Annotated in this window: 37 protein-coding genes, 3 pseudogenes and 1 riboswitch (1 of these 41 only partly in view); of the genes and pseudogenes, 26 read left to right on the forward strand and 14 right to left on the reverse strand. The window is 59.2% G+C overall.

The genetic code is table 11. From position 1 onward, the window contains the following. The 3 genes from NKJ76_RS27460 to NKJ76_RS27470 all read left to right on the forward strand — a co-directional run. Window positions 1-108, forward strand: partial view of an MFS transporter gene (locus NKJ76_RS27460; protein ID WP_352538822.1) — the 3' end only. The gene continues 1,548 nt to the left of window position 1, outside the view; only the last 108 of its 1,656 coding nucleotides appear in the window; the start codon falls outside the window, past its left edge; its stop codon occupies window positions 106-108. 256 nt (window positions 109-364) lie between these two features. Further along, the gene (locus NKJ76_RS27465) at window positions 365-1,417 is read left to right on the forward strand and encodes an NAD(P)/FAD-dependent oxidoreductase (protein ID WP_352538823.1); all 1,053 of its coding nucleotides are present in this window, start codon (window positions 365-367) and stop codon (window positions 1,415-1,417) included. 228 nt (window positions 1,418-1,645) lie between these two features. Further along, the gene (locus NKJ76_RS27470) at window positions 1,646-1,837 is read left to right on the forward strand and encodes a hypothetical protein (RefSeq protein ID WP_023727257.1); all 192 of its coding nucleotides are present in this window, start codon (window positions 1,646-1,648) and stop codon (window positions 1,835-1,837) included. A gap of 176 nt (window positions 1,838-2,013) precedes the next feature. On the opposite strand, the gene hemN is transcribed toward NKJ76_RS27470, so the two are convergent. Beyond that, window positions 2,014-3,375 (reverse strand): oxygen-independent coproporphyrinogen III oxidase, encoded by a 1,362-nt coding sequence (hemN, locus tag NKJ76_RS27475; protein ID WP_352538824.1) that lies wholly within the window; start codon window positions 3,373-3,375, stop codon window positions 2,014-2,016. Between the two features lie 1,002 nt (window positions 3,376-4,377). On the opposite strand from hemN, the gene NKJ76_RS27480 reads away from it, so the two are divergent. The 4 genes and pseudogenes from NKJ76_RS27480 (at window position 4,378) to NKJ76_RS27495 (ending at window position 6,766) form a co-directional block, all read left to right on the forward strand. Further along, window positions 4,378-5,535 (forward strand): porin, encoded by a 1,158-nt coding sequence (locus tag NKJ76_RS27480; protein ID WP_352538825.1) that lies wholly within the window; start codon window positions 4,378-4,380, stop codon window positions 5,533-5,535. Window positions 5,536-5,553: 18 nt separating this feature from the next. After that, a pseudogene (locus NKJ76_RS27485) lies at window positions 5,554-5,817 on the forward strand (thiazole synthase); the annotation flags it as partial. Between the two features lie 75 nt (window positions 5,818-5,892). Next, entirely contained in the window at window positions 5,893-6,171 is a 279-nt protein-coding gene (locus NKJ76_RS27490; protein ID WP_352538826.1) for a beta/alpha barrel domain-containing protein, read from the forward strand. 337 nt (window positions 6,172-6,508) lie between these two features. Further along, complete coding sequence (locus NKJ76_RS27495) at window positions 6,509-6,766, forward strand: carbohydrate kinase family protein (RefSeq protein WP_352538850.1); 258 nt, start codon at window positions 6,509-6,511, stop codon at window positions 6,764-6,766. A gap of 218 nt (window positions 6,767-6,984) precedes the next feature. Here the strand turns inward: NKJ76_RS27495 and NKJ76_RS27500 are convergent, their stop codons facing one another. Beyond that, complete coding sequence (locus NKJ76_RS27500; protein WP_352538827.1) at window positions 6,985-7,194, reverse strand: hypothetical protein; 210 nt, start codon at window positions 7,192-7,194, stop codon at window positions 6,985-6,987. A gap of 50 nt (window positions 7,195-7,244) precedes the next feature. Here NKJ76_RS27500 and NKJ76_RS27505 point away from each other — a divergent pair, with 50 nt between their 5' ends. Further along, complete coding sequence (locus NKJ76_RS27505) at window positions 7,245-7,739, forward strand: MaoC family dehydratase (protein WP_352538828.1); 495 nt, start codon at window positions 7,245-7,247, stop codon at window positions 7,737-7,739. A gap of 289 nt (window positions 7,740-8,028) precedes the next feature. Here NKJ76_RS27505 and NKJ76_RS27510 read toward each other — a convergent pair whose 3' ends face one another. Genes NKJ76_RS27510 through NKJ76_RS27520 form a run of 3 tightly spaced genes read right to left on the reverse strand, consistent with a single transcriptional unit; the run spans window position 8,029 to window position 9,255 of the window. Further along, window positions 8,029-8,580 carry an N-6 DNA methylase gene (locus NKJ76_RS27510; protein WP_352538829.1) on the reverse strand — a complete coding sequence of 184 codons (552 nt, stop codon included), beginning with the start codon at window positions 8,578-8,580 and terminating at the stop codon, window positions 8,029-8,031. Further along, window positions 8,480-8,956 carry a type II toxin-antitoxin system VapC family toxin gene (locus NKJ76_RS27515; protein ID WP_352538830.1) on the reverse strand — a complete coding sequence of 159 codons (477 nt, stop codon included), beginning with the start codon at window positions 8,954-8,956 and terminating at the stop codon, window positions 8,480-8,482. Before NKJ76_RS27515 ends, NKJ76_RS27510 begins: the two co-directional genes overlap by 101 nt. Beyond that, window positions 8,953-9,255 (reverse strand): hypothetical protein, encoded by a 303-nt coding sequence (locus NKJ76_RS27520; protein WP_352538831.1) that lies wholly within the window; start codon window positions 9,253-9,255, stop codon window positions 8,953-8,955. Before NKJ76_RS27520 ends, NKJ76_RS27515 begins: the two co-directional genes overlap by 4 nt. Window positions 9,256-9,664: 409 nt before the next feature. Between NKJ76_RS27520 and NKJ76_RS27525 the strand changes: the two genes are divergently transcribed. The 8 genes from NKJ76_RS27525 to metE all read left to right on the forward strand — a co-directional run bounded on the left by NKJ76_RS27525 (window position 9,665) and on the right by metE (window position 20,003). Beyond that, complete coding sequence (locus NKJ76_RS27525; RefSeq protein ID WP_352538832.1) at window positions 9,665-9,997, forward strand: recombinase family protein; 333 nt, start codon at window positions 9,665-9,667, stop codon at window positions 9,995-9,997. Between the two features lie 264 nt (window positions 9,998-10,261). Further along, window positions 10,262-10,591: an ArsR/SmtB family transcription factor gene (locus tag NKJ76_RS27530; RefSeq protein WP_245260337.1), complete on the forward strand. Its 330-nt coding sequence runs from the start codon at window positions 10,262-10,264 to the stop codon at window positions 10,589-10,591. A 28-nt stretch (window positions 10,592-10,619) separates the two neighbouring features. Beyond that, window positions 10,620-11,957 carry a serine hydroxymethyltransferase gene (gene glyA, locus NKJ76_RS27535; RefSeq protein WP_352538833.1) on the forward strand — a complete coding sequence of 446 codons (1,338 nt, stop codon included), beginning with the start codon at window positions 10,620-10,622 and terminating at the stop codon, window positions 11,955-11,957. A gap of 53 nt (window positions 11,958-12,010) precedes the next feature. Continuing rightward, entirely contained in the window at window positions 12,011-13,183 is a 1,173-nt protein-coding gene (metK, locus tag NKJ76_RS27540) for a methionine adenosyltransferase (protein WP_023812683.1), read from the forward strand. Window positions 13,184-13,232: 49 nt separating this feature from the next. Further along, the gene (locus NKJ76_RS27545) at window positions 13,233-14,225 is read left to right on the forward strand and encodes an adenosine kinase (protein ID WP_352538834.1); all 993 of its coding nucleotides are present in this window, start codon (window positions 13,233-13,235) and stop codon (window positions 14,223-14,225) included. 321 nt (window positions 14,226-14,546) lie between these two features. Continuing rightward, window positions 14,547-15,104, forward strand: a complete 558-nt coding sequence (locus NKJ76_RS27550; RefSeq protein ID WP_352538835.1) for a hypothetical protein — start codon at window positions 14,547-14,549, stop codon at window positions 15,102-15,104. After that, window positions 15,092-16,786: an alpha,alpha-trehalose-phosphate synthase (UDP-forming) gene (locus tag NKJ76_RS27555; RefSeq protein ID WP_352538836.1), complete on the forward strand. Its 1,695-nt coding sequence runs from the start codon at window positions 15,092-15,094 to the stop codon at window positions 16,784-16,786. The genes NKJ76_RS27550 and NKJ76_RS27555 overlap by 13 nt, the downstream gene beginning before the upstream one ends. 568 nt (window positions 16,787-17,354) lie before the next feature. Beyond that, window positions 17,355-17,556, forward strand: a riboswitch (cobalamin riboswitch). 95 nt (window positions 17,557-17,651) lie between these two features. Further along, on the forward strand, window positions 17,652-20,003 hold the full coding sequence (gene metE / locus NKJ76_RS27560; RefSeq protein WP_352538837.1) for a 5-methyltetrahydropteroyltriglutamate--homocysteine S-methyltransferase: 2,352 nt from the start codon (window positions 17,652-17,654) through the stop codon (window positions 20,001-20,003). 437 nt (window positions 20,004-20,440) lie between these two features. Here the strand turns inward: metE and NKJ76_RS27565 are convergent, their stop codons facing one another. Next, on the reverse strand, window positions 20,441-21,496 hold the full coding sequence (locus tag NKJ76_RS27565; RefSeq protein ID WP_023685632.1) for a cytochrome-c peroxidase: 1,056 nt from the start codon (window positions 21,494-21,496) through the stop codon (window positions 20,441-20,443). Between the two features lie 910 nt (window positions 21,497-22,406). Here NKJ76_RS27565 and NKJ76_RS27570 point away from each other — a divergent pair. Beyond that, window positions 22,407-22,760, forward strand: coding sequence for a hypothetical protein (locus NKJ76_RS27570; RefSeq protein ID WP_023730031.1), 354 nt, complete (start codon window positions 22,407-22,409; stop codon window positions 22,758-22,760). A gap of 137 nt (window positions 22,761-22,897) precedes the next feature. Here the strand turns inward: NKJ76_RS27570 and NKJ76_RS27575 are convergent, their stop codons facing one another. Together NKJ76_RS27575 and NKJ76_RS27580 are read right to left on the reverse strand one after the other, a co-directional pair. Further along, a complete protein-coding gene (locus NKJ76_RS27575; RefSeq protein ID WP_352538838.1) occupies window positions 22,898-23,902 on the reverse strand; it encodes a glycosyltransferase family 10 domain-containing protein in 1,005 nt (334 codons plus the stop codon). Between the two features lie 97 nt (window positions 23,903-23,999). After that, window positions 24,000-24,658, reverse strand: a pseudogene (locus NKJ76_RS27580) (transposase); the annotation flags it as partial. Between the two features lie 369 nt (window positions 24,659-25,027). Between NKJ76_RS27580 and NKJ76_RS27585 the strand changes: the two are divergent. Beyond that, complete coding sequence (locus NKJ76_RS27585) at window positions 25,028-25,498, forward strand: Ros/MucR family transcriptional regulator (protein WP_023685635.1); 471 nt, start codon at window positions 25,028-25,030, stop codon at window positions 25,496-25,498. A 219-nt stretch (window positions 25,499-25,717) separates the two neighbouring features. Here the strand turns inward: NKJ76_RS27585 and NKJ76_RS27590 are convergent, their stop codons facing one another. Then, window positions 25,718-25,930: a cold-shock protein gene (locus tag NKJ76_RS27590; protein ID WP_352538839.1), complete on the reverse strand. Its 213-nt coding sequence runs from the start codon at window positions 25,928-25,930 to the stop codon at window positions 25,718-25,720. 1,410 nt (window positions 25,931-27,340) lie between these two features. Between NKJ76_RS27590 and NKJ76_RS27595 the strand changes: the two genes are divergently transcribed. From NKJ76_RS27595 to NKJ76_RS27620, 6 genes and pseudogenes are all read left to right on the forward strand, one after another. Next, entirely contained in the window at window positions 27,341-27,595 is a 255-nt protein-coding gene (locus NKJ76_RS27595) for a transposase (RefSeq protein WP_352538840.1), read from the forward strand. A 100-nt stretch (window positions 27,596-27,695) separates the two neighbouring features. Then, a pseudogene (locus NKJ76_RS27600) lies at window positions 27,696-27,896 on the forward strand (IS3 family transposase); the annotation flags it as partial. A 100-nt stretch (window positions 27,897-27,996) separates the two neighbouring features. Then, window positions 27,997-28,488, forward strand: a complete 492-nt coding sequence (locus NKJ76_RS27605) for an IS3 family transposase (RefSeq protein ID WP_352538841.1) — start codon at window positions 27,997-27,999, stop codon at window positions 28,486-28,488. A gap of 386 nt (window positions 28,489-28,874) precedes the next feature. Next, window positions 28,875-29,105 (forward strand): hypothetical protein, encoded by a 231-nt coding sequence (locus NKJ76_RS27610; protein ID WP_050587769.1) that lies wholly within the window; start codon window positions 28,875-28,877, stop codon window positions 29,103-29,105. Window positions 29,106-29,297: 192 nt separating this feature from the next. Next, window positions 29,298-29,690: an insulinase family protein gene (locus tag NKJ76_RS27615; RefSeq protein WP_352538842.1), complete on the forward strand. Its 393-nt coding sequence runs from the start codon at window positions 29,298-29,300 to the stop codon at window positions 29,688-29,690. Next, complete coding sequence (locus NKJ76_RS27620; RefSeq protein WP_502902355.1) at window positions 29,665-31,122, forward strand: NAD-dependent succinate-semialdehyde dehydrogenase; 1,458 nt, start codon at window positions 29,665-29,667, stop codon at window positions 31,120-31,122. Before NKJ76_RS27615 ends, NKJ76_RS27620 begins: the two co-directional genes overlap by 26 nt. An 808-nt stretch (window positions 31,123-31,930) precedes the next feature. On the opposite strand, the gene NKJ76_RS27625 is transcribed toward NKJ76_RS27620, so the two are convergent. The 4 genes from NKJ76_RS27625 to NKJ76_RS27640 all read right to left on the reverse strand — a co-directional run bounded on the left by NKJ76_RS27625 (window position 31,931) and on the right by NKJ76_RS27640 (window position 37,224). Then, window positions 31,931-33,934, reverse strand: a complete 2,004-nt coding sequence (locus NKJ76_RS27625; RefSeq protein ID WP_352538844.1) for a class I tRNA ligase family protein — start codon at window positions 33,932-33,934, stop codon at window positions 31,931-31,933. Window positions 33,935-34,258: 324 nt separating this feature from the next. Next, window positions 34,259-35,038, reverse strand: a complete 780-nt coding sequence (locus tag NKJ76_RS27630) for a phytanoyl-CoA dioxygenase family protein (RefSeq protein WP_352538845.1) — start codon at window positions 35,036-35,038, stop codon at window positions 34,259-34,261. 505 nt (window positions 35,039-35,543) lie between these two features. Beyond that, the gene (locus tag NKJ76_RS27635) at window positions 35,544-36,848 is read right to left on the reverse strand and encodes a lysine N(6)-hydroxylase/L-ornithine N(5)-oxygenase family protein (RefSeq protein WP_352538846.1); all 1,305 of its coding nucleotides are present in this window, start codon (window positions 36,846-36,848) and stop codon (window positions 35,544-35,546) included. Window positions 36,849-36,873: 25 nt separating this feature from the next. Further along, window positions 36,874-37,224, reverse strand: coding sequence for a hypothetical protein (locus tag NKJ76_RS27640; RefSeq protein WP_352538847.1), 351 nt, complete (start codon window positions 37,222-37,224; stop codon window positions 36,874-36,876). A 1,666-nt stretch (window positions 37,225-38,890) separates the two neighbouring features. Between NKJ76_RS27640 and NKJ76_RS27645 the strand changes: the two genes are divergently transcribed. Then, entirely contained in the window at window positions 38,891-39,586 is a 696-nt protein-coding gene (locus NKJ76_RS27645; protein ID WP_502902354.1) for an OmpW/AlkL family protein, read from the forward strand. Window positions 39,587-39,895: 309 nt separating this feature from the next. Here NKJ76_RS27645 and NKJ76_RS32480 read toward each other — a convergent pair whose 3' ends face one another. After that, a complete protein-coding gene (locus NKJ76_RS32480; RefSeq protein ID WP_502902356.1) occupies window positions 39,896-40,132 on the reverse strand; it encodes an ArdC-like ssDNA-binding domain-containing protein in 237 nt (78 codons plus the stop codon). A 108-nt stretch (window positions 40,133-40,240) separates the two neighbouring features. On the opposite strand from NKJ76_RS32480, the gene NKJ76_RS27655 reads away from it, so the two are divergent. Then, on the forward strand, window positions 40,241-40,421 hold a 181-nt coding region (locus NKJ76_RS27655), incomplete at its 3' end, for a transposase (RefSeq protein ID WP_352538848.1).

The following is a 40,421-nucleotide window of genomic DNA, read 5'->3' on the forward strand; positions in this document are numbered from 1 at the left end:
CAGCTGCACGCGGCCGAGACCCCACCTCAAATGACCCTTTCCATCGAGCGGCCGACAAGCTCGGCCCGCAAGCCCGAGCACTCAGCTTTTCGCCATCCCCGTCATTGAAGCCCGGCCGGCACAGAAAACGCGATTCTTGTCTATCGCGCTCAAACCGGTGCGGGAGACGGACAATCCACCAAAATTCGATGATGGGTGGCAGAGAAGAACCCCAGGCTGAGAGTGCGACCGATCGGTCCCGACGGTGAAGCGGAGCCTGGGGCTACAGCGGCACGCGACTATTGCCGCGTGTCACCTTTTGAATTTAAAGTCTTCCTCAGTCCGCCTCGCTGATCCGGGCCAACGCTATCTTGAGGTTGGCATTTTGTCCCGCCAGCTCGCTGAGACGATCACGTTCGGCGGCGACCACATCCGGACTGGCGTTGGCAACGATGCACCCGCGCGGAGCGTGCTGTTGCTGGAAGCAGGAAGGCATGATCGGCCAAAGCCGGGAGAGGTGCTGCCGGCAGTAGCGAATGGGCTGCTGCGTCAGCTTGGTGTCTGGACGCCGTTCGCCGAGGCCGGCTTCGTTGAAAATCGTGCGCTTGTTTCGGTGTGGGCCAATGAAGTTCCCAGCGAGCGGCACGGCATGTTTTCCGCTCAAGGTGCCGGCTGGCAGCTCGACCGGACGCGATTCGACCGGCTGATGGTGCAGGCGGCCAAGGCGGCAGGTGTGGACACGCGGTTTGGCTCGGCCGTGGGTTCGGCAGTGCGCGACGATCAAGGCTGGCTGCTCAAGCTGGCCGATGAAGCTATCGTTGCCCGCGCCGTGGTTTGGGCGACCGGTCCAGTTGGAGGCTGGCCCGATGTTTCGGCGCCAAGCTCACCATGCACGGACATCTTGCCGCCTACACACGCTTTTTCGACCGCGCACCGGGCGATTGCAGCATGGTCGTCGAGGCGCGTCCCGAAGGCTGGTGGTACAGCGCCGACTTGCGCGTGCCTCACCGATCCGGATCTGGGCAGCGAACTGCGCAAAGCCGGACATTGGTACCGCGCTTTAGCCGCAACGCAGTCCGTCGCGCCGCTCGTGCCGCCCAACGCAATCGAGACCGCCAGCATGATCAAGGCGGCGGGAACCGCAACGATCGATCCCGCCGCCGGTGACCGCTGGGTCGCGGCGGGCGACTGCCTGTTCTGTGCCGATCCACTGTCATCACGCGGGATCGTGCATGCACTCCGCTCAGGGATCCTGGCGGCCTACGCGGCATCGGACATGCTGGACGGGCGTGGCGATTCGCCTGCGCCCGCTATGCAAAATCGCCACACGCGGCTTTGCCGATTAGCTCCCGGCGCTGGCTGCCCACTATGCAGCCGCCGCGCAACGGGACACGCCTTTCTCGCAGCGGCGGCGCAGCCATGTCTTCCACGCGTCTAGCATCGAAGGAGGGAGGTCAGAGGTGGTCGCGGGACGGGGTGCTCGGCATTTATGAAGCGACCGAGCGCCAGCGAGTGGTCGTCGGCGGGCTCGATGGCGGCATCAGGTCAGGGAACTCGGCCTCCATGATCATCTCCGATTTAATTCAAATTTATCTGTATATATTGACGATTGCACTACCTTCACCTCGTAGACGGCAATGCGGGCGGGTAGAGAGGGTTCTATGATATGACAAGCGATTTTTCCGCCGCCCGAGTGCATTTAGATCGAGCGTATGACTACCTTTGTGGGGATGACCCGATGAGTCAAAGGGGCCGCGAAGCCTTGGACCTGCTAATTGAGGCGGTTGCCGTCGAAGAGTTCAAGCAGCCACGCCAAAGCGCTGAGGTGCTAAGGTTTCCGATCGGGCGCCGCTGCTGAGGTAGTCTCCACGGCCGCCATGTAGCCTCGCGGGTGAGGCGCTCACGGCAGGGACTCGCCGCCCCGTGAGGGCCGGGAACGAACGCATTGGCAAACGGAAAGCCCACTTGCCAGACCAGCGCCCGGCCGGCGTGGCAAGTAGGCCGGCGGTTCCAAGCGGAGACATTGATGCCGGACTATGTTGTGCTTTGCATCGCATTAAGCTGCTGCGGGATATACGTAACGCCATCCCTAAACACATCGAATGCGGCAGCGACAGCGCGAATCCCAAAGCGATGCTCCCGCCGTACGCGGACAAAGCCGTTTTCGAAGTCCACTATCCCGTCCTTGGCCAGCATGGCCAAGCGCTCAGCCGAATCGCGAAGATGGATCGGATCAGATCCGTGGGCGACACAGATTGCCGGCACGTCAGCCTCGAAATCGCACATTAATCGCTCGATAATTGCGGCTCGCACGCGGTCGTCGTCTGTGAGGCGATGGCCCTTCGATGTCGCCAGTCGGCCAGCTGCGATGTGCCGGATGTAGGAATCCCGTGTAACTTCGTTTTGAACGTATCCTTGGCCGATGCGGCCGATAGCCGACGCGCCGAAACCGATCAGGGTTCTGCAGGTATCGGCCGAGTAGCCCAACGAGTTACGTCGCAGGCGACCTGTTTCCTGTGCCAGCGCGAGCTCGTCGTCCGGCAAGGCGAAATGGTCGAGCCCGATCTGTCGGTAGCCGGCGGCAATCAGCGTCACGGTGACAGCCGCATACTGTTCAGCGCGGGCAGCGCTGTCGGGAAGAAATTCCGCCTCGATGAGGCGCTGATTCTTTATTTGGGATGGGATGTGCGAGTAGCCGAACAAGGCAAGCCGGTCGGGGCGCATGGCGACCGCCGCCCTCACTGTTTCGACGCACGACTCCACCGTTTGACGCGGCAGGCCGTAGATGAGGTCGAAGTTGATGCGGCTTACTCCATGCCGGCGCAGCATTTCCACGGCAGCCGACGTCTGGGCCTCGCTCTGGATCCGGTTGATCGCTTTTTGAACAATGGGATCGAAGCTCTGTACGCCCAGGCTCGCGCGGTTCACGCCGGCCGCTCCCAAGCCTTCCGCCATCTCGGGCGTGAGCGTGCGTGGATCGATCTCGATGGCGACCGTAGCTGTTTTCGAGATGGCGAAGCGGCATCGCAGGAACTCCATCAGAGCGAGGAACTCGGCTGGTCCGATGAGAGACGGCGTTCCGCCGCCGAAATGTATGTCGCTCACGGGCAACGTCTTCGGCACTCGCACCGAAACCAGACGGATCTCGTCACGCAGCGCCGCCAGATAGTTGAGGATGGGCGCATCACGGCGGGTGATGGTGGTTGGGAAGCCGCAATACCAGCAGGCTGATCGGCAGAACGGAACGTGCAGATAGAGTGACACCGGATCATCAGCCGGCAGGTTCCTGAGCCATTCCTCATAAGCCTCGGCGCCGACCGCCCCAGAGAACTCCGACACAGCCGGATAGATAGTGTACCAAGGCAGCCGGGCCTCTCGAAATTTCGTGGTCTGCAACGGTCACCGTCCCATGCTGATAACATCCAACCTTACCGCTGCGCTCGCCTGCGTCTTTGCGCTATGTCAGTCCGTTCCGCTTTGGGCTCGAAATTTTTTAGCAATGGGCGCCGTTCAGTCTTGGCTGGACAGCGATGGTCTGAGCGCACTCGGTCAGCGTGGTGTTCCCGCCGCAACCCTCACGCGCACCGTTTTGTTCCACCGTACCTTCCCTTCATCTGCGCGTGGGAGATTCTTCTGAGCGCAGATGCCGCATCCGACGAGACAATACGGTGTTGGGACCAGACTTTGCTCGCCAGCTAGCGCCGCCCCATAGTGATCTCTGCCATCTCGATGAGCTCGTTGTGTGAATTGCTGGCAAGAAGCATTAGCTGTGGCGCGCCGCTTTCAGGACGAGAACCTGCTCGACGCGACCGTCAGGTCCGCCGCACTGCCAAGGCTAGCGCCTACTGATTCAGTGGTGCAAGGCTGCGGCGCGTGGTTATCGACCATCAGCTCGCCAAAGTGACGGCGTCGTACCGGGCGGTGGCCGCCGCATGATGCCTCAACGGCGGGGCTCACAGCAAACAATGCCGTCGCCATTAAGCCAAACTGTCGCGAAGCGAACAGACGAGCCGTAGCCGAAAGATTTGCCGTTCCTGCTTGGGTGGATCCGCAAGGCAAAAAGAACGGAAGCGGGAACCAAGGTCCGCCCGCACATTTGAGCTTCAAGCCGCAGCTGGGTCGTCAGGATGGTACGTTATTTGCAGTAGTACCCTTTGTAAGGCCCACCGCGGAGGTGAAAAGGGGTGATTGTATAAAAATGTTGTATGACCGTCCGGGAGTGATAACTGCTTAATATATGTGACAACAAGTCTCAGTCACATTCTAAATTCTCCTGAGTATTAGCACGACAGGTGCAGCAACACTCCTAGAATTCAGCTTGATGCGCTATCAATCGTTTGCTTAGCAAAAATCATTTATCGGTCTCGATTCCTTTTACTGTTTAGACGGAGATCAACAATGACCATTGGGAGCCTCCTCCTCGGCTCAACTGCGGCACTGATCGCCGCTTCCGACGCTCGCGCCGTGATCATCGTCCCCGAGCCTGATCCCACTGAGTACCTCAAGATCTGCGACGTCTACGGCTCCAGCTACGTCTATATTTCAGGCACCGAGACCTGCCTGCGCATCGGCGGCTATCTTAGCTACTACGTGGGCTTGGGCGATGTCGGATTGTTTTACCACGCAAGAACCTCAGATGTGAGGACTGGTGAGGATCAGGGTACATGGCAAAACAACACGCGCTTCACACTGAAAGCTTGGACCGGCCAGGAGACCGAACTCGGCACGTTGAAGACCTACACCGAAACCCGCGTGAATTTCGGTAACCGCCACACTTCGGTTTCGGACAGTTCTCGGTCCTATGCCTTCAACGGAGACAGCATCTTGACTTTCGCCTGGATTCAGCTTGGTGGCCTCCGAGTTGGTAAGGACTGGTCGGCCTTCGACATGTTTATTGGCGGCGCGGGTGACGTACTCAACCAGACGCCGGTTCCGTACGGCGCTTTGGATACCAATGTGGTCCAGTACTACTTCGACGCCGGGAACGGCTTTTCGGCCGTGGTTTCGCTCGAAGAAGGCTCAGGCGTGGTCGGCACAATCGACAACTACGCTCCGCACATAGTCGGCGGCTTGAAATACACACATGGCTGGGGAGCGATCACCGGCGTTGCTGGTTATGATAGCAACTACGAATCGGTGGCCGCCAAGGTCCGTGTCGACATCAATGTCACCAACGAACTGTTGCTGTTCGGAATGTTCGGCTACGGTTCCAATGGCAAGCTCAACGACGACCCCATGAACGCGATCGACGCTCATGGTCGCGGCTTCTATAAGATTTGGGGCGGGAACTGGGCTTTCTGGGCTGGCGCCGCTTACGAGCTCAACGAGACAACTTCGTTGAACCTTCAGCTCTCGGGTGATCAGCTCAAGAACTATGGTGTCGCTGGGAACGTCGCCTACGCGCTTCTTCCAGATTTCACAGTTACGGCTGAACTCGACTATGACCGCTACGGAGGCTCCGCCGTCGGAAAGGTGAAAGCTTCCGAAGTGAACTGGACCAATGCCAACAAGAAGAGCAGTGTCGGCGGTATCCTGCGTTTCGAACGCTCATTCTAATGCGATGAAGCGTTGAGCTCCGAGGTCCAGTTGATGCGCGGACATTTCCCCTACATTCCGTTGATTGTGGATCCACGGCTCGGACGGCCGTCGTACGCGGCGACCGTCATGGAGCTCAGGTTTGACGCCGTGCTCCTGAACACGGCGGTCCCGAGGGCGGCCGATCCGGTCGGCATGGCGCGTGCGTTCGGCAAAGCGGTCGATGCCGGTCGTGAAGCTTTCAGCTCGGGAATGCTCGAACCGCGCTACCCACCGACGATCGGCAGGGCCGTCTTCTCATGAAGTCGTGGACGTGCCGGCGGGATTGACCGGCTGGTGCCGCTCGGCGTGAGTCTGGTGCAGCTCCGGATAAAGGATATGGACGAGAAAGGACTGACGGAAATCCGCTGCGCGAACGACGCCTGCGCGGTCCATGGTTGCCAAGTGAGCGTCAACGACTATTGGCGCACGGCAATCGAGGAAGGCTGCGACTCGTCCATCTTGGTCAAAAGGATTTGGCTGCCGCCGATGCTGACGATGAAATACGCCGGATTGAAGCTCGGCCTTTCGATCCACGATCACACCGAACTGCGCCAGTGGCCGAGCCGGAGTATGTGGCGCTCGGCCCGGTCTATCCAACTAGCCTCAAGAAGATGAATGGGCGTCGCAAGGGCTCGAGCGGATCAGCGAGTGGAAGCACCAGGTCGCGCCGATCCCATTGGTCTCCATCGGCGGCCTCAACCTGACCGGCTCGAAGGCGTTTTTCGAGGCTGGCGCGGAAAGCGCAGCCGTGGTCACCGACTTTGCGCTGAACGACGCCCCAGAAGCGCGCACGCGAGAATGGATCGAAAGACAGAGCAATGGCGCTGGGGCGAGAACCGCATCTGCTCGTCGTTGCCGGGTCAGATTCCCGCGGTGGGGCTGGAATTGCCCGCGAGATCGAGACGATCGCTGCCTTGGCGTGCGCACCTGCCTTGCTGTCAGCGCGCTGACGGTGCAAACCCATGAAGACGCCTTGGAAATCCAAGTTACGCAACCCGGTCTGGTGGCGGATCAGATGCGCGCTACGCTTCAGCCTAACAGAGTGGCCGCCACCAACATCGGCATGCTCGCAACGGCTGAGATCGATCGTCGCTGCGGTTGCCGCTGTGCTGCGCGAATATCCGCGCATACCGACAATCCAGATCCAGTGCTGCTTCCACGTCAGGCCGAGCGCTTCTTGAAGCAAGCGCTATTCCGCATAATAAATTAGCATCTGATGCCGCTTTGCCGTGTCGACACCCAATGTCATTGAACTGGCGCTTCTTGCCGGCTCAGAGCTAGCGGCCAATGAGGTCGGCGCGCTTCAACAAGGACCACAAGCCACGCCGTCTGCTGGACTCCTCCAAATTCGAGACACGGATGGTTCCTATCCAGACAATTGATTTTATCAATCTGCGACAATACCGCATAGCGGCGCCGGCGGAATGATCACCGGTAGCAAGACGAGCTGTTTTCAGTGGCCTGCAGGACGCGCACCGTGACCGAGGTAGAAGCCAGCCCGTCTGCGGCCATGTTCGGATCGGCCGCATCGGTGCGCCGAATGAGATTGCCGGCGGAACGTTCTATTCGTGCAGCCGTGACGGCAGTCATCTCACCGAAGCCATCCTGCCGATGGATGGCCGGCAGTCGGTGCAGCATGGGGTGACACTGTTCACGGAATGAAGCCGCTCGCGCTTCGGACGGTTGAAATGGAGGACATTAGCGTGGAACCGATCAGTCTCGACGAACTTCTGGCCAGCGTCGGCAAGGAAGTCGGCGTGTCGCCGTGGCGGGTGGTCTCGCAGCGGATGATCGACCAGTTCGCCGAGTCCACCGATGACCACCAGTTCATCCACTGCGATCCGGAGCGCGCCAAGCGCGAGACGCCGTTCGGCGGCACCATCGCACATGGCTTCCTGTCGCTTTCGCTTTTGTCGGCGATGACTTTCGAGACCATGCGGCCGCTCGAAAACTGCAAGATGGGTGTCAACTATGGCTTCGAATCGCTGCGCTTCCTGGCGCCGGCGAAAACCGGATCGCGCATCCGCACCCGTTTCGTACTGGCCGACGTCAAGGTCAGGCCGTCGGGCTGGGTGCAGACGGCGCTGGGCGTGACGATTGAGATCGAGGGCTCGAAAAAGCCGGCGCTGACCGCGCGCTGGTTGACGCTGACGCTGATAAAACCCCAGCCGGAGGCGGCCTGAATTGCTCAACGAGCGTCAGCGGAGACGATCTTCACGTGCCGGGGCGATGTAGGCGACCAGTGCGCACCGATCGGCAACGCGGCCACGGGGGTCGGCTAGATAGAGTGGCAGGAATGCCTAATCGGGGCTCCGTCTCGGAAGGGGCGTCGATGTATCGGAAGCGCTTCGGCTTTCGGCGCTGCATTCCTTCTTCATGAAGGTCCATGGAGAATTCCCGACCACGGCGTCGAAAGATCGGCTTGTGATCGGAGTGGGCAGATCCTCCCCGACTGAATCTGCCAATAGGGTGTTATCGAGTCAACCGGGTCGAACTTGAGGTCGCGGATGTCGCTGATCGGCTGCTCGTCGAGCTCGAGAGCTGCCAGCTAAAGGCAGAACACGGCGATGCCAAGAGCTCCGCAGTTGATGTGGACGCCCAGAGCTGGGAGTACAGACCGACGAGTTCCCGGCGGGCGAACTTGCCATTGGTAACGCGCCAGACCAGTCCCGAGAAAGCCTCGATGAGAAGGCCCCCCGAGCCGCACGCGGGATCGACTACAGTGGCGTTTGGCGAGAGGCGTTCGAAGACGAGAGCGAGTGTAAGATGGACGAGCTCGACGCGCGTATCGCGCAGTCCCTGCGATCGCGCCTTGTCCGCGCCGCTCGTGCGTGCGAGCTGTTGGTAGATCGAGCTGACTAGATGAACCGGGATGGCATTAAAGCGGAACTCGAGACGTTCGGACTTTGTGCCGTTGAAATCCTCAAATTGAATCGGCCGGACTGTTGGAGCTATCATCACCCGCTTGGCTTCCAGAGCTACGGAGCGGGTTGATGATCTGAACGTCCTCGAAGTCCTTTTCATTGTCGGTCACTACGACACACTCGTTGGCTTCGGCTACAGCGGCAATGATTGTGTCTAGGGCGCTCCGCGAACGGCCTCTGGCTTTGCCGTTGGCCATCAGCCGCGCCCACACGAGGCCAGCTTTCTCGTCGAACGATAGCACGCGGCCAGCGAACAGCGCTTGCGGGCCTTCGGAGCCCTCGAACCAAGTTTCGAGGCTGCTGCGCTTTTTCCCCTTCGGCTTCTCTAGGATGCCTCTGCGAATTTCGGCGACAGTAAGCGAAGCAATGAAGAGGTCTTCGTCCTTCTGCGCGCCCATCCAGGCCAGCAACGAGCCCGAAGGCTCCGGCTTTATGACGTTGCTGATGATATTGGTATCAAGAAGGTAGCGCGTCACAGGTCGATCTTGCGCCCCTCTTCGCGCGGCCGGCTGAGGTCGAGATTGGAGCCAACCAGAGGCGAGCGACGCAACGAGGCGAGAATGCTGCCCGCTTTCGGTGGCTCACCCGCCACGGCTTGCTGTATGGTCCGACGAAGCTGTCGGGCATCCGGCCCGCTCTCCGTTAATTTTCGGGCAAGAGTTCGCAGTAGATCGCGGTCTGCGTCGAACGCCTGGATCTCGAACCGCGCGATGCCGCGCTCAGCCAGGCGAGAGCGATAATTCTCGATGGCTCTCTTCTGTGCAGTGTTGCCCATCGCGTGCCTCCGGTTCTCTATCCGGATATATAGCCTTGGCTTCTTCGGAGCACAAGGTGCCCCGTCATCGGCCAGCACTGGCTCCTGCGCGAGGCGCGTTATTGATCAAAAACAATTTCCATCTTGTCGAAGCACTGTGATTGGCATCATTGTCGCGAAACGGAGTATTTCGCGTCAGGACAGGAACGCGATCATAGCGCGACCGAAACGTGCAACAGCCGAATAGCTTCGTGTGGTCGCAGGCGCGGCCGCGAAGGGCTGTGCCTGCGTCGCCGAAGCCCGATCGACGCTTCGTCAATCTGGTCCGGCTGCTGGCGCCACAGGCCGCACGGGATTTCGTTCAAGCCGAAACGGATAGCCAAACGCGAGACCGCGTCCGGAGTAAGGGGCCGCCTCATGAAGGTCGCGCTTGGCGCTCGCTACTCAACTGACAATCACCGAGACGCCTCGATCGAGGATCAGTTGCGGCTCTGCTGCTTGCGTGCTGAAAAAGCAAGGCTGGACAGTCGTCCACAGCAATACCCACCGCGCGATCTGCGGCGCGTCGCTGTTGCGTCCCGGCCTTCAGGAGCTGATCAGCGATGCGATGCAGGGCAAATTCCTGATCGTGCTCGCAGAGGCGATGGATCGCCTGACCATGACCGCTGCAAACCGGGAGCAGGCCCGGCTGGGCAAACGTTGCAACAGATCCTTCAAGGAAATTCATAGACTCTTAGCAACTCCGGCTCGCTGTGAATGGTAGGCTTATTGCAACGTCTGAGGTCAGTGGTTCCAAACCGTGGCCCCGCTTGTCTTCGACTCGCCGACCTGCCTGCAATTTCGGCTAAAGGCAAGAAGAGCGCACATTTGTTTGTTCGACACAGGATATCGACGGTCGTCACGGCCACCGAGATTTGCCCGCTCGTTGGACATCCTTCGAAATCTGCAACTTCTGTGGAGAACGCGAAATGAGAAATTCGGCAGGACTTGGTCCTGAGCCATGATGACACTGGTTAGTCGCCTACGCATGGCAGCGCATCCTGACCGCCTTCGAATCCTGGGCCTTTGTGCGCATGCGGACCTAACTGTCTGCGAGCTAGCGGAGATTCTGGGCGTGTGTCGAGAGCGGGTTGCGCGACACGTCCGGCTGCTCGCCAGAGCCGACTTTCTCTGCTGCAACGAACAGCCTCCGTGGCGCTCGTACCATCTCAACGCAGGATCCAACGACGGCGGGCTGGTTCAATTATTGGTCGATCTCCTGCCCCATCGCGACGGCTATCATAAACAGGACCTGCAACGGCTCGAAGCGGTACGAGACACGCGGCCGAAGGGGACCGCGTGCTTGATCGTGAAATAGGTCAATCCAATTGGAGCGCGAAGCTACCATGGACAACTCCGCAGACGGTGCGATCGCACAGCCCGACACCCACGGGCGGTCTTCCTTGGCCGCGGTTGATTGCCGCGTTCACGAGCTGCTTCTGAGACAGGAGCGGCAGGAGCGGACGACCCTCAAGCTCATCGCCTCAGAGAACTTTGCGTCCTCGGCCGTGCTGGAAGCGAACGGCTCGATTTTCACGAACAAGTACGCCGAGGGGTACCCCGGTGCGCGCTACTACGCTGGAAACGAGATCGTTGATGAGCTTGAGAATCTAGCCATTGAGCGCCTGAAATCACTATTTGGCAGCGAGCATGCCAACGTCCAGCCTTATTCCGGCTCGCCGGCCAACCAGGCTGTCTATCGTGCGCTTTTGAGTCCCGGTGACAAAGTCATGGGCTTGCCCCTTCCGGAAGGGGGCCATCTGACTCATGGTTGGGCCATCAACTTTTCCGGTACTGACTATCAACGCGTGCCCTATGGGTTGGATGAAACGACACAGCAGATTGACTATGACCGCTTGCGCGAGACAGCCAAGCGGGAACGGCCGCGGCTCATTTGGGTCGGCGGAACTGCTTACCCGCGTGTCTTTGACTACGCGGCAATGGCAGAAATTGCCCTGGAAGCGAACTCCTATCTCGTAGCCGACATTGCGCACATCAGCGGCCTGATTGCCGCGGGAGCGCACCCGAATCCCGTGGGCCATTGCGACGTGGTCAGCAGCACGTCCCACAAGTCGATCCGCGGTCCCCGCGGTGGCTTCATTTTGTCAAGGAACGAAGATCGCTATCAGGCCCTGTATCATACAAAGAGCAAATACAATCTCGCCAGACGAATAGACCGGGCGGTCTTCCCTCACCTGCAAGGCGGGCCTCACATGAATGCCATCGCTGCGCTAGCGGTTGCCTTGCACGAAGCCGCGAACCCGTCCTTCCGAAGCTACGGCCAACAGACGGTCAAGAACGCCAAGGCTCTGGCACATGCACTGCTTGAGCGAGGTCATGACCTGGTGACCGGGGGGACGGACAATCACATGCTGATCCTTGATCTTCGCAATCGGCCACTATCGGGCAAGGCCTATGCCGAGCGACTAGCAAAGGCAGGAATCATCACAAACTTTAATATGGTGCCTGGCGACCCGCGGGATCCGGCGGTCACAAGCGGAATTCGCCTGGGGGCACCAGCAGTGACGTCAATGGGCATGCGCGATGTGGAAATGCAGCAAATTGCTGGCTTCATTGACTCCGTCCTCCAGCGGCCAGACGACGAAGATCTCCATGCCTGCGTGCGAAGAGACGTTGCCGACTTGTGCGCTGCGTTCGAGGTCCCGGGCATCTCCGACAAGTAAGGTGGGCCAAGCAAAATGCCCATACCACATCCAACACCCGAAGCGAGGTATTCATGGCTAGGCAGTTCGTGTTCTCTTCCGAATCGGTTGGCGCGGGGCACCCGGATAAGTTGGCCGACAACATCTCGGATGCCATCCTCGACGCCATCCTCCGCACAGATCCCAAGGCGCGCGTCGCCTGTGAAGCGTTGGTAAAATCAGGGATAGTCGTTCTGGCTGGCGAGATTACCAGCGATGCCCAGGTGGATTACAGCCAAGTTGCGCGCGATACGATTCTCGACATTGGGTACGACGACGAGGCCGTCGGCTTCGACGGCCGGCGTTGCTCCGTCGTCCATGCCCTCACCGAGCAGTCGCCCGACATCAGCCAAGGCGTTGACGAGGGAAGAGGGCAAGACCTCCAGCAGGGAGCGGGAGATCAGGGCCTCATGTTCGGCTACGCATGCCGCGAAACCGATACCCTGATGCCTTTGCCGATCCAGCTCGCTCATCGCTTGACGAAACGGCAGGCGTATGTCCGGAAGGCACAGCTTGGCTGGTTGCGTCCTGACATGAAATCCCAAGTCTCAGTGCGCTATGAGGGGTTGCGCCCGGTCGCCCTGGATACCATCGTCGTGTCGACGCAACATGACGAGCAGGTCTCGCAAGAGACTGTCCGCGAGGGCGTCATTGAGGAAATCATAAAGCCTGTCCTGCCGACCCACCTGGAGACGGAAGGCATCAGAATTCTGGTCAACCCGACGGGGCGGTTCGTAGTCGGCGGGCCGCGCGGCGACTGCGGTCTCACGGGACGCAAGATCATCGTCGATTCCTATGGCGGGATGGGTCGTCATGGCGGCGGCGCCTTCTCGGGCAAGGACCCGTCCAAGGTTGACCGCTCAGCTGCCTATGCGGCCCGCTATGTTGCAAAGAACATCGTCGCCAGCGGACTTGCGGACGTGTGCGAGGTGCAGCTTGCTTACGCAATCGGCGTGGCCAGTCCGGTTTCCGTCATGGTCAACACGTTCGGGACAGCCAGGGTTGAGGAAAGCAGGATCGAGCGCCTCATTCTTGAGTTGTTCGATCTCAGACCGAAAGGCATTATCAAGATGCTTGATCTCTTGCGCCCTATATACCGCAATACAGCCACCTATGGCCATTTCGGCCGTGAAGAGCCTGATTTCACCTGGGAGAAGACAGACAGGGCGGACGAATTGCGTCGCGAGGCAGGACTAGCCGCCCCGTGAAGCCGCCGGCGAGCGAATTGGCAAGCGGAAAGCCCAAGCGGAGACATTGATGCCGGATTATGACGTGCTTTGCATCGGCAATGCCATTGTCGACATCATCGCCCAGTGCGACGACGCTTTTCTGGTGACCAACGGCATCATCAAGGGTGCCATGAACCTCATCGATACCAAGCGCGCCGAGCTGCTCTACAGCCACATGGGGCCGGCGATCGAGGCCTCCGGTGGCAGCGCCGGCAACACGGCGGCCGGCGTCGCCAGCTTCGGCGGCCGCGCCGCGTTCTTCGGCAAGGTGTCGAACGATCCGCTCGGCGAAATCTACGCGCACGACATCCATGCGCAGGGCGTTGCCTTCGACACCAGGCCGCTCGAGGGCGAGCCGCCGACGGCGCGCTCGATGATCTTCGTCACCCCGGACGGCGAGCGCTCGATGAACACCTATCTCGGCGCCTGCGTCGAGCTTGGGCCGGAGGATGTCGAGGCCGACAAGGCGTCTGGCGCCAAGGTCACCTATTTCGAGGGCTATCTGTGGGACCCGCCGCGCGCCAAGGAGGCGATCCGGCAGACGGCGAAGCTCGCGCACGAGGCCGGGCGCGAAGTCTCGATGACACTGTCGGATTCGTTTTGCGTTGACCGCTACCGCGACGAGTTCCTCGATCTGATGCGCTCGGGCACGGTCGACATCGTCTTTGCCAACAGCGACGAGATCAAGTCGCTCTACCAGACCTCGTCCTTCGACGAAGCGGTGGCGCAGATCCGCAAGGACTGCAAGATCGCCGCCGTCACACGCTCGGAAAAAGGCTCAGTGATCGTGCGCGGCGACGAGACCGTGGTCATCGAGGCGACCGCCATCAAGGAGCTGGTCGACACGACGGGCGCCGGCGATCTCTACGCCGCCGGTTTCCTGCATGGCTACACGCAGGGCCGCAACCTCAAGACCTGCGGCGACCTTGGCTCGCTGGCGGCCGGCCTGGTGATCCAGCAGATCGGCCCAAGGCCAAGGCAGAATTTGCGCCGCGAGGCGGAACGGGCTGGGTTGCTGTAGATGCGCGGGCAACTAACCAGCTGCCCAACCGACGCGATCATCGCAGTGGCGGAACTGTGTCAAAGCTCGCTGATAACGACAGCCATTCGCTTCGGAGAACTGACCGATGCTGCTGCCGTGAAGCTCGCTGGAAGGGGGTGCAAGGCGGGCATGCCTTGACGGCATTCACCGTCATCGAGATCGCCACCGGCATTTTCCAGAAGCTCAGCTTGGGGAAGGCCAGTAAGGTTCCTGAGGTAACGGAGAACTCGCGGCGTCCGTCGGAGCACTTGACTTGCGATCACGTCCCACGATGCCGAATGCGGGCAGACTGGTTCGCCATTGGTATGGGACCAGCGGAATTGGCAGCAGGGCTTCATCTTCGTCAATCTCGACGAGGCGCCGGATGTGGAGCCCGGCATTCGCGGATGTCAGGAAGTGCTCGCCTGGCTGGTATTCACATCGCGGTCTGGCTTCCACGATTTTGGGATCGTCGAGGGCAACGAGGAAGGGATTCAAAAACCGGCCCTGACGGGCGGAAAGGGACTATCCCGCCCTCTCCGATCTCCGTGTCAAAACTCTTCGGCAGACGCAGGATCGCATCACGGGGCCCGGCAGCCTTGGCTGCAGCGACATAGTTTCAGTTCATTTCAACAGGTGCTGGCATGGGTGTATCTCTTATCCGAACAATCCAACAATTACCGCAAGCACGGTCCGCTCGATCGGGTCGCCAGCTATTTTCGCGATAAGCCGGTTCTTGAGGGCGCCGAAGCCGAAACGCGGCAATCGGTCGCCATTTGCTCTGACGCTCGTCAGATTCTCGTCAGCAGGGCCAATTTGGAATTCCAGTTGCTCCATCTGGGGGAAATATTCAACGGAGGCATGAAATGGACGCATTGAACAACGCCAACTCGCCGCGCCGGAACCTCACATGGCAAACTGGGGCTGTTCACGAACTAATCGCTTTTGAACAACCCCTGAGAGACTTGCCACAGGAGCGAGAACAACAAGCCGAAGTTGGCCCGTCCCGTCCTGTTGTCTCAGCCGCAGACCAGCGCTTCAACACGGCGGCCCAGCAGCCACATAGGAGTCTTATCGCAATTTCCAACCGCGGTGCGACTGTCAATTCTGATCAGCCCAAGACAGGCGGGCTTTCGGCGGCCCTGGAGTGCGTCGTGGAGCGTTCCGGCGCGGTCTGGGTAGGTTTTTCCGAGCATCTGGGCGACGGGGATAAGCAACAGGTGCCCCTCGTGCAGCGTGGCAAAGGTCAAATCGGGTGGCTCGATGGGCCGGCAGCGGACTATTCTCGGTACTATCAAGGTTTTGCAAATTCAATATTGTGGCCGGCGCTCCACTCGCTGCCGGACCGGATCTCAGGCTCGGAAGAGGATTATAAAAGTTATCGCGACGTCAATGCCTTCATGGCGCGCGCGGTGTCCGAATTGGGAGATAACGCAGTCTACTGGGTTCATGACTACCATTTCCTGCCGCTCGGCGCTGATTTGCACAGACTCGGCATTGACCGGCCGATCGGCCATTTCCTGCATACGCCATGGCCCGAGTCTGACATGATGGAGCGCGTGCCCAATTCTGGCGAGCTAATGAAATGTATGCTCGAGTATGATCTGCTCGGTTTCCAGACCGACCGTGATGTGAGCAATTTCCTCGCCTGTGTCCAATCTCATTTGGGGCTGGAGAGCAAGAACGGGGTCGTTTTCTCGGACCATGGCCAGACGCAATGCCAAAATTTTCCTATAGGTATCGATCCGAAGCAATTCGAACAGTGTGCCGCAGATTCGCTTGAGGCGCAGAAAGCCTACATTTCGCAGTTGAAACTTGGCGGAGCAAAGCTAGTTATCGGCGTCGATCGGCTCGACTACACCAAGGGCATCGACAATCGGATTAAAGCTTTCGATCTGCTGGCAGTCGAGCCGCAACGTGTCTCGCTCTTGCAAATCGCAACTCCCTCACGTGGCGACATCCAAGCGTACAGCGAATATCGGCGCGACGTCGAAAGACTCGTCAATCAAGTCAACAACCGGCATGGCACGGACGAGTGGATGCCGATTATCTATGAGAACAGGTCGTTCACCCAAGCTGAGATAGCGGGTCTTTACAGAGCCGCGCGTGTTTGCGTTGTGACGCCGTTGCGCGATGGCATGAATCTTGTGGCGAAAGAATACATTGCTGCACAAGATCCGAGCGACCCTGGCGTTCTGGTGTTATCGAAGTTTGCCGGCGCGGCCGAAGACTTCGGCGAGGACGCCCTGCTGGTAAATCCGAGGCTCTCCGACGAGATAGCTACCGCGATCTCAAGAGCGGCCAGCATGCCGCGCGAAGAACGCATCCAACGCTGGCGGAGGATGATGGACAAACTTGAAGCGTATACGATCCACCATTGGTCAGCGGACTTCGTTCGGCAACTGGACAGCAGCCGGGTTACGGTCCCTGCGGATCACTTCCACTATGTTGGCTTGGGCTGGATCAGCGAGGCCCAAATGCCTTCGTATCGGACCGAGCCAGAATTGCACACCGCGCTGACGCGTGCACTGGATAAAAACTGGGTCCTGCCGATCGTATGATGCAGAATATGAAGCACGCGAGCTTTGCCTGCATTTGCGCATCCCTCAATGCCGAGCGCTTGGAGAGAGAGATACTTATCCTGACCGCCTGAATGCGGCTTAAGCGGCTTATCGGGACCACAGTCGGGCTTTGCATCAGACCCTTGAGCCAGGCTCCGTCAGTGTGGTCTCTTGCCGCCGAGCGGAGTCATCACGATTGCCTAGTCACCCGTGATGACGACTGGCGTGCCAATTCCCCTCGGACCACGGTTTGGCGCTCACTCCGAGAAAACCGCTTCTACCACGCACGCACGGCTTGCGGCCGCATCGTTAAACATCGCCACCAATGCGATCTTCTGCATTCTAATGACGTTGTCACGCGCTTGAAGTCTTGTCCGAAATCCTTCATCGGCGACCTGCGAGGGATGTCGCAGCCCGACAGGGATCCATTAGTTGGACTATGGTGGCAGCGGAGCAGCGCCGCCAATGGGCGACTGAATATTTCACAATGTTAGACAAGCGTAAAAGCGAAATCACATAACGACATAAACATTTCGTTATGCGTCATTGACAAAAGAGCGGACTGCTGTGATTGTCTGCGTGTCGTGGTTCTCGCGTGCGGCGCTGCCGCAGCGGAGCTAAGAGGGAAGCCGGTGCAATGCCGGCGCTGCCCCCGCAACTGTTAGCGGCGAGCCAACCCCACTCATGTCACTGAGGCGAATACCCTCAGGAAGACGGGTAGAGGCTATGACCCCGCGAGCCAGGAGACCTGCCACGGCGAATTACGTCCACGGGCGGGGTGTCTCGGTGGCCGCTGCAAGCCGGCGTTCGTGCCGGCCTGCTAGCGCCTTCCTTGTCATCGGCGCCCCAACCATCGGGGTATGACATGACTGACTCTCAGGAAATTCCTGTAGCAACGCTCGGCGTGCCGCGCTTCGGTCGTCGGCGAGAACTGAAATTCGCGCTTGAAAGCTACTGGTCCGGAACATCGTCCGCTGGCGACCTTCTCACGACGTCGAAGGCGCTCCGTGCCGCTAGCTGGGAAGAGCAGCGCGATCGCGGCGTGTCGAAAATCCCGTCGAACGACTTCTCGCTTTACGACCATGTGCTCGACACCGCAGCCATGGTCGGGGCCGTTCCATCCCGTTACGGCTGGAATAGCGGCGAGGTCCCACTTGACATCTACTTCGCAATGGCGCGCGGCAACCAGGGTCAGACGGAGGATTGTGGACACGCTGGTCACCAGGAGGAGGCTCATGGACCTGGTGTAACCGCGATGGAAATGACCAAGTGGTTTGACACCAACTACCACTACATTGTGCCGGAACTCGATGATGATCAGACGTTCGCCCTCTCGTCATCGAAGCCGGTCGATTATTTCCTCGAGGCTAAAGCTCTCGGCATTCACACACGCCCAGTCATCCTTGGACCCATCACCTTCCTCAAGCTGGCGAAATCGCCTGCCGAGGGGTTCGGTCCCATCGCGCTCCTACCGCGGCTGCTGCCCGTTTACGAGCAAGTCCTGCAGAAGCTGAAGCTGTCGGGAGCCGACTGGGTGCAGATCGATGAGCCAGCGCTTGTCCTCGATCTGAACCCGAACGAACGAGCTGCGTTCGAATTCGCCTATGGCCAGCTGTCGAAAGCCGCGCCCGAGCTGAAGATCATGCTGGCTACGTATTTCGGGTCGCTGGGAGACAATCTCGAAACCGCGGTTTCTCTGCCCCTGGCCGGGCTGCATATTGATCTCGTGCGCGCTCCCGAGCAGCTGGAAACGGTGGGTCGGCTCGCTCCGAAGGATCTGGTGCTCTCGCTTGGCTTGATCGATGGCCGCAACGTCTGGCGTGCGAACCTGCCCGCCATTCTCGACCGCATCAAACCGATCGTCGCCGGCTGGCCCTTGGACCGCGTCGAGATCGCGCCTTCTTGCTCGATGCTGCATGTGCCGATTGATCTGCGCATGGAGACGGAACTCGACGCCGACATCAGGTCGTGGCTCGCCTTCGCGGCCCAGAAGACCGACGAGCTGGTCTTGCTGGCCCGGGCCCTGTCCCAAGGCAGGGATGCGGTGGCAGGCGCGTTGAAAGCGTCTGCCGAGGCTGCCGCCACGCGCGTGACATCCACGAGGATCCATGACCCGCTTGTTCAGGGGCGGATCGCTAGCATTGAGGACAGCGCGAAGCGACGAGAGAGCGCTTTTGGCGAGCGCTCCAGAGTCCAAGCCGGCTCACTCGGGCTGCCGCCGTTCCCGACGACGACCATCGGGTCCTTCCCGCAGACGCCGCAGGTACGCAAGGCGCGGGCCGCTCATGCGAAGGGCCAGCTGAGCTATGTCGACTATGAGACGTTCCTGAAGAAGGAGATCGAGGCTGCAATTCGCTGGCAGGAAGAGATCGGGCTGGACGTGCTGGTGCACGGTGAGTTCGAGCGAAACGACATGGTACAGCATTTCGGCGAGCAGTTGTCCGGCTTCGCGTTCACCCAGCATGCCTGGGTACAAAGCTATGGGTCGCGCTACGTGCGTCCCCCCATCATTTTCGGCGACGTATCGAGGCGCAATCCGATGACAGTGCGCTGGTGGCAATTCGCCCAGTCGCTTACGGAAAAGCCCGTGAAGGGAATGCTCACAGGCCCAGTCACCATTCTCAACTGGTCTTTTGTTCGCGACGACGTACCCCGCTCCGAAGCCTGCCGCCAGATCGCGCTCGCCATCCGCGACGAAGTGACGGATCTCGAAAGGTCCGGCGCAAGGATGGTCCAGATCGATGAGGCCGCCTTTCGCGAAGGATTGCCACTGCGCCAATCTGACTGGAAAGTCTATCTCGACTGGGCTGTCGAATGTTTCCGGATCGCTTCAACGGGTGTAAAGGACGCGACTCAAATTCATACCCACATGTGCTATTCGGAGTTCAACGAGATCATTCACGCGATCGCTGGAATGGATGCGGATGTCATTTCGATTGAGACGTCGCGCTCGAAGATGGAACTGTTGGACGCCTTCACGAGCTCCAAATATCCGAACGAAATCGGTCCCGGCGTCTATGATATTCACTCACCACGCGTCCCGGAAGTCGGCGAGATTTCGGACTTAGTCATGCTTGCCCGCGAGCGACTGTCCGATGGCCAACTGTGGATAAACCCCGACTGTGGCCTCAAAACACGCAAATGGGAGGAGGTCCGCCCTGCCCTCATTAACATGGTCGCTGCAGCACGCGCGCTCCGGCAGAAAGTGCAGGCGTGAGGCTTCTCTTCCTCACCGTGTGGGGAGTTGCCGACTGGCGGATGTCGGCCGGGAATATGCCAAACCGATCACACTCTTGGAAATAAGCCACTCGGCGAAAATGTGCAATTTTCCTTCGGCACGTGTCCTCATCCCGCAGAAATATGAATGTGACACTACGCTATAGTATTGGTCCTTGGGAACATACAGGCCCCGCGCCTCGAACAAATCGGACACGCGTCGTTTCTCAAAGTAGACTGCTTGGCGCGTTCGCTCAGGCAGCGACAATATATGGTGCTGCGTCTGTCCGCCCCCAGTTGATCGCGCAGACTACGGGCGAGGTGGCAGGGTTCGGGTATCGCTAGCGTCCCGCCAATTCGGAGATGGACGTCGCAATTCGTGTCGCCAAGTAAAAATCGCCAATCATTTTCGATTGCGAGTCCGCAGCCAGTTGGCCCTTATTTTCCTGAGATCTGCGTTACAGGCCGGGGCGTTGTCGCCGTTTCTGAGGGTAAGATGGGATAGGCGACGTCAGGTGCCTCTCCGGTCAGCGAGTTGAGGAAGGCAACAAGCAGGTCAACTTCTTCGTCCGCCAGTACTACGCCGAGCTGGGTGGTCCCCATAATGGCGACGGCCTGTTTCAGATCCCAAACCTTGCCCGAATGAAAGTATGGCGCGGTGAGTGCAACGTTGCGCAGCGGCGCCACGCGGAAGACATAGGAATCGTCGGCTGCATTGGTGACCTCAAATCGGCCCTTGTCTTTGTCCGGCAGGACTTCGGCGCTCGGCCGTTCCACGAGGCCGAATGGGTAATAGGCTTGCCCACCAACGTTGATGCCGGCATGGCAGGACGAGCAGCCTTTGTCCATGAAAAGCACCAGGCCCTGTTTCTGTTCGGAAGTCATGGCAACCTCATCACCATTCAGGAAGCTGTCGAACGGGGCAGGTGTGACCAGTGTCGCTTCGAAGGCTTCGATCGCCTTGGCGAAGTTGTCGAAGGTGACCCGATCGGCTTCAGCCGGAAAGGCTGCATCGAACCACTCGACATATTGCGGCATGGACTTGAGAGTGGCGATGAGTTGGCCCGGTGTATTGGCCATTTCGATCCCGGCTTGGACCGGTCCCTTCGCCTGAGCCTTCAGGTCTTCGGCACGACCATCCCAGAACTGGGCGATGTTGAAGACAGCGTTCAGTACAGTCGGCGCGTTGCGCTGTCCCTTCTGCCAACCATGGCCAATCGAGGTTTCGTGATTGTCGTCGCCGCCGGTGGCCAGGTTGTGGCATGAGTTGCACGACAAGACGCCTGACGCCGAGACGCGTGGATCGAAGAACAGTGCCTTGCCGAGAGCGATCTTTTCCGGGGTGATCGGGTTGTTGGCGACTGTCGGCGTGGTGGATGGCAAAGCCGTGAAGGTGGCCAATGCCGTATCTCTGAGGTCGGTGGGGATCGAATCCGCAGCAAAGGCGGTGGGTGCCAGCAAGGTGACAGCCATCGTACTGAATAGGATTTTCATAATTGGTCTTCCTGCGTCGTCCACGCAGCCATTATGCGATCTGCGGCTCATGAACGCCCTGAGCTAGATCAGCTGAGGGAGAGGACAGGGTCTGGCACCTGTTTTCGCGGCTGAGTCGGGCCCTCTTGGAAGTATCGCTCTTCTCAATTGGACTTCAGGGAGGAGCAGGTATCCCTGCTCGGCAACCGGTTGTATGCATCAAAGCACGCCCTGAGGGCGGCTTCGTAAATTCGGTCACTGCGATCTTCCAGCCCAGGTTGAGAAAGTCGATAGCATCCGCAAGACTGGCAATCTCTTGCACGATGTGCGCTGCACGCCTTGCGAAAAGCGAGCTTCTGCAACGTCAGGGTTCATTCGTTCCTCCTGACCTGCTGATTGCGTGAATCGGCCTTGTCGACACCCCCCGACTGCACATTTGTGATGTCACCAGCGATGGCGCGTTCAATACCTAAACAGCGACGGTCTATGCGACAGTATGGATGTCGTAACGGAATAGCCGTTCTGCCTTTATCGATCGTCACACCGGCATATAGCTCCGCTTCTACGAACATCCCATCACGCGAGGTCGGCGCGGCGCTTGAGCAGGTCCACCCGCTGTAACTGCCTCACACCTTGATCCACAGATCCTAGGCGATGACCATGTTGTCGTCATCATTTGACGGGCGCGGGGCATTGGCCCATAAGCGAGCCACCGCAAACTGTGCGGTTCCCGATGCGTAATGAAGCGAATTGGAACGATCTTCGGCTTGCGAAACACGCACGTCCGACGCAGCTTGCGTTGACAGAGGCGGTTTTAGGCGCAATAGCACCTCCGCTGGCCTATTTTGTGGAGTTCAATTGTGGTTCGGCCAAAGGCGCGGGGCGCCGGACCGGCCCCTTGTAAACGTAATCAAAGAGAGAGAGACCCTGCATGGAAGAAATCTTACCGCGCATCGCCACTGGTGCCGGCATCGGCCCGGCTCTCGCAGAGAAGGCCGTTGGGCTAATGCTGGGTTTCCTGCGGAGCCACGCGGCCGACGGTCCCGGCGCGCGCATGATCGAGGCCATTCCGGGAGCTTCGGAATTAGTAGCTAAGTATCATGGCGACGACCCAGAGGGTGGCGGCCTTATGGGGCTGGGGCAGCAATTGATGAGTGAGGGTCTCAGCATGGCAAAGATCGCCGCCCTCGCAAACGAGACGATCGCCTGCGCCAAGGAACATGCCGGCGACGAACTCGTGGACGAGGTCCTCAATTCCGTTCCTGGCCTTCCCCAGTTCGTCTGATCAGCGGCAGCCGGGGGCGCATGACCTTGTGCGCCCGTGCCGGCCGGTCTGCGCAGCAGGCATTCTCCGCCGAGCGTTCCGCACCGATCTCGCCAGACCACCAACCGCCGGGCACGCGAAGCGAGCGTTGGAGTACTTCATTCGTCTATTGCAAAATCAACTTCAGGCGATTCGATGTGTATAATTTCTGGCGGTAAGGGTTTATCCTGAACGCTTTCGATGAAGCCCGCGAGATAAGCAAACGTATTGTATTTCTCGAGGACTAGCCGCTTCGCCTCTCTTATTGCGCCGCGACGTTCCTTCCAGAGGTCTGAGTTGATAATTTCTTGAATTTTTTGGATTACGTTCTTGTCCTCTGGGTCAATCAGAACCATAGAGTCCGAAGGGAAGAACCTCGTGATTGCCGGGCTGCCGTAATAGATCGGCATTGTTTCAGCGACGAAGCAGTCCATAAGCTTCTCTGTAAAATAGTAATCAGCACGAGTATTCTCGAACGCTATACTGTAACGATAAGGTGCGAGCGCGTTCCATTTATCTCCAATCAGCCGAAAACCTCGGCCGAACAGGTCAAAATCGAGCTCCTTTCTTAGCCGTTCCAGAAACGCCAGCCGATACCGATGTCCTTTAAGCAGGGCGATGTTACTGGTAATCCATGAGAGCCGAAGTGGCTTATCCATGACTTCGCTGACCAGAAGTTGGTCATATGTCTTGTTTACAGACCAAGACCGAGTGATCGGTGGAGACAAAACGAATCGGCGAGCTGCATTCTGCCGAGCAACCAGCTCTGCGTCAGACGTCAGGACGATAGTATTTTTCCCCTGCCCTTCATGAAATGCACGATGAGCTTTCGTCGGCGGTTCGCCGATTGCAAAAATTGTCCTGTTGGGGCTCGCCTCGATATCAACAGGGAGCCCAAAAAGAGAAGCAGAGTTAAAGACAATATGCCAATCGGGCACGAAGGATGTCGTGCGTACAAAAGCGACATTGTTCCAGATTCCACTGCCCTTTGGAGTGAGGTGGTGGATTGCATCATCCAAAACGCCCCAAGAATCTAGACATGTAGCAACAATGGGCGCAGGGCGTTCCGTCAACAATTTGGCCGACAAAGCAGTTCCACTCCCTTCACTCGTGAAGGTACTCAATCGCCATTCAGGATTGCGGTAACATCGGGCAGCATAAACCTTCCGGGACCTGCTGTCGAGGCAATTCTCGCTTTGCACTTGACCAGGTTCTTCCTCGCTTCGTGTGGTGATTAGGCCGGCTGAGTGGCAGCATGCGTGCCTAAGGAGTTCGCAGCCGGCGCTGCCTAATGGTACGTTTGATCGTCTTCAGGCGGTTGATCAGCCCTTCCGCCTGGCCGTTTCTCCACGGCAGTTCAATGGCATCGCCAACGGCGTCAACGTTACGGCGTAGGACCAGACCGAAACGCGTGATGGCGACGAGCCCGGTGACGCCAAGTCGATCGAAGTGTCGAGCTTGCCCAACTCACAGGCCCCGCAACATGCCGCGGAAGGGCATGGCAAGCCTGCGCATAGTGGCAAACTCCCTGCTTTAGGACGTCGACCTTTCTGGCCTGGTTGATCGTCAGCACATCCGGAGGCTTGATCCAGAGGCCCGCGGCGACTACCCGCGAGATCATACGGCCGGTCAAGGGATTCCGTATGAGGACGCGCCGCTGGCTGCTTGATGCTTATGGTTGAAGCAGGCGACTCACTGTCCTCGCCCGGCCTCTCGGCGCGGCGCCAGCTTGAGAGAGGCCGCTCCAGATTCGAGAAGCTGCCCGTGTCGCCGCGCTGTTTGACATCGTGGAACAGGTGTCGTCCGCAGCAATTGCCGTCTCTCCAGGACAGGCTAAGAAACGCCTCGAAATACATTGATGTCCTTGGTTTATCAGCGGCGGTTCCCAGCGTGAACTTACATCGCTTTGGCCATTGCCAATGACGTTTGTTCCATCGTCCCTGACGCCCACCATCAAGCGATCACTTTCGCTCGATTTCACAATCCAAAGAAGCAAAGCGCGTCACAAAAAGCGCTTAGCCTCGAGGCTACTAGCAACTTCGGCGCAAAGTTAGAGCGGCACGCGCCACGCACCTCGGCAGGGTCGCCAACAACGAGTGGCTCAGCAGTCACAACGCGAAATATGGCGCATAGATGTCGCTTCTGGACGAGCATCGGCAATAACGCGGTCGAGACATTGTTGCTTTCAGCGGCAACCGGCCCTATGAAGCGACGCTTCGCTGACTATGTTTCACCGCCTGGAGAGTTTCATGACAGAAGAAGCCGGAAAAAACGTCGACACCCTCATTGAGCTTGCCGCCGATGTCGTGTCGGCCTATGTCTCCAACAATCCGATCCCGGTGGGGGATCTCCCTGCCCTCATCGGCCAAGTGCATGCGGCTCTGAGGGCGACAGCCGGAGGTGTCTCTGCGCAAGAGCCGGTTGCCCTTACGCCTGCAGTCCCGATCAGGAAATCGGTGACACCGGACTACATCATCTCCCTTGAGGACGGGAAAAAATTCAAATCTTTAAAGCGCCATCTGTCGACCCACTATGGGCTGACGCCGGATGGATATCGGGCCAAATGGGGCCTGCCCGCGGATTATCCCATGGTCGCGCCGAACTACGCCGCGGCGCGCTCGTCATTGGCCAAGACGATGGGGCTCGGCCGCAAACCGAAGGCGCCGGAAGCGCCGGAGCCTGCGCCGACGAAGCGAACCCGCAAGAAGGTCGCGGCTTGATTTCGGCAATCGAGATTCGTTCTGGAGCGTTGCAGCCATCGGCTTAATCTGCGCGTCATACAAAAAGGCGGGGCCAACCCCGCCTTCCTTTTAAACAACTTTGTTTCATGAGAATTCGCGACGCCTGCAGCAATCTGCTGCCCTCAGTTTTTGCTCGGTCACATTGAGCGGCCGTGAGGACCTACGTGCCTACTCTTGCCAGGACGCAGGGAGAAAATTTCAACCAGCTTTGCTGAGGCTGCCAGCGGAGGACTTGCCAGTGCGGCGATCCTGCTCAATCTCATAGATGATCTTCTGGCCGTCAGCGAGGGTCGAGAGGCCCGCGCGTTCGACAGCGGAAATGTGGACGAAAACATCCGGACCGCCATTGTCGGGCTGGATAAATCCAAACCCCTTGGTGCTGTTGAACCACTTTACCGTTCCAGTCGGCATATACTTGTTCCTTCTTTTACAATGCAACGTGGGCAGGCCAATAGGCCTGTCCGAGTCATAGCCGAGAGTTGGGCGCAGCAAAAAGCGAAAAATTGTTAAGCCCCGATCAGCTGGCGCACTCCATTGTGGGCGTAGCCGCCAGCAAGCACTGTCCTACACTACCGCTCGAGCGTGGCCGGATGCGCCCAATTTCTTCCAACGCTCCTCAGCGCCACGTCGATGGCTCGTGCTTGGAGGCGCGGGACGTAAGGGCGACCGCTGCTCGTGCCGCCAGGTCAAAAGGCCGGGTAGTTCACGGAGCTGCCTTCGTGCATAACACCTTGGGAGCGCCTTAAGGAGTTTCGAGTTGGATTGTTTCAAGAGGGTCGAGGGGTTGATCGATGCGACCAGCGTGGAAGCGATCGATAGCGCGCGCGCGTTTTGCTGGACCAGTTCAAGGGCAAGTCATAAACAATCGCCCAAGCGATTGACGACTTCCTGCTTGATTTCATGACCTTGCTGCTTGTGGTAGAAGCCACGCGAGCAGTTCCACAATCCGGCGAGGCGGCTAGCACGCATCAGATTGAGCAAGGTCAGGCTGTTACTCACCCGATGCCCTTGACCTAAGCGGCCACTCCACGAGGAATGCGTTTGCAGCTGCAAGGAGGCGAAAGCTGTTTGCCGGCAAACCGAGCGCACCAGGCGGTATTTTACGCGCACATGAAATCAATCGCAATCGCTAAATTCTCCTGTTTGGTGCCAGGGACGACGGCAGGCGCGGACAGCTTCCGTGCCTGCTGTCCTGCAGCGGTAAATGTGCTGCATGCCCCCATCCAAGGCGAGCTCGACGTTTGCTTCTTACGTTGACCAAGGTCCCGCGAAAACACTCCCCTTTCCGCAGCAACTCATCACGTTCAACCGCCTCGCGGCAGGCCATCATGCCAGACGAGAGCGACGGCATCGTTTTTCCAGCCCGAGTACGATCTCGTTTTCCAGCGCCTCGCGAATGTCGCCACCCGCCGTTTTTTGATCAGGTCCGTCTTCGCGCGCGAGCAGGCTCCGCAGCCGACTTAGATACGCTGCTCATGCCTCTCCCCTTCAGCACCGCCCCCGGTCTGACTTTGAGGAGAGCGACCCGCTGGAGCTACCAACAATCTCAATTCTGACCGTCAGTGCGGCGGTCTTCGAAGCGCATCCTGTAGCCCTTCCCCGGCAGCGCGCCCAATCGTCTTCCAATGAAGAAGATATTCTCAGCCGTGCTCGCGCCGCCTTCAGCCCTGTTCGATGGCCCACAATGTCGGATGCACAACATGTCAGACTGACTTGTCCACATGCCTCGAATGTTTTCTGATCGGTGGAGTGCGCCCCTGCGGGTGGACAGATTGGGTTTTAAGGATTTACCAGTGCTGTCGGGTTTTCGGAGAGAGAACCATGGCGAGACACCGCAGTTACAGCATCACGTTCAAGCGTCAGGTTGTTCAGGAATATCTGTCGGGCGATACGTTTCACAGCTTGGCGCAACGGCACGACATCACCCGCACACTGATCCGGATCTTGGTTGGCAAGTATGAAGCAGGCGGCTTGGACGAAGATGTGGCCTCAGCAGCTCTGATCACGGATACGAGGCGCGGATTGCCGCGCTTGAGCGACTTGTCGGCAAGCAGGCTCTGGAACTGGAGTTTCTAAAGGGGGCTCTGAAAAGCGCTCCGCGGCCGAAAAGCGGGATTACGTCCGTCATCACCGGCCCCGTGGTCTCAGTGTCGCCAAAGGCTGCCGGCTGATGGGTATGGCGCGTTCCAGCTTCTATGACCGTCCCGAAAGGCCAGCCGACGACACCGCTATCGTCGAGGCGATGGTCTCGATCTGCGACGAGTTCGAGTTCTACGGCTATCGCCGCGTGGGTGCGGCGCTGCGTCAGCAAGGCGTGGTCGTGAACCACAAGAAAATCCGCCGCCTGATGGTCGAGCATGATCTGGTGCCCAGGATGAGGCGCCGATTCGTCGCCACCACCGACAGCAATCATGACAGCCCGATCTTCTCCAACCTGGCGAAGGACTTCGTCCCGACCGGTCCGAATCAGCTTTTGGGTGGCCGACATCACCTATGTCGCGCTGCCCGCCCGCTTCGTTTATGTCGCCGTCGTTCTCGACGCATGGTCGCGCATGATCGTCGGCTACGCCATTGGCCGATCGATCGACGCCCGCCTGACGATGGCTGCCTTAAGCGCCGCAGTCGAGCGCAGAATGCCGCCGCCAGGCTGCGTTCATCACTCCGATCGAGGCTCCCAGTATGCCGCCGAGGCCTACCGGCAGCTTCTCGCCAGCCATGGTCTGGCGGGCTCCATGGGCCGCAGGGGCAACCCTTATGACAATGCCAAGACAGAGAGCTTCATGAAAACGCTGAAGGTCGAGGCGATCTACCCGATGGTGCTCGAAACCTTCGAGGAAGTCGCAGCACACCTTCCCCACTTCATCGACGAGCTCTACAACAAACGCAGGCTCCATTCGGCGCTGGGATATCTCAGCCCAAAGCAGTTCGAGGATCAACACATCCGGCACACTGGCAAATCAGCGGCCTGATCTCTGTCCACCCGCAGGGGCGCACTCCATGGCACGGTGCATGCGTGGTCGTCCGTAAGGCGTCGCGGATCAAGGAATATCCCTCCAATGACCATCCCCCCCAAAAACACCGCCGCTGGTCTCCTGGGCCCATCCCAAGATGAGGCTCGAGTGAGCCTTGGCCGCATGATTCATCTGGCTCGGCCTGCCCGCCGATCCTCCCACGGGGATCGAAGACGCAGCCCGTTCAGGAAAATGAGGAACAAATCACTGCCTCGAACCTTGCCTTTCCAACCGGAGCCATCGATCGCCCCCTGGCTGCGCAAGGCGTTCACTGCCACCGCCCTGGCCCTGGCGACGACCGCTCCGGCTCTGCCGCCACCGACGGCGGCAAGATTTCCTGCTCGATGATGGCATGGAACGGTCGACATGACCCCGCGCAAATCGTCACTCACATGATCTGGCACAAGGTCCGCAGCGCCGACGAGCCACCGGGCAAAACGGAACTTGCCCCTTCCCTCGAGCGTCTGATCTTCAGGGCGACGCCCAACCGCCCCGACAGCGAGTTCGACGGAGCCGTCTCAGTCAGCGGCTACAATACCGCCCTCATTGCCTATAAATCGCTTTGGGCGAGATGATGGGCTTCGAGGCCGATGGCATGTTCAACCTCATTCTCAACGACGATGATATCGAGACCGAGCGAAACGTGATCCTGGAGGAGCGCCGTTGGCGCAGAGAGACGGACCCTCAGGTCTGGTGGACGAGGAGGTCAACGCGACATTGCGGCCAATCAGCCCTACCGCATTCGGGTCAACGGCTGGAGGCAGGAGATGGAGAAGCTGAACGGCACCGACGTATTCACGATCTCCAACGAATACCGCCGACCGAACAACGCCGTGCTGGTGGTGGCCGGCGACGCAGAGCCTGAGACGATGAAGGCGCTGGCAGCGAAGACCTATGGCAAGGTTGCGCGCGGGCCGGACCTGCCACCGCGCAACCGACCGTCGAGCCCGACTAGTAGAACCCCTAGGCGTCTTGTAGCGAATTCAGATATTCTCCCTCCCACTGGGTACCGTGGTCTGCTAGCTGTATGGCCGAGGCCCTATAAGGAACCTTTAGGTCCGGAATACACACCGCACCTGCTATATACACCTGCTGCGTTGAGGAGGAAATCGGATATTGCCCCTGTGCCTGCCGATGATCCGTCACCTGAGATCCCCTGACCTGTTTGGACCGATTGATCGCCTGCCGGTACTTGGCACGCGGATGAGCGAGCGGACTTTCAAGGTCCTCAACCCGTCGACCGGCGAAGTGCTGGCAGAACTACCCGACATGGACGTCGAGGAGACATACGTTGCGATCGACAAGGCCTATGTCGCGCAGCCTGGATGGGCAGGGTTTACCGCACGTGAGCGCAGCGACGTTCTATGGCGATGGCATCAGTTGATCATCGACCACGCCGACGATCTCGCTGCAATTCTCACCGCGGAGATGGGCAAGCCGCTTGCCGAGGCCAAGTCGGAGATATCGCATGCTGCGGCGTATCTGCAATGGTACGCCGAGGAGGCAAATCGCGTCTATGGCGAGACGATCTCCGCACCATCGACGGACCGCCGAATGCTGGTGATCAAGCAGCCCATCGGGGTCGTCGGCACGATAACACCATGGAATTTCCCGGCCTCGATGGTGGCGCGCAAAATTTCGCCAGCCTTGGCGGCGGGCTGCACGATCGTCCTCAAGCCCGCTGAACAGACGCCGCTGGTGGCTGGAGCATTGTTCGCCCTCGCCCATCTGGCAGGCTTTCCCGAAGGCGTCGTCAACCTGATCTACGCATCCGAAGGTGACGCGGTCGGCCGCGAACTTTGCACAAATCCCAAGGTCCGCAAGATCAGCTTCACCGGGTCTACTGAGATCGGGCGCTTACTCATGCGCCAGTGCTCGGACCAGATCAAAAAAGTCAGCCTAGAGCTCGGCGGCAATGCACCTTTCATCGTCTTCGATGACGCCGATATCGATGCCGCGGTGGACGGTGCCATCCAGGCGAAGTACCGCAATGCCGGCCAGACCTGCGTTTCAGCGAACCGCCTTTACCTCCAGTCGGGCGTTCACGACGAGTTCGTCGAGAAATTCGTTGAACGGGCTCGCCAACTTCAAGTTGGTGACGGTTTCGCGCTCGGAGTGGACATAGGACCCCTCATCGACAAGAAGGCTTTGGCCAAGATTGAATCCCATATTGCCGATGCCGTAGCTAAAGGCGGCGCAATTCGATGCGGGGGCAAACGCATCGGCACGAATGGCACGTTTTTCCAACCAACGGTCCTGACCGGTGTCACCAGCGAGATGACCGTCGCGCGCGAAGAGACATTCGGGCCGCTCGCACCAATTATTCGCTTCAAAGATGCGGATCAGGTCGTGCGTGATGCCAATGAAACGATCTACGGCCTCGCGGCGTATTTTTATGCCTCTAACCTGAAGCGTGTCTGGCGTGTCGCCGAGGCCTTGGAATATGGAATGGTCGGGGTAAATACCGGCCGGATGTCTTCGGAAGCGGCGCCGTTCGGTGGGATAAAACAGTCCGGGATCGGGCGGGAGGGATCCCGCCATGGCCTCGAGGACTACCTCGAAATGAAATACCTCTGCATGGGCGGCATCTGAAGCATCGGCTTGCAGGGTTCCCAGACGGGTTACCTAGCGAGCGATCTCCAAACATGTGAATTGTAGAATCGCTCCTCGATTGGGAACTGAGGGGCGGTCCCACCCGAGCAAACACACAATCCTGAGGAGCCCCTAAAATAGCTGGATGTATCTCTCGACGAGACAAGCGTCTGCATTTTCGGCGAAGACGGCGCGCATGCGACGGAGGATACGCGTTGCGATTTGGCGGCCCTCGCCGACTATCCTCAGGTGACGGGCTGTCATTGCGCGGTCTGGTTGGAAGCTTGTGCACCTAGCCATCGTCAACGCTGATTGAGCAATATCCGGCTTCAGGGGCAGAATTTGAACCTGCTACATTCCGACATCAGTAGCTCAGCTGTTCTTCGGCTGACTGCCGTACCGGTACAGGCTCGGACAGAATCGAAGGTACCATCACGCGGCATTCGCATCCACATTGGTGATCGGCGCACGGTCCAGGGCGCGCCAGGTTGACCAAGCGGGTCGAACCGCATGACAGCCTTGACCGGCTGGAGGACGGAAATCCCGATGCCGCAGCGGTTGGTCAGCGCAGTCGAGCCTACACGGCATTGCGGCACGAACAGCAAGGGCTGGGAAGCGATCGGCCGAGCGGTCCTCGAAGGCGCGGGCCAGGGTTGTCGACGACGCGCTGGTTCAGGTCCGCTAATCTGGTCTCTACCGTTTGATAGCGGCTTCGGTCGCCCCAGTGACAGCATATTTGGCATGGTCGGCTTCGGTTGCCGCGCAAATCTGGTCGAGATACGGACAGCTCACTGGTGCACCTTTGGGCTCATAGTGCTTCCTCCTCATCGAGATGAGGATTGCCGGCCTTGGCGTAGAACACCAACACGGGTCTGAGATCAAAGCGCGTCCCGGGTGCAAGGCGCTGGACGGACCGGGGCCATGTTTCGGTTGAGACGCCATCGATGCCTCGCGCCAGCGTTCTGGCGAACCGGGGCATTAACGGAGCGACGGTCGGTGCCATGATCGCAGCGGCCGTCGTCTGAAGGGCGAGCGAAGTTCGATTGCGGGCGGGATACAAACATTGCGCAGCCGCATAGTCTCGCGCCCGACGGTAGATCACGCAATCGCGCACGAAATCGCAGACCTGAGCGGCCGCGCGCCGGACCGAGAAGCCTTCGTCCGAATATGCCCGCTCCATCGCCGCGCGATAGATCTCTATCCGAGCAAAGAAGGCGCGGTCGACTGGGCTCCAGTCGCCTGCATCGGGTACACGGCCGGCAAAATCCTGCTTGATTTCCTGGTCCAACGCATCAAGCCAGTTCAGCCAAATCCCTTGGAAGACCTCCTTCTCCGTGCGGCGCAGCCCGTCCAGCGAGAAATCCGTCCGCTCCCCTTCCGGGCGTGTCAGGCCCAAATGGAGGCGCACGACGTCGACTGTCTTTGGGCTCAGAACCTCCTTGCCCCAGACCGCGTGGCGGCAGCTGGTTGAGAACTTCTTGCCGTCGAGCAGGTAGAACTCGTTTACGTGATAGTGGATGCGCGGCGTCCAGTGGGAGAAGACCTCGGCGTAAAGAGCGGGGTAGAGTAGCGCGTGGTAGAACGAATTGTCGAAGCCGAAGAAATGGACAATCTGCCAATCGCTGCCGGGCACCTCCGCCTTCCAGTCGCGACCCAGCGAGCGGCCGAGCGCCTGGATGTTGTAAAGAAAACCGAAGGCCATCTCCGGCCAGACCCAGATCACTTGCCCCGGGAACCCTTCGGCCGGCAGGCCCCAGTCCGAGGGGTGGGTAATGGGGACTGAAAATTCGCCGCGTTGGCGTAGGCGCGCAAAGAGATCCAAGATACGTAGCGGGACGCCTGATGCCCTTAGATGCCGGTCGATATTGTCGTAGCAGCGCTCCAGGGCAAGTTCCGGACGGCGGAGGGAGCCGACCAGCGGCGCTTCGGCAGACTGCCGTGACCGCGCTGCACCCAGGTCGTGGCAAAGGTTTGGGGCGCCGCATTCCTCGCAGATATTGCCGGCGGCGGAGCCGCCGCAATCGGGGCAGAGGCCTCTAACATCCGGCTCATAAAGATAGTGGCCTGTCACAGCATCGAAAAGCGCAGGGCTCTGGCGCAGATCTACCGCCGTGCTGCTCAGAAGAGTTCGGAAACACGCGGCTTGAAATTCGCGGTAACCGTCATCGCCCATTGTGGCTTGGAAGCTGTGGACGTCACAATCGAGAAGTGCAAGCGTGGCGCGAATCTCGTCGGAGTAGTAGCGCGCCACGTTTGCAGGCGTCCATTGATCGGTAGCGGCGCGTGTCGCGACGTAGCTCTGGTAATCGTCGCTTCCGGTCAGGTGATACGCCTCGACTCCTTTCATGCGCAGGAAACGGGTATAGACGTCGGCGCCGAAATAGGGGCCAGAAAGATGCCCCAGATGCAGATCGCCATTTGGCGTTGGCGGCGCGGAGAAGACGAAGGTCGGCCCGCGTGGAGCCGTGGTCTTTGCAGCGGCATCAAGGGCGGCCTCGCCGTCTCGCCAGTAGACATCGACGAAATCCAGGTCTTTGTTCCCGTCATTGCGCAGCACATGCGCTTCAAAAGGATGGAACAGGACGACGTCGCCGGCCTCGACCGAGATTTCCCCAAGGTCGGTGGTGACCTTGCCCGCACCAGACAGGACCACGAAGGCCTCGATTTCGTCGTGCCGATGGGGCTCGGATGTGACCCCGGGTCCAACCTTTCCGAACGAAAACCCCGTGCGAGCACTGCCCGTTCCAAGCGTGGCTGTGTCGATACCGAACGCTCGCGACAGCTCCGTTCGAGAAAACGTGTATTTGCGCATGACAACGAACCTAAGCTGTTGAAGAGTGGGACGGACCTTCGGCTGCCAACGAACAGCCTCAAGTGCACTTCATGGAGAGAAACGGCAGCCCGACCCGTTGGCGGCCCGGCCGGGATAGTGCAGCTCTGGGCCGGCAGGCGGGCGACCAAGGGGGGCGCTAGGTCGGGCTGTAGGCACACAGAAGGCCGCCTGTGACCCCTCCACAATCCACGTGCCAAAGCGTCCGATGCTCCGCGAGCCCGCAAATCAGACCGCCATACCGTCCGCGCATTTTTTGAGCGGTCGATCAGTTTCGTGTGCATGCCTCCGCCTGGCTGCGTGAGCTCAATCGCGATAGAAGATGCCATTTGGGGGCTTGAGATTGTCGAGATCGGCCACTTTGCCCTCGGGCGGGTTAAGGGCGCGCTTAAGCAGGTTATATTCAGCGCGGGTCGGCCCACCGGTTGAGGCACGCTGGAACACCAAGTAGAGTGTCCGCCGAGAACGGTTGCTTTTGTTCGGTCGTGAGTAGTGCGGCGCGTAATCGTCGAAGATGAAGATGTCGCCAGCCTTCCATACTACGGGTTCCCAGGAGAACGTTTCGGCGACTTGAGGATCGATCACCCCACCGGCATCCATGGGGAACACTCCCTTCTTGTGGTTGCCGGGGCTGAAGAAAAGCCCGCCGTTTTCCGGGTCGGAGTCGTCGATGCCTATGGCAACCACCGCATGAACCATCCGGTCGGGGAGTTTGTGTGGAATGTGATAAATGTCCTGATGCGGGAGATAGCCGCCGCTGTCGGGGTAGTGGAAAATCAGCAGTTCCTTGAGCCTGCGCGTATCTTCGCCAAGCAAATCCTCGACCGCTGACTTTATGCGCTGATCTTCTAAGAGCAAACGACGCAATGGATCATGGAAGTCGAGAAAATTCTCGATCTTGGAGGTGATCTTTCGATTGTCCGTCGTCTTCTCGAACCACATGAGCCATTTGTCATCACTGATATCCCAGCGTGACATGTCTTCGACAAAAGTAGAGATATTGTCCTGATCTGCTGGAGTGAAGAACCGTTCGATCCTGACGTATCCGTCTTTCTGCCATTTGTCTCTTTGTGCATCAGTCAACATGCGAAAAGCCTCCTTTTGGAAAGACTGGTTGGTCGGACATCCCAATTAGGGCAGTCGGGCGCTGGGCAAGTTGCGGGTCCACGGAGACGGTCCCACGCATGTGGGACGGCGATGCTAAGTGCGTTCCGCTCCGACGGATTCTGTCCGCAGAAGCTCGGCGCGAGACTTCCTATTTCGGGTCCAACCGGATCCAGGGGTTCGGCAAACTGGGCCGGATCAATCGGTTCACCCGGTCTAGCCGCTACAAGCATCGCTAAAGGCCGGCACCATCCGCTGACCGCCGACCCAGCCATGGCCGCCAAGACCACGGTGCTCTTTCGAGTGAGCGACCTAGTACGGTCTTGACAACCGTAGGGGAAATGCACGCCCCCAGAATAATGCGATGCGCCGCTTGGTCCAAGAACTTGTTCGGTCACGATGATTTCGGAGAAGCCTCCGGCCTTCGCCTCAGCGGAGGCGGACATCATTCCCAGGATGCCACCGCCGATGATCAGAAGTTTACGAGTCATATCCCGCTGCCCATTTCTTCGGCTACGGGGGCGGGCCAGCTCTCGATCGAGGTATGGCTGATGAAGCCAGGATGCTCCGGGTTCGCGCATGGCGCGCGCCTAAGAAGGCTATCGAGGATGCGGCGCGCGCGCCAGGCCAGCAGGCTTAGGTTCGGATCGGCCAGGCCGCGCTGCCCGAGGCTCGCATTTTGTACGAAGATGCGTCTGTCACGCGGTCCGTCCCAGCCCACCGAAAAGTCCTCGCGAATAGCTAATTCATTGTCGATATGCTCCAGCCGGTGCGCGATGGGTTCCAAGAAGTCTGGCATTGCGTTCTCGTAACCGGTGGCCAGGATGACGATGTCAGCCGTGACTTCTTCGACCTCGACCATGCCGTGCTGCAGGGTCAGCCTGTGACCCGCGCCGGCGTTGATGCAGTGCGAGACAGTGCAGCCCGGCCGTAGTGTGATGTCGGATCGGTTTGGCTCGAAAAATGCGTGGCGGTAGAGCGCCTGATAGATCGCGCGCAACGTGCTTTCTGAAATGCCGTCCGAGGCAAGCACGAAACGCCGCAGGAGCAGCTTACGCTGCGACCCGCTCATCGAGGCGAAACGATCCGAAAAGCAGGGCATGAACAACTCGTTTGTGAACGGGCTGTTGTCCAGAGGCAGATAGTTTTCGCGCTGCGAGACCCAAGTGATCGAGGCAGGCCGCCGTTCTTTCGGCAGGCCGATAAGATGCAACATCACCTCGGCTCCCGATTGTCCTCCGCCGACCACGCAGACATGCTTTCTCCGCACCTCAGGGTGGATGTGCAGTAAAACCGATGAGTGGAACAGGTTGCGTCCAGTCCAGCCCTGAAATTGAGGCGGAATTTGCGCCTGCTTGCCAATGCCGACCACAACGTTTCTGGCGCCGAGAACCGCCTTATCCGTCCGCACCCGAAACTCGCCGTCAAAGCGGATTTCGCGCACTGTCTCGCCGCCACGCACAAGTGGGTTTCTGTGGAAGACCCAGTTCAGGTATTGTTCGAACTCCACTCTGAGCACGGCTTCGAACTGTGCGTTCAGGAAGTGATACAGACGCCCGTTCTCGTGCAGGAAGTTTACGAAAGTGTAGGCTGATCGCGGATTCACTAGAGTGACCAGGTCCTTGAAGTGGCTGACCTGGAGCTCCGAGGAATCGAATGCACTGCCTGGATGCCAGCGGAAGTCGACCTGCCGATCCAGGAACACCGCCCCTTTCCCAACTTGCTCGTGTAGCTGACACGCAAGGCTCAAATTGGACGGGCCAGCACCGATCCCAACGCAAGATAACTCCACTGCTTCCTCCTATAGAGTCTTCCCACTAGGCGGCTTGTTCGCGGCGAATATCGGCCGCAGCCACTGGGCCCCCTCGCGGAATGTTCGGAGCACCGGTCCCGACCGGGTTTGCGAGAATTTGTCCAGCGCATCGTCGAATGTAGACGGAGCATTCCAGCGCGGTGAAATTGAGCGGCAGGCCGGCAACGACATATGTCTTTCCGTTCGTCTGGATGCCCGCGTCGCCGTCACGCGAGACGCTTTGCAGGCCCATTAAGGTGTTTGAAGCCGGCCCAATCGCCGGCCCGTCGATGACGCGCCGGCCTTTCGGCGGCTTGATGGCAGGCGAGAGCGCGGTGTTCACTACGGCGACGGCATTTTCGGTGCGCATGATCATGGACGACGTCTCGCTGATGCGTTCGCAGAGTCCCATGCATGGGCTGTGCCAGAGAAAGAATCTTTATTAAACAACGGGTTGGCGGATTTACGATCCTGTCCGACATCCGACATTGAGGGGGGACGCTTCAGGGCGGCGCCCGATTTGCACTTCGGATAGTTTTCCGAATAGCTAATCAGGCACCCTCTGCATCAGAATACTTCTCTTATGGGGACCAGCACTGTCTTCATGAACGGACAGTGCAGAACCCTGCGTCTCTGTCGGACAGATCACGATATGCCGTGTCCATCGAGCTCAGCAGTTGCAAGAGCTGCCAGATCCTTCGCCCTATCGTGCCGTTGCACTGGCTCGATCCCGACATCCTCGGAGGCCGCGATCACGAAGAGTGACGCAAACTCATGACCGCCGCGAGGCCTCTCTCATGAGGAAGCAATTCTCTATGTTGGTGAAGGATCGATGCTCATGCTCAGATGGTCGCGGATGGGCGCATGCCCGGCCTAAGCGCATCAATGAATCTCTGTACAGATAGCCGGGACAGAATTGGTTATGCCATTCTGCCGGTCCAAAGCACGACGCCATTCCATCCCTGCGGCTCAATCCAGGCGGAGGGATGAGGCAGCAGTCTTTTGCGCGCCTACCGGTCGGCCAAGAATGGGAGCCCTCGTAAACGCAGGCATTCGATGATCGCTGCCGCGGAGCTCCTCAGGCCGTGCCGTGCCCGACACCGGCAACGTCGTGGTCGTCAATCGCCCCGTCGCCGATGTCGATCCGAAGCTCGGCCAGTTCGCGGTGAGCTTCACTGCTATTCCGCAGTGCCCACGAGCTCGCACAGGAGATTCTATCAGGGCGGTCACGGCTGCACTCGTTGTCGGGTCTGCGACAAAGTCGACATGAGGCACACGGCAGTCAGAGCCATGTCATTGTTGGGAAATGATTTTCTCGTTTGGCACGACACGTGCAAGACTATCCGCAAACGCGCTGCGGCAAGGACTGAGGAGAAATCATATCGTGATCGAGCCCGCCGAACATGCAGTCGCAGCTGCGAAAACCGGCCCTTTCCGAGCCGACAGAACGTTGCGGTTGTTTTCCGGTCGACACCATACTTCACGTTATCCGGACATGACCGTATTCGATTTCCAACCAACGCTGAATGCCCCGCACGATGATCCCTGTCTTTGGCTCGAAGATGTGAAGGAGAACAGACAATTGCCTGGGCCGCCAGCCAGGCCAGGACCCTGGGGCAGTTCGGTGGAACACAGTTCAAATCGCGACCAAGACGCGCTGACAGCGATCTTCGACCGTCCCGACAAGATTCCCGTGTTCATGCGGCGCGGTCAGTACCTCTACAATTCTGGCAAGACGGCCAGAAATCCGCCCCGCTGTGGGGCCGGGATCACCATTGCCGCCTACGCAGATCCTGCTCGCCACCACGAAGCGGGCCGAACGCGCCCACCCGGGCCACGCGCGTAAGATGGTCGCAAAGCTGCAGGCCTCTGGTTATCCCGCTTACTTCTAAGTGAGTACAGGTGGATGATTGCGAGCACGGCGCAAATAGTGTGTGCGCGGTCCCGCGCACACTGCGCATGAGCGCTCCGCCAATCTCACGCAATTTGCAAGAGTTTTCGTAGTTCAGTGCATCATTTCTGAAGAGCAAGGAGAGAATATCATGGCGAGAAAGCGAATGGGCGTGGCGCGGGGCGTAACAGTGGCCATCGTCCTGATTCTGATGGGACAGCAGGCCGTGGCCGCCGAGCTTGCGCAATCCGCGAGCGTCCCGCAGGCTGGAGCCGCGGTCACGGAATGGCCAAATCCTTGGCAGGTCCGCCTGCGCACGTTGGGGGTCATTACTGAGGATTCGGGCTACGTCAATGCAGTGCCCGGCTCCGGCCTTTCATATTCGAACACTGTGACGCCGGAACTCGATATCTCCTATTACTTCACGGACAACATCGCCACGGAGCTTATCCTCGGCACCACCTATGCCAACATTGAGGGCCAAGGAGCGATCGGCGCGCTGGGCAATGTCGGCAAGGTTTGGCTGCTGCCGCCCACGCTCACATTGCAGTATCATTTTACCAATTTCGGCGCTTTCAAGCCCTATGTCGGCGCCGGCGTGAACTACACGATATTCTATAACCAGCATGCCGGCAGTGCCGATGCTCTCAAGGTTAATAACACGTTCGGCACCGCGCTGCAGGTCGGGTTCGATTACATGGTGGATCAACATTGGGGCATCAATTTCGACGTGAAGAAGCTTTTCCTCAGGCCAGACTTCGACGTCACAGTGGACGGCGCGAAGCAGACGGGAAAGGCGGAGCTCGATCCCTGGTTGATAGGCGCAGGTGTCACCTACCGCTTCTAACAACGAAAGGTGAAGGCGGCTGCTGATGGCCGATCGAAATGAAGGGCGCGCCTTGTGCGCCCTTTTTCCGTCGGCCCTGAACGGGTGACACTTGAAGAAGCCATTGTAGAGGGGCGACCGCCTCCTCCTGCGAACCAAGAAGGGTGACCTGATCAATGCGGGCTCGACTAACGCCTGAAATGGAGGTGTTTAGATGCGCTTCGATCAGGAGGGCTATTGGGTATTGTTGATGGAATTCCAAGGTTAGGGCCTTTGCGCGGCATCATTCTCCCGGACGAAATGTTTGAGCCATGCGCCTGTGTTAAGCAATCACGGAACTCCTCGTCGCCGACAAGATGCCTTGTCAGCCACGCTGCGGCAGCTGCTGTTCTTTTGCTGCAGGAGCGGCGACTGGCGCATTGGCTGCATTCCTCGGCAGGCCGAGGCCTGCTTTTGCGCTGCCCATGGCTTGACCCATGGCACGGTGCCGCGCTCCAGCTCGGCAATGATGCGGTCGGTGATCTCCTGATAGAGGCTGGCGCCCAGGCGCCTGCCCTTGCCGGCCAGCCTCTCCGCTGGGTAGTGTGCTGAGAGTTCTGCAAATTCGCTGAGAGGGGGCGGTCATGGCAGGCTGGTGATTGTTCACGTCACTGATTCCCGCGAAGGAACGCCGCCATGACCAAGACTGAAGTTAAGACCGCCAGCGCTGCCGTCAAAGACATTTTGCTTTCGAACCCGGATGGATTGCACGAAGTGCTCCGTGCGGTGATGCAGGAGGTGCTTGAGGCCGAGATGGACGAGGCGCTGGGTGCCTCGAAGAGCGAGCGCACGCCCGAACGGCTTGGCTATCGCTCGG

Origin of the sequence: Mesorhizobium sp. M0029 (assembly GCF_040323735.1) — a bacterium.
GTDB lineage: Bacteria > Pseudomonadota > Alphaproteobacteria > Rhizobiales > Rhizobiaceae > Mesorhizobium.

Bases quoted from the DNA above. Each gene is read 5' to 3' on its own strand.
- metK (WP_023812683.1), top strand. From the start codon at position 12,011: ATGGCTAGGCAGTTCGTGTTCTCTTCCGAATCGGTTGGCGCGGGGCAC.
- NKJ76_RS27645 (WP_502902354.1), top strand. From the start codon at position 38,891: ATGGCGAGAAAGCGAATGGGCGTGGCGCGGGGCGTAACAGTGGCCATC.
- NKJ76_RS27555 (WP_352538836.1), top strand. From the start codon at position 15,092: ATGGACGCATTGAACAACGCCAACTCGCCGCGCCGGAACCTCACATGG.
- NKJ76_RS27590 (WP_352538839.1), bottom strand. From the start codon at position 25,930: ATGCCGACTGGAACGGTAAAGTGGTTCAACAGCACCAAGGGGTTTGGA.
- NKJ76_RS27470 (WP_023727257.1), top strand. From the start codon at position 1,646: ATGACAAGCGATTTTTCCGCCGCCCGAGTGCATTTAGATCGAGCGTAT.
- NKJ76_RS27500 (WP_352538827.1), bottom strand. From the start codon at position 7,194: ATGCTGCACCGACTGCCGGCCATCCATCGGCAGGATGGCTTCGGTGAG.
- NKJ76_RS27545 (WP_352538834.1), top strand. From the start codon at position 13,233: ATGCCGGATTATGACGTGCTTTGCATCGGCAATGCCATTGTCGACATC.
- NKJ76_RS27595 (WP_352538840.1), top strand. From the start codon at position 27,341: ATGGCGAGACACCGCAGTTACAGCATCACGTTCAAGCGTCAGGTTGTT.
- NKJ76_RS27530 (WP_245260337.1), top strand. From the start codon at position 10,262: ATGGCAGCGCATCCTGACCGCCTTCGAATCCTGGGCCTTTGTGCGCAT.
- NKJ76_RS27490 (WP_352538826.1), top strand. From the start codon at position 5,893: ATGGACGAGAAAGGACTGACGGAAATCCGCTGCGCGAACGACGCCTGC.
- NKJ76_RS27480 (WP_352538825.1), top strand. From the start codon at position 4,378: ATGACCATTGGGAGCCTCCTCCTCGGCTCAACTGCGGCACTGATCGCC.
- metE (WP_352538837.1), top strand. From the start codon at position 17,652: ATGACTGACTCTCAGGAAATTCCTGTAGCAACGCTCGGCGTGCCGCGC.
- NKJ76_RS27510 (WP_352538829.1), bottom strand. From the start codon at position 8,580: ATGAAAAGGACTTCGAGGACGTTCAGATCATCAACCCGCTCCGTAGCT.
- NKJ76_RS27520 (WP_352538831.1), bottom strand. From the start codon at position 9,255: ATGGGCAACACTGCACAGAAGAGAGCCATCGAGAATTATCGCTCTCGC.
- NKJ76_RS27620 (WP_502902355.1), top strand. From the start codon at position 29,665: ATGATCCGTCACCTGAGATCCCCTGACCTGTTTGGACCGATTGATCGC.
- NKJ76_RS27565 (WP_023685632.1), bottom strand. From the start codon at position 21,496: ATGAAAATCCTATTCAGTACGATGGCTGTCACCTTGCTGGCACCCACC.
- NKJ76_RS27570 (WP_023730031.1), top strand. From the start codon at position 22,407: ATGGAAGAAATCTTACCGCGCATCGCCACTGGTGCCGGCATCGGCCCG.
- NKJ76_RS27615 (WP_352538842.1), top strand. From the start codon at position 29,298: ATGGAGAAGCTGAACGGCACCGACGTATTCACGATCTCCAACGAATAC.
- NKJ76_RS27640 (WP_352538847.1), bottom strand. From the start codon at position 37,224: ATGATCATGCGCACCGAAAATGCCGTCGCCGTAGTGAACACCGCGCTC.
- NKJ76_RS27505 (WP_352538828.1), top strand. From the start codon at position 7,245: ATGGAGGACATTAGCGTGGAACCGATCAGTCTCGACGAACTTCTGGCC.
- NKJ76_RS27625 (WP_352538844.1), bottom strand. From the start codon at position 33,934: ATGCGCAAATACACGTTTTCTCGAACGGAGCTGTCGCGAGCGTTCGGT.
- NKJ76_RS27630 (WP_352538845.1), bottom strand. From the start codon at position 35,038: ATGTTGACTGATGCACAAAGAGACAAATGGCAGAAAGACGGATACGTC.
- glyA (WP_352538833.1), top strand. From the start codon at position 10,620: ATGGACAACTCCGCAGACGGTGCGATCGCACAGCCCGACACCCACGGG.
- NKJ76_RS27585 (WP_023685635.1), top strand. From the start codon at position 25,028: ATGACAGAAGAAGCCGGAAAAAACGTCGACACCCTCATTGAGCTTGCC.
- NKJ76_RS27610 (WP_050587769.1), top strand. From the start codon at position 28,875: ATGATGGCATGGAACGGTCGACATGACCCCGCGCAAATCGTCACTCAC.